Below are 57671 nucleotides of genomic sequence, written 5' to 3'. Positions count from 1 at the left end.
CACCTTCTAAGAAGCCAGTTACATGGGTGGTGCCTTCGGCAATAGCACCAAACATAATGGAGCGATGTGACACAGATTTGTCACCCGGTACGGTAAATTTACCTTTAAATGCCTTATTTCCCGGTAAGATACTGAATTGCTGTGTCACCTTATTTTTCTCCATTAAAGGTTTTTTGGCTAACATATGATTGAAATGTTGGCGTGCTGCCTGAGCATGGCCGAGTAAACCCATTAATGCATGAGAATCTTCGTTTTCAATCAATTTTCTAAGTACGGTAAGTTGCTTTTCGAAGCCATCTACAGCATTTAAGATAGCGGTTTTATTGGCAAAGAAAATGTCATGCCACATTTGAGGATCACTTGCTGCAATTCGTGAAAAGTCACGGAAACCACCAGCTGCATAACGGAAAATATCCAAGTTATCTTCACGGTTTGCAAGTTGCTCAACTAGATTAAATGCCATTAAATGTGGTAAATGACTTGTATGTGCCAAAACCTCATCATGCTTGGCAACATCCATACATATCACTTCAGCTTTAGCAGCTGACCAAAGTTGAATCAGTTTATCAACAGCCCATTCTGCACTTGTTGGTAACGGCGTTAAAATCACTTTATGATTTGCAAAGAGATCGACCTTACCTGCATGAACACCCGTGTGTTCACTACCTGCAATAGGATGCCCCGGTACAAAACCTGTTGGTAAATTTTCACCAAATACAGCTTTTGCTGCATCAACCACATTACCTTTTGTACTTCCCACATCGGTCACAATTGTGGTTTCTGACAAATAAGGCTTAATTTGCTCAAGCACTTTTTGTGTAGCACGTACAGGTAAGGCTAAAACAATTAAATCCGCCCCTCTCACGGCCTCTACAGGATCGGAAAATCCTTCTTGTATTAAACCAAGTGATTTTGCATCTTCTAAAGTTTTCTGTGAACGTGTAGATGCCACAATAGTTGTCGCCAACTTTTCGGCAACGATAACGCGAGCCAAACTCGACCCAATGAGTCCTAAACCAATAAATGCAACTTTTTTAAATAGGGGTTGTGACATAACTTCAACTTTGCTTTTGCTCAAAGTTATTTAAATCTTTGAGCAATTTGTTTTTTAAGCTTAATGACATATTCCTTTGGATATATGTCATTATTCCAACGTAAGTAATTAAAGAACAGCAGCAGGATAAGAACCTAAAATACGAAGCTCTTTTACCATTGGACGGATATCATTGATTGCAGCAGCAACGTTTTCTTGATCAATATGACCTTCTAAATCGATAAAGAATACATATGCCCATTTTTCAGGTAATGCTGGACGGGTCTCAATACTCGTTAAGCTAATATTATGTTTTGCAAATGGCGCTAAAATTTCTAATAAAGCACCTGCACGATCATGTGCTGAAATTAATAACGATGTTTTGTCATTGCCACTTTGTGGAATTTTTTCACGGCCAATCACTAAGAAACGAGTGGTATTTTCCGGATTATCTTCAATATTGCTATGCAAGATTTCAAGATTATACATACCTGCTGCAATATCAGATGCAATTGCTGCTGAGTGCCATTCGTTGCGAATACGGCGTGCAGCTTCTGCATTTGAGTTTAAGGCAACACGTTCAACACCTGGATAATGCGCATCTAACCACTGACGGCATTGCGCCAAAGTTTGCTGGTGCGCATAAATCTGTTTAATGCTGTCTTTACGCGTATTTTCAGAAACCAAGAATTGATGATGAATACGCAATTCAACTTCACCAATCACATTTAAATTCGAAGTTTTAAAACAATCTAAAGTATGGTTTACGATACCTTCAGATGAGTTTTCAACCGGAACTACACCGTAATGCGCACTACCCGCTTCTACTTCACGGAATACCTCATCAATAGTTGGTAGCGGACGAACAACCGCATCTTTACCAAAATGCTTAAGTACGGCAGATTGAGTAAAAGTACCTTCTGGTCCTAAAAATGCAATACTTTGCGGAGCTTCTAAAGCAAGGCAAGCAGACATAATTTCACGGAACAGACGCGCCATGGTTACGTCAGATAAAGGCCCTTGATTGCGCTCCATAACTTTACGTAAAACTTGTGCTTCACGTTCAGGACGATAAAACAAAGGATTCTCTTCGGAAGCAAATTTAGCTTTAGCAACAGCTTCAGCAAGGCTTGCGCGGCGATTTAATAACTCTTGAATCTGTTGATCTACGCTATCAATATCTTCGCGAATTTGTTCTAAACTAAGAGAAGTCGTTTTGTTTTGATCATCGTTGATCATTGGAATGCAGCCTCAGAAAAATCATCTTTTAAACGAGAGTATAACAATAGTCGGCTTTGATTTGTTAGGCAATATCGATGTACCGGCTTTTTTCGTTAATCACTCTCAAACCTGTCAATAAGATTACTTTATTTGATAATGATTTTCATTTATTATTTTACTTATAACATTTTCTTAACTTTATTATGCTTAAACCATTTTTCTTTTTATCTTGTAGTTTTCTCTTGGGAACTTTAATAAGTACGCCTGTTTTGGCTCAACCTTCAATAAAAGATCAATCAAAAATCGTTTTTCAAAATAATCAGGCACAATTCCAAATCAAATCTAAAAATACAGGTCATGAATATCTAATTCAAATTTATAAACCGCCTGTGGCCCCGCCCCAACATGGTTACCCTGTACTTTATATATTAGATGGAAATGCAACTTTCCCTAGTGCTGCCAATATTGCTCAGTCAATTGGAGCAGGTTCGACTAAATTAGGTTTAGATCCGCTCATGATTGTAGCTGTTGGTTATCCACATCAAAAAACCTTTGATGTGCAAAAGCGTGCTTATGATTACACACCAGAACCTTCTGCCCAATTTCAAGCACACGGTAAATATAAATATGGTGGTGCTGATCAGTTCATTGCCTTTTTAAATAACGAACTCAAACCTGAAATTGCAAAACAGTTTCCGGTTAACAGCCAGCAACAAAGCCTCTATGGGCACTCTTTTGGAGGCTTGTTTGTGCTTTATCATTTTTTTCAAAAGCCAAATGCATTTCAGCGTTACTTCGCTGCAAGTCCTTCTTTGTGGTTTGATCAAGGCATGTTATTTCAACAGTTAGAACATTTGCAAAGTCAAAAACTAAATCATTTCCCTTTACTCATGACCACAGTCGGTACACATGAACAAGGTGGCCCTCTTACTCAACTTAATAATACGCTTAATGAAGCAGAATTTTTTAAAGCTTTAGAAAATAAACGTTCAAACGAATTTAGTTATTGGCATTTTTATAACCCTGCCGAACAACACATTACAAATTTGTATGCGAGCTTACCTAAAGCACTTATGTTTGCTTCTTGTCAAAATTTAGAAAGCTGTAAATCTTTATTTGATGGACCATTAGATCAGCCAGCCAAGTAAAAACATAATTAAATTTAAAGCTGATTATTTCGTTGTTCTTAAAGATAGCCCTCTTAATGCATGGATTGGTTATACTGACCCAATATGTCATAACAACAGTAAAATAGAATGAATAAAATTATTGTTTTAAGCCTATTGGGTTTTACAACTTTTAGTTTAACGGCTTGCGGCGGTTGTCCAATAATTGCAGGTTGCAATGGTACTGATAATTCTCCGTACTATATGACGACTGTCAGTAATCAAATTCGTGGTATTCCAATCCCACCTCAAACCAAGCTGACCTATCAATCGCAAAATTTCAGACAGAAATTTGAGCAAACACATGCTTTAAAAGAAAAAAATTTATCAGGCATTGCATTACCAGAAAATACAGCAATCATTTGGGGCGGTATGCCAGTAGATATGTTTATACAATTTTCTAATCCCGAAATGAAAGGCTTCTCGGTCTATCCAGCACGAGGATTTAAAACAGAATTATCAAATGAGTTTTTACATTTATGGAAAAGCTGTGAAAGTGATTTAGACATTAACTTAAAGAATCCAAATGACTGGTCATTTAATCCTGAAAATATGGAAATAACGGGTTGTGGCATCAACCAAAAACGTAGCAAATATACCGAAGACTCTTTTCGTCAAGATGAAGCCGATGCATTTTTAATAAAGATCAATCAGGCCTTACACAAGTTACCCAAGCAACAAGACTATCCTGTCATTTATCGAACTAACAAATAGGTAATATAAAAAAGCCTACTCAAAGGTAGGCTTTTTTTAAAACTATTTAATTAGGCTTTACCAATTAAGCCACGCGCTACGATTTCTTTCATAATTTCATTTGTACCACCGTAAATACGCTGAATACGAGCATCTACAAAGAAGCGTGAAATTGGATATTCAGTCATATAGCCATAACCACCAAAAAGTTGCAGCAAGTTGTCAGCTACTTTCATTTGCATATCTGTACTAAAACTTTTCAGTGCTGCAGCTGTTTCCACATCTAGCTTACCTTCTTGATATAGAGCAACGTTTCTCTCATAAAAAGCAGCAGTAGCAAGCTCATCAATTTTTGCTTGAGCTAAAACAAAACGCGTATTTTGGAATTGAGAAATAGGCTGGCCAAATGCATGACGTTCTTTTACATAAGCCGTTGCTAAATCAATTGCACCACGAATAGCTCCAATTGCGGTAGATGCAATAGCGGTACGTTCACGTGGTAACTCTTGCATTAAATAAGCAAAACCTTGTCCAGCTTGACCGAGTAACTGGTTTTTAGGAACCTTAACATTGTCAAAAAATAGCTCAGAAGTATCTTGAGAATGTAAACCGATTTTGTCGAGGTTGGTACCTTTCTTAAAGCCATCCAAATGTGTATCTGCCAATAATAACGATACCCCTTTCGCACGCGCTTGAGGATCGGTTTTTACTGCAAGCACCACAAGGTCAGCATGTTGACCATTTGAAATAAATGTTTTTGATCCATTTAGTAAATAATGGTCATCTTGCAAAATGGCGCTCGTACGCATTGATTGTAAGTCTGAACCAGCACCTGGTTCAGTCATACCAATTGCCCCCACTACTTCACCAGTTACCATTTTCGGCAACCAATATTGTTTTTGCTCTTCTGTACCAATATGTAAAATATAAGGTGCAGCAATTTCAGAGTGACATGAAATAGCAGTTGATAATGCACAAAAACCAGCTCGAGCAGACTCTTCAACTAACATTAATGAATAGTAAGTTGGAACCCCATAACCGCCATATTCTTCCGGGACATCCACACATAAAAAGCCATTTTCGCCCAGTTGATTCCACACTGAACGCGGCATAATTCCTTCACGTTCCCATTGGTCGTAATGTGGAGCAATATGCTCATTTATAAAACGTTTAAAATTATCACGGAATAATTCTAAATCTGCATCATATGCCAACATAATATTTTCCTTCGGCTTTATTGTTTTATCGAATCTCATTGCTGTGCATGCTAATCATTTTTTTAGTTACTGTCATGGCATAGCTGCTCATTTAAACTGTACTTTTCAGTCAGCCAATAAAAAAGGAAGCTTAGCCTCCTTTTTTATTACGATAAATGATTAGTGAGATGCCTCAGCAATTACACTTTTTTGCTCAAGCATTTTTCTATCTACTTCATCGGGATTATTTAGTGCATCATTTAGTTTATCTTTATCTAATGCACCAACCCATTTCGCAACCACAATCGTTGCTAAAGAGTTACCAACAAGGTTCGTTAAAGCACGAGCTTCTGACATGAAACGGTCAATACCTAAAATCAATGCCAAACCTGCAACTGGTATATGACCAACAGCAGATAAAGTTGCAGCCATAACAATAAAGCCAGAACCCGTTACACCCGCCGCACCTTTAGATGAAATTAAAAGTACCAATAGCAAAGTAATTTGATGCTGGATATCAAGCTGTGTATTTGTTGCCTGAGCAATAAAGATTGCAGCCATCGTCAAATAAATTGAAGTACCATCGAGATTAAATGAATAACCTGTTGGGATGACTAAACCAACCACAGACTTTTCACAACCTGCGATTTCAAGCTTACGTAGCATACGTGGTAGAACTGACTCAGAAGAAGATGTACCAAGTACAATTAAAAGTTCTTCACGAATCAAACGCACCATTTTAAGAATGCTAAATCCACTCAAACGGCTGATGGTTCCTAATACTAAGAAAATAAATAATAAACAGGTAATGTAGAAACAGAGGATGAGCTGGCCCAACTGTACCAGTGAACCCACACCATATTTACCAATGGTAAACGCCATTGCCCCGAATGCACCTAATGGAGCAAGCTTCATGATCATATTTACAATGTTAAAGAACACATGAGCAATTTGATCAATTAACTTTAAAACTGGACGTCCTGCATCACCTAGCTTATGCAGTGCAAAGCCAAATAGAATGGCAAAAAGAAGGACCTGTAAGATTTCACCATTTGCAAATGCACCCACTACTGTATCTGGGATGATATGCATTAAGAAATCAACGGTAGATTGTGACTCACCAGAAGTGACGTATTTTTGGATACCTGAAGTGTCCAGAGTCGCAGGATCAATATTCATTCCTACGCCTGGCTTTGCGATGTTAATCACCACAAGGCCAATCAGAAGTGCGATTGTTGAAACGATCTCGAAGTATAACAACGCAACACCGCCAGTTTTACCCACTGACTTCATACTTTCCATACCAGCGATACCACTGACCACTGTACAGAAAATAACAGGTGCGATGATCATTTTAATCAAACGAATAAAAGCATCACCTAATGGCTTGAGTTGCTCACCTAAACCTGGAATATGGTGTTCAACACCATTCACTATTTGCGTTGTACTTGGTGAGAAATGCCCAACCAGAACACCCGCAATAATCGCAATAATCACTTGAAAATAAAGTGATTTATAAATCGGTTTTTTAGCCATAACTTTACTTCAATCTATATTTCCAAGTCCGTTGGAAATATCAAAATGAAACGTCTATTCTTTACGAATACACAGCCCTAACCTTTCACATAAACACCGCAAAAGGGAAACGGTTTTTTGGGAACAAAAAACCTTCCTACTACCTCAATGAAAACGAAATACAGTTTTCTAAAACAGGAGAATACCTGAAGTTTCCAACCACTTTGAGTAGCCAGAAATAACCTCTTACTTTTCCAATAAAAAGCTGAAGATATAGGAGAATCACATAAAATTATGATATGAGTGCTCAAAAAAGCACGTGAAAGTTTACTCGAATTAAATAGCAATTCGGTTAAAATTTTGGCTAATACGCACAAAAAACACTCATGCAGCCTTAAGACTTTAGTATGAGAAACACTTTTGATATTTTTTCAGCAGTTTTTTATGTCATATTGATAAGTCCTTGTAGACATTTCATTTTGAGCTGTCTCCCCCTTATTTTTACTGTTTTGAATTGCCATGAATACTAAACGTAATATCTATAAAGATGCTGAACATCCCTTTGCTCAATATGTCCGTATTTTAGGTAAGGGGAAAACCGGCTCTCGCTCACTAAGTTATGAAGAGGCCTATCAGGCTTTTACCATGATTTTAAAAGGTGAAGTTCTTGATGTTCAGTTGGGTGCTTTTTTAATGCTGCTACGTGTTAAAGAAGAGTCCATTGATGAGCTTGCAGGCTTTGTACAAGCCACCAAAGACCAACTTAATTTTCAACCTTTAGATGTGGATTTGGACTGGTCATCTTATGCAGGCAAGCGGAAACATTACCCTTGGTTTTTATTAGCGGCTCTTACCCTTGCTCACCACGGCTATAAAATCGTCATGCATGGCGCTTCTGGACATACGATTAACCGGGTCTATACCGAACAAGTTTTGCAATATTTAGATTATAAAATTTGCCATTCTGAACAGGAAGTCCGCACACAATTGGCCGAACAGAATTTTGCTTACTTACCATTAGATGTAATTTCACCTGTTTTAAGTGATTTAATTTCTTTACGAAATGTCATGGGTTTACGCTCACCTATTCATACGTTAGCCCGTCTCATTAATCCTTTTAACGCTAAGGCCACCTTGCAAGCCATATTCCATCCCGCGTATAGAACTTCCCATCAGCATAGCGCACTTCGCTTAGGCTATCAAAATAGTGCAGTCATTAAAGGTGAAGGCGGTGAATTTGAGCGAAACCCCGATGCTAAAACTCTCATTTGCGGAATTAAAAATGGTGAACTCTATGAGCATGAGTTGCCAAAGCTTACGCCTGAACGTAGTCCAATTGAAGAAGAGTTAGATTTAGCAACCTTTAAAGCTGTCTGGCTTGGTCAACAGCATCATGAATATGGGGAAATGGCCGTAACAGAAACCATGGGTATTGCGTTATATACCATGGGCGTGGTTTCTAATTTCGAGGAAGCGATGCACAAAGCAAAAGTATTATGGAAAACACGAAATTTAAGCAATCTTAATTCGTAGTTAACAAATGCTATCGTGAAGGTCGACATGGATGTCGACCGTATCACTGCGATACAGGGAAGTATCGTCAGTGATACAGAGGATTTTTGGTTACTTTTGATCCTTCAAAAGTAATAAAAGCCTATATGCTATAACTTATGAAAAACATGCTATATAAGGCTGTATGGAATAACCAAAAATAATTTTTCTGTCTTATTAAGTTTTAAACAAAACGAATCGGTTTAAATTCAGGCTCATGCTTGTGATGATCATCTTCACAAACCTCACCCTCTTCTTTTGTACCACGGTCAATATAACCGCTACGCTGTTCTTCTGGTAAGTTCTTTAACTCCCAAGCAATCACGGCTTGCATACATGTTTCGCGCTGCTCTTTCGTTAAAACAACACCATTTGGCCATTTACCAATTTCTACTGCTGTTTTTAAACGCTCTACAATTTCAGGGTTTAAAACAGATAGCATTTGTTCAATATTCATGATTCATCTCTTTGAAAAGATTCAAAATCTTGGTTCCAACCCAGTTTGGTACGACAAGCCATATAGAAATCATAACCTGGTGGGTGTAATAAACTTAATTTAAATGGGTGTTTGCGGATGTGCAAACTGTCACCAACATTGAGCGATACACTATGTTGCCCATCTGCACTCACCATCGGTAATACCCGATTTTCGCGAATGACGATTTTAATTTCACTTTGCCCACCAACTACGATCGGGCGTGAAGATAATGTATGGGGGTGCATAGGGACTAATGCAATAGCATCCATACTCGGATGTAAAATTGGACCACCACCTGACAATGCATAAGCAGTTGATCCTGTCGGGGTCGAAACAATTAAACCATCACTATGCTGACGGTAAACATATTGACCATCAATATTAAGTTCAAAGTCGATCATATGTACCGACTTACCTGAGTGTAGTACAACGTCATTTAAAGCAATTGCATCATAAATGACTTCACCATTGGTCCGTACTTCCATTTCAAGCAAGAAACGGCGATCAAGTTGGAAATGACCTTGTAATACCTGATCAAGTTTAAAAATAGCTTCCGCAGGCTTAATATCAGTTAAAAATCCTAAACGCCCACGGTTAATACCAATGACAGGTGTATTGTAGCGAACTAAAGCTCTAGCTGCATGAAGTAAAGAACCATCTCCACCTACTACAATCACCAGATCAGCAACTTCACCTAATAAGTGACGACTAACAACTTGTGCATGATCATAGGGCACTAATTCGGCAGTTTCCTGATCAAAAATGGGGTTTAGGCCTAAACTTAGCAAATGGTCATGAATTAAACATAGTGTTTCTACAACTGATGATTTATCCGGTCGACCAATTAACCCGACGTTTCTGAAGGACTTATGTGAAATTTGCACGAATGAGTAAGCTCCGCTGCGATTCTACGCTATCATAACATTAACCTGATTAATTTAAAAAAACATAACAACAAGATGCTGTAAAATTCAATCTAAGTTTTCCATTTATTCACAGTTTTATCATTGCAAATTGATGACAAGCTATCGCATCATTAACGTATTGTTTAGGGTTTTATCTCATTTATATGAAGTTTGAACGTGGTATCGGTTTCTTCGTGCTAATTTTTTCCATATTGGTGATTGGTGCTTTTATTGCTCTTAGTATCTATCTGATTCGTTTAGATAATATTATCCGTGAAAAATTTGAAGGACAGCGCTGGGACATTCCTGCCAAAGTGTTCGCTCGGCCTTTGGAAATTTATAATAATGCACCCATTACTCAAGCAAATTTTACCCAAGAATTAAAATTATTAGGTTACAAAACTTCAAGTAATTATGACAAGTCTGGAACCTTCGTTGCTCAAGGCAGCAACATGTATGTACATACACGCGGTTTTGACTATGGTGATAGCGTAGAACCAGAACAAGTTTTAGAACTTAGCTTTGCAAATGACCAAGTTGCAGAGGTACGCAGTACAAAACCTTCTTCAACAGGTGTGGCTCGTTTAGAACCTTTACTGATTGGGGGGATCTATCCTCAGCATAATGAAGACCGTGTTCTGATCAAACTCAATAATGTTCCTAAACCACTCATTGAAGCTTTAATTTCTACAGAAGACCGTAATTTCTACCATCACCACGGTATTTCAATTCGTGGTACAGCACGTGCTTTAGTAAGTAATGTCACTGGAGGACGTCGCCAAGGTGGTTCAACCCTGACACAACAGTTAGTCAAAAATTTCTATCTAACCCCTGAACGTACATTAAAGCGTAAAGTTAATGAAGCATTAATGGCTTTACTTATTGAGCTTCATTACAGCAAAGATGAAATTTTAGAAGCTTATTTAAATGAAGTAAATTTAGGCCAAAATGGTAACTATTCAATTAATGGTTATGGCTTGGCTTCGCAGTTTTATTTTGGTTTACCACTTCGTGAACTTAATGTCGCGCAACAAGCTTATTTAGTCGGTTTAGTTCAAGGGCCATCTTTATATAACCCTTGGAAAAACCCTGAAGGAGCAAAAAATCGTCGCGATACAGTATTGAATAACATGCGTGTAATGGGTTATTTAACTCAAGCCGAATATGAAACTGAAACTGCACGTCCTTTAGGTGTTCTCAGCAAGCCAAGCTTAGGTCCTGCAAAATTCCCTGATTTCCTAGATATTGTGCGCCGTCAGTTACGTACCGAATATCAAGAAAGTGATTTAACTAATCAAGGATTACGTATTTTTACGACCTTAGACCCTATTGCTCAAACTCAGGTTCAAGATGCGTTTAAAGCTTCTGTAGAACGTCTTACTCAAAGTAACCCTGCCCGCTTGAAAAACTTGCAAGGTGCGGTACTGATTGCACATCCTGAAAATGGTGAGTTGATTGCAGCCGTTGGCTCAACTCAAGATTTTACTGGCTTTAACCGTGCTTTAGATGCAAAACGTCAAGTCGGTTCTTTATTGAAGCCAGTGATTTATTTAAGTGCAATTGAGTCTGGACGTTATAACTGGGCAAGTAAGATCGAAGATGCTCCTATTAGCATTCCTGTAGATGGCGGTAAAAGCTGGACACCGAAAAACTATAGTGGCGGTGGTCATGGCGTTGTAAGTTTAAGTGAAGCCTTAGCAAACTCTTACAACCTATCTGCAGTTCGTCTAGGTCAAGAATTTGGGTTATCTACTTTTACCAACAACTTAAGAAAATTTGGTGTTGAATCACCAATTCCAGCCTACCCTTCTATTTTCCTTGGTGCAGTTAATATGTCACCAATGGAAGTACTCGGTATTTATGAAAACTTCGCTACAGGTGGTTTCAAATATCCAACTCGTGCGATTCGTTCTGTGGTAGATGCAAATGGCCGTTTACTTGATCGTTATGGTTTAAACGTACAACAAACCATTGACCCTTCGGTTGGCTATATCATGAACTATGGCCTACAACAGGTCATGTCATCAGGTACGGGCCGCGCAGCGTATAACAGCTTGCCTCCTACTTTAAAATTGGCTGGTAAATCAGGTACAACTAACGATACACGTGACTCATGGTTTGCCGGTTATTCGGGGAACCATGTCGCTGTAGTATGGTTAGGTCTAGATGACAACAAAGTAACTGGCTTAACAGGTTCATCTGGTGCATTACCAGTGTGGATTAATGTGATGAAACAATTACGTCAAACACCAGTAAATCTACGTCAGCCAGACACGGTACAGTGGCAATGGATTGACCATGCAACAGGTGATTTATCAGCACAAGCTTGTGCTGGCGCGATGTATATCCCTATGCTGACACATACGGTTCCGCATCGTGCTACGCCATGTGGAGCACCGTATTATCAAGTTGATCCAACATACGCACCACAAAGTGATAACACAGCACCAGCTTCTCAACCGGATAATAGCGATAGCTATATTCGTGAGAGTGAAAGCCAGATGGAACAAGATCTGTCGAATAACACACGAGTGATTTCTAGTGGTAGTTATAACAACTAAGCATTAACAGGAAACAGGATATGTTAAAGAAAGGTGTTTTTTATATTGGTGCTGTACTTATGGTCGGCTGTACAACTTTACCGGATCATTCAGCTCCAAAAGAGAAAACACCACCTGTTACTGAGAAAAAGAATGCTGAGACACCATCTGGTGTAAAAATTACACCCTATGATCATCCAGATATTCAACGTAAAAGTTTACAGGTGATTGTTCCTCAGCAGAAAAAGCCCCAACGCTTTAATGAGGATGGAAGCCAGTTACCAGCTTTTAAAACTTTAATGCAAAAAACTGAGCAAGCTTACAAAAACCAACAATGGTCAGATGCAGAGCGCTACGCCCTTCAAGCCCAGCGTTTAGCTCCACAGGCCGCCGAGACTTATTTATTTCTTGCACTGACTGCAAATCATAAACAGCAATATGCTAATGCTGAGTCTCTTGCAAGACGTGGTTTAAGCTTTGCTCAGAGCCAAGCGATGAAAAAACAGCTTTGGCTAACAATTTTAAAAGCGGGTCAACAACGTAATAACCCAAAAACTGTTCAGGAAGCTCAGCAAGCATTAAAAGCGCTCTAGCTTTTAATGCTTTTATGTCTTTTTAAAAATTACGAATACCTGCCAAGCCATACGCACCATATTGCTGTGCTGTGGCTAAATCATCAGGACTCATGCCCCCTAAAGCAAAGACGGGAATCTGGCATTTGTCAATTAAGTCAGCAAAACGATCCCACCCTAATGCGATAGCGTCAGGATGGGTCTCTGTTACTTTGACAGGGCTTACAAAAACAGCATCACAACCAATTTGCTGAGCATGCTGTAAAGAAACCGCATCGTGGCAAGCAGCAATAAAACGTACTCCCACTTCTAAGTCGCCTTTATGCAAACTCATTAATTGAGACTGTTTAAGATGTACTGTTCTTATACGGCTTTTTAAATCAGGTTTTAGTTTGTGCCAAGTATCGACATTCACGATTAATTTTGAAAGCTGATTTGTATCTAAAAGAGCTAATTTTTCTAGATCATCCTCACTAACATTATCTTTTTCACTGCGCCAATACACTAAAATTTCATCATTTTCGGGTAGTGTGAGCGTAGCGCTAATTTTAATAAAATGTGGCCAATACAATCTTTTAATAATATCTTTATTGGCTTTCGGGAAGTTTAAGTTAACTAGCTGATCACGCGTATACCATGTCCAAGGCTGATGAATAAGATTTAATAATTCATCAGGTACATAGCTATGGAACAAATGAAGGTTGACGATAATGTCATCATATTCATGGTGAATATAATCAAACTGATGCCAATCTTTTAAACCAATACCGACTTCTTCATAAATTTCACGGCGGCATGCTTCTTCAGGCGTTTCACCCTGCTCAAACTTTCCTCCTGGAAACTCATGCTTTCCACCTTGATGCTGCTGTTCACCACGCCATCCAACTAATATTTTTCCGCGATGAATTAAGATAGCTATTGCGACATCGACTATCGGTTTAGGCATTTTTCTACTCACTCAAATTTTTCCCAAGTGTAAGCAAATTTTATCAATTTATAAATTCTTTAAAATCTCATTGACAGATCTATTCGATAATGATTATCATTTAAATCGTTCAAGAATATACCACGGAGCACAACAAATGAACGCACCTTTTAGCTTATTTACTCGTAACACTGACTCAGCTCATGCCTTACCAATGCTGCATTCTAACAACCTATTTGCATTAGGTCGTGAAATTCGAATTATGCATGCTGGCGAGGAATACCGACTACGCCTTACTCGCAATAACCGTCTCATTTTAACTAAATAAGAACTACCCTCGCGTTTCAATAATATTCGTGGGAAAACAAAAAATGGATAGCATGGGCAACCATGCTATTTTTGTATTTCATGATTAAAAGGCAATGTCACCTCAACTTTTAAGCCACCTTGGTTTGCATGCATAAATTGCAGTTCCCCACCATGGAGTTGAATAATTTTTTTAGTAATTGATAGTCCTAATCCTGAGCCTTGTTGCTGCGTACCTAATACACGAAAAAAACGCTGTCCTAGACGTCTTAAAACTTCATCATCTACGCCATTTCCAGTGTCTTCTATAGAAATTTTTAATTGTTGCTGATCATGACTGAGCTCAACATGAATAAAACCCAACATAGGACTATAGCGAATAGCATTATCAAACAGATTTCTAAAAGCAATGAAAAGTAATTCTTCATTTGCAAATATTTTGGTTTCATTTGACAAAATATTTGTCTCAATCATCATTTGTTTGGCTTGTGCATCCATACTTACAGTTTCAATTACTCGAGCCAATAGATGGTTTAAATCAATCACACTCTTAAAAAGTTCTGGTTGTTCTATTTCATTAGGTTCCAAACGAGCAAGAAGCAGTAAATTTTCAAGAATTTTGGTACTTCTTGAAACGTCTTCCTGGATGCGTTCAAAGTCTTGATCAAGCTCTGGAATATGCTGATATTTACGTTGTAAAACTTGCAGACGCATTTGTATGGCAGATAAAGGTGAACGTAACTCATGTGATGCATCTGCGGTAAATCGCTGTTCAGCAACGAGTGCCCTTTGGAGCCTTGCAAGTAACTGGTTTAATGCATCTATGACAGGTTGAATTTCTGTAATGACATCTGGGTCTTGAATCGGTTCTAAATTTGATGCGGTTTTTTGAGCAATACGTTTAGAGAGTAGATTGAGAGCCGCCAATTGTTGTTCGGTACGCCAACTTACAATGACCCATTGTAGTAGCCAGAACAAAACCATAAGACCACTATATCCAGCGAGTGCTTTGAGTACCTCTTCAACACGAGTACTCATGGGTTGAAAAACCTCAACTTGCAGCTCTGAATCTTTTTGTTGTGCGGCCAGACTACGCCATAATTGACCATCAAACCAAAAATATGAAAAACCGTTTGATAAATTGCCTTGTTCAAAAAGTTCATGTTGGTAGGTATGAGAATGAGTAAGCAATTGACCAGAATTTAATAATTCATACTGAATATCAAACTCATCACTGAGCTCGTCAAATTGTCTCATAGAATGTTTAGAGAGATCAGAAACCAGTAAGGTATCTGAAATTTCATCCATGATTTCATCTTGCACTGACATGTTGTGATAAATCGAAAATATGGTAAGCAAACTTAAAGCGAGCAGTCCCACCACGATACTGCTCCACATAGTGGTTTTAACCAGTTGAGACTGCAAAGAGGAGCGATTCGTTTTCATTTTAAATCTCCCATACGGTAGCCTAGTCCCCGTATGGTTTTAATACTGCTACTGCCGATTTTTTTTCGAAGTTGATAGATAAAAACCTCTATTGCATTACTTTCAATCTCGTCCCCCCATGCATAGAGCGCTTCTTCTAATTGATCCCGAGTAATAATATGTTCAGGATGAACCATGAGCTTACGTAAAATTTGGAACTCTTTCGCTGTTAAATCAATGGAATTTCCGGCCAACGATACAACTTTTGCTTGAGTATCGAGATGTAAATCTCCCCATATTAGAATCGATTGCTGACTTAAAGTTTGATTACGTAATTGAGCACGGATTCGGGCAGATAACTCTTCTAGGCTAAAAGGTTTAATCAAGTAATCATTTGCGCCTAAATCTAGTCCCTCTACCCGGTCATGAATGCTGTCACGCGCTGTAATAAAAATGACAGGTACATTTTTTTGTTTATAACGGATTATTGTTAAGACTTTTTCACCTGCCAGTTGAGGTAAACCTCGATCAAGTAAAATACAATCATAGTCATGCTGCTCAATCGCAGTAAGGGCATAATCACCTCTTTCGACCCAATCGACTTGATAGCCATCTAACTCTAACCAAGATTGAATACTTTCCGCTTGAGAGCGATCATCTTCTGCAAGCAAAATTCTCATCTATTTTTCCTGTTATATTCTGTCTTGATCTTGCCAAGCCTTTATTAAAAAAGCAAAGCCGCATCATCAGTGCGGCTATAAATATTATAAGTAAAGTCCAGTGCTTAAAACTGGATTTGTTCTACATCAATTTCTACATGTTTTGAGGGTTTAAAGTCTATATCTACTTCACCAACTAAACCAATATTAGTTGTTGGGGAAATAGGATGACCTTGCCAAAGCTCATCATCTACATTAATAGTGATAGTACCTGTTTTATCTCGGAACTGATATTTCTCATCTCCAATAGATTTCACGACTTGTCCATGTAGTTTTACAGGCGTATCGTCTTTTGCCGTTAATGCTTGCTTAACAGTAGTGACCGTTGCAGATATAGCCGCTGCTTGACTCATAGATATAGGAGCTAGCGCTATACCAGTAAGCGCTGTCATCAAGATCACTTTAAATGCTTTCATAAAATCACCTATTTGATTATATCTTGGAATGACATCAGTAAAACAAGCATAAATGAGGTGAATCTTAAGAAAATTTTAGTTTAATGGAACAACTCTTAATACCTCTTCTAAAGTGGTAAGCCCTTCAATGACTTTATGTGCTCCCGCAATTCTCAAAGGCTCTACACTTTCTTTTTTGGTTTGGCTTCGTAGTTCATTTAATGTCGCATGGCTGCTAATAAGATGCTTAAGCTCAAGACTAACTGGCATAAACTCATAAATACCAACTCGACCTTTATAGCCCGTATGTCGGCATTGTTCACACCCTACTGCTTGATAAACTTTTTCAGGCATTTCCATAATATAGTCAAATGTTAGGTGCTGCCATTCTTCCTCATTTATATGAGTTTCTTGTTTACAGTGTGGGCAAAGTCGTCGCACTAAACGCTGAGCCAATACCCCTAAAATAGTCGCTGCTGTTAAAAATGGTTGTACGCCTAAATCGTGTAAACGGGTCAAACTAGACGGCGCATCATTGGTATGTAAAGTTGATAAAACCAAATGACCTGTGAGTGCTGCCTGAATGGCCATATTTGCAGTATCTTGGTCACGAATTTCCCCAATCATAATAATGTCTGGGTCTTGACGCATCAGGGCACGCACACCATCAGCAAAGCCCAGCTCAATTGCATTATTGACCTGCATTTGGTTAAAACTAGGCTCTAGCATTTCTATCGGGTCTTCAATGGTACAGACATTGACCTGCTCGGTTGCAAGCTGCTTTAAAGAAGAATATAGCGTTGTGGTTTTACCAGAACCTGTTGGACCAGTAACCAAAATAATGCCGTGACTATTTTGTGTTATGCGTTGCCATTGTTGCAGCAATGACTGGTCAAAACCCAATTGCTGAAAGGAACGTACCAGTACATCTGGATCAAAAATACGCATAACCAGTTTTTCACCAAACGCTGTTGGTAAGGTAGATAAACGGAGCTCGGTTTCTTGCCCTTTCGGTGTGCGTGTTTTTAACCGACCATCTTGCGGTTTACGTTTTTCCGCTACATTTAATCGCCCTAAAATTTTAATTCGGGAAATCACGGCAGTCAGTGTATTTGAGGGCATGTTATAAATGGTATGTAAAACACCATCAATACGGAACCGAACTTTGCCATTGTCTTTACGCGGTTCCATATGAATGTCACTGGCACTTTGTTCAAATGCAAACTGTAAAATCCAGTCAACCAATTTCACAATATGCTGATCATTGGCATCAGGATTCTGTGTATCGCCAAGCTGTAAAAGTGCTTCTACCCCTTTGTTATCACGGTCATGAGCAGCATCTTTCTGAGCTGAATTTACCGCACGGCTAACCTGATAATATTCTCGCAAATAACGTTGCAACTGTTCTGGATTAAGCAGTACCCGTTCAATTTTCTTCGGTGCCAGGCTTCTTTCCAAATTGTTTAACCAATCTGTTTTAAAAGGCTGGTCTGTACCAATCACAATTCGGTCCGCATGGACTTCTACAGCTAAAATATGGTTTCGAATTGCAAACTCTTGTGACATGACTTGAGTTAAAGCGCTTACATCTGCTTTTAAAGGATCAATCACAAATAAAGGTAATTGCGCTCGATCGGCAAACCATTGGCACAGACGGTTTAGACTTAAATGTGCTTGTACGTGCTGTTGGTCTTTTAAATTAAAATGTGCAATCCACTGTAATGGATGCCATTTCAATTGATCTTTTTGTCTATTTGTCGTTTGTACCAGTAATTTGTCCCGTTCAGTAATGCGGCCTTCTTGTAATAGTTGTTCCAGACACCAATGTGCGTCTATTTCTACATGTGCATTCATGTGTTATCCCCAATATATTTTTATAATATAGCAGAGATGTTTTAGATTTAGCTGGTCTAGAAATCTTCAAATTTAGCTTTTAAATATCTTTTAACTTCAATTAATTAAACCAATTCTCAACTTAGATTTTTTTTGTGTCATAGATCATATTTATAAAGATATTTATTATGATAGTTTGATTAAAAAAGAGACTAGGCTCAATACAATTAAAAGCATAAACTGGACATGAATATATGATTTAAAAATGACTGACATCTACATATAACAATAAACCCAAGAGGAAGTATTATGAATCTTCCAATGACAATGTCATTACAAACTGCATCATTTGAAGAATTTATCACTATCATTGCTGCTGCATTGGGCTGCGGGTTATTAATTGGTCTGGAGCGCGAAAGAAGTAAGTTAAAACACGAATATAAAACTTTCGCGGGTTTTCGATCTTTTGCAATTAGCTCCCTACTCGGAGCAATATGCTTTTTATTCGGTACTGAAATTGGAATTGTAGGTGCTCTACTTATAGGCGCGATCAGTATTGTCTCTCTTAAAAATCAGCCTAATGATCCTGGTGTCACCACAGAACTTGCCTTTATTATAACTTACTTCATCGGGGCGCTTTGTATTTGGAATATTTCGCTGGCTGCAGGACTTGCCGTCATCATAACGATTATCTTATTGGCAAAACAATCGATGCATGGCATAGCCAGTCAATGGATTACCGAATCAGAATTGCGCGACGGGATTTTTTTACTGGCATTACTTTTAATTACCTTACCCTTAGTTCCCAATAAACCATTTTGGGGGCCTGTTCTAAACCCTCATGTGATTTTAAAGTTACTGACGTTGATTTTATTTGTGCAAGCCCTCGCACATATTGCAAAGCGGCTTTTATCTTCTAAAAATGCTTTATTACTCTCTTCTTTAGCATCAGGTTTTGTTTCAAGTACCGCCACCATCGCAAGTCTGGGCTTAGAAGTACGCTCTGGTCGTGCAAATGCCAAGACAAATGCAGGTGCAGCATTAATGTCATGTGTTTCCACATTGGTACAAACCTTAATTATTGTCGTCGGTATAAGTTTGGCATGGTTCAAATTTATTATATTTCCAACACTCATTGCATTGGCTTTTTTAGCAGTATGGGCCTTCATTTTATTACGCAAGGCAGAGCCAAGTACGACTTCACCCGAGCTAGATTCCAGAATGTTTAGCTTAAAAGAAGCAATTATTATTGCAGGGACACTTACACTCATTCAGGCAGGCGTTTATGGTCTAAGTCTATATTTGGGAGATGCGGGCTTAATCGCAGGGACCTTACTCGCATCTTTGTTTGAAATACATGCAGCGATTGCAGCAGTAATTGTACAAGGAGAACCGAATAACGCTCATACCTCACTACTCATTGCTTTCATGAGCGGCTTCGCTGTCCATGCGATTGCTAAAAGCATTAACTCGGCTATTTCCGGTGGAATGCGTTATGCCCTTGCTTTTATTCCTGCCCAAATTTTGCATATGACAATATTTATTAGCTTGCTATGGATGAACATACATTGGTTCTAAAATAGCTTTATTAGATAAGCGATTCATCTTTCACCATATCAACAACTGTAATGACATTGCCATTCACTTTAAAATGAATATCAAAATTCGAAAATTTCATTTTATAGACTCGTTCAGGGTCTTCTTGATAGGCAGGTCTAGGGTCTAACGTCAATACTTGTTCTAATTCATCAAGATATTGCGTATTAATTTTTTTATTCTTTAAAAGATATTGCTGGGTAGTGAGTGCAGTTTCCGACCATATGACCGACTTTCGTTCGGGTTCAGCCTGCGCATAACCACTTTGAGCATCAACAATGGCATCTGAATATTGAATATAAGGTTTAATATCTAAAATTGGTGTGCCATTTAATAAATCACTGCCTGTAACGTACACTCTTAATGACTTACCGACTTTTTCAATCTTTTTTAAACGTACTACAGATAAACCCACAGGCGCTGGACGATACATACTGCGTGTTGCAAACACACCAATTTTTTCATTGCCCCCTAAACGTGGCGGACGAACCTGAGGCCGAAACTTAGTTGCAGTCTCCTGATTTTTATTGTCATGAAACTGCCAAATGAGCCAAAGATGACTAAATTGTTCGATTCCCTCAAAAGCCAACAAGTCGTTATAAGGTTCTACCATCTCGATATAAGATTCGATATTAACCAAATTAGGCTGACGTGGAATACCAAATTTTTCTCGAAAAGGTGAGCACATGTGCCCGACTATTGGGAGGGTGACAGAATTCATCATCACTTTTTCTTATAAACACAATTAAATATATTCAGTTTATCGGGAATGAAATTAGATTAGAATAGCAATCTGTTTTCTTTTAATCGTGATCGAGACCTTTAATGGCTGCTTTTAACGTTGAACGCATTACTCATGTGCACCACTGGAATGACACCCTTTTCAGTTTTAAAACTACACGCGACACTAGCTTACGTTTTAAAAATGGTCAGTTCGTGATGATCGGACTTGAAGTGAATGGCAAACCGTTAATGCGTGCATATTCGATTGCAAGTGCAAACTACGAAGAAGAGTTAGAGTTCTTCTCGATTAAAGTACCAGATGGTCCTTTAACTTCAATTTTGCAAAAAGTACAAGTTGGTGACGAAATTTTAGTTTCTAAAAAACCAACAGGTACTTTAGTTCATGATGATCTTTTACCCGGTAAAAACTTGTACCTTTTATCTTCTGGTACTGGTCTTGCTCCATTCTTATCAATTATTCGTGACCCAGAAACTTACGAACGCTTTGAAAAAGTAATTGTTGTTCATGGTACACGCTATATTTCTGAATTAGCTTATCAAGACTTAATCTTGAACGAATTACCAAACCATGAATTCTTTGAAGAGTTAGGTATTAAAGACAAACTTGTTTATTACCCTACTGTTACTCGCGAACCTTTCCACACACAGGGCCGTGTAACAACTGCAATTGAAACTGGCGCTTTATTTGAAAAAATCGGTTTACCACGTTTCAACCGTGAAACTGACCGTGCAATGCTTTGCGGTAGCCCTGCATTCTTAAAAGACGTTGCCGCATTACTTGACCAACATGGTTTAGTTGAATCACCTCGCATGGGTGAAATGGGCGACTATGTGATCGAACGTGCGTTCGTAGAAAAATAAGATTTTTCTAAATAAAAAACCGAGGTAAAGTCCTCGGTTTTTTTATAGCTCTTTTTATAAGGTGATGCTGCCATCAATACAGGTAACAGCTGTTCCACCCACTAAAATTTTATCTTGATTCAATTCAAGCTTAAGTTGTCCATTGCGCCCTAAAGCGCGACCTTGTGAAGAAAGCACAAGGTCATTTTGTGCTGGCAAAATACCATAGTAACGAATAAAAGACGCTACACTCCCATTACCACTACCACAAACTGGATCTTCGTTTACACCACATGAAGGCGCAAATGAACGGACCTCTATATGCTTTTCTACATCATCATTTTCATAAAAACCGAAAACTGTCGCACCCGTAACTTTCATTTCTAAATCATGTTCTTTTAGAGCAGCAAAGTCGGGTTGGCTATCTAAAACAGCCTTAGCATTTACAGCTTGTAATACAACCCAACGCGCACCTACATCTATCAATGCTGCATTCCATTGTGTATTAATTTTACATTTTAAAATTTCTGCCAATTTTTCAGTATGCATTGCATCGAGTGGAGTAATTTTAGGCTTAGGGAGTTCAAATGAAATATGCTTTGAATCACTTACAGTCAAAGTCACCAAACCTGCACCGCATTGCTGTACTAGCTTACCTTCTTTAGCAGTCACTATACCCGCTTCAAGCAAAGCATAGGCGGTACCAATTGTGGGATGTCCTGCAAATGGCAACTCACTTTGTGGAGTAAAAATTCGAACCTGATAGTCAGCTTGTGAATCGGTCGCAGGAAGTACAAATGTGGTTTCAGAAAGATTGGTCCAGTTCGCAATGGCTTGCATCTGCTCAGATGTTAAAGTACTGGCATCCATAATGACCGCAACAGGGTTTCCTTTAAATGCTTGTGAAGTAAAAACATCAACTTGTTTAAATGCAACAACAGACATAGACCACTCCTACTGATTTTATAATTAAAAAAATATGGCTTTAAATGCTCACCATTTTTTGATCTTACTAATTTATTTTTGATGGTCACAGTATCAGTTAATATTAAAAATAATAGACACAGTTCTTAAAAATAAATCCTGCTTAAAAGGATTAATCTAAGCGAATAACAATATTTGAGATAAATACCAAATCACTATAAAGTGTATCCATTGCTTTTACTTTTTAATAAATTGACATGTACAAATATAAAAAAGTGAGTGATGACCTCACCCTTCAAATCCAGAATGGTAGGCAGCCTGTAGGTTCTAGGCTGCCTTCAATTCGTGACTGTGCGCAACATTATCAGGTCAGTATTAACACCGTAAAAGAAGCTTATCGTCAGCTTGAAGACCAAGGTTTAATTTCAGTTCGCCCACAGTCTGGCTACTATGTTTGTCATGCGCCTTCAAACTTACTAGAACTCGAAGAGCGTTATGTCAGTGAAGAAAAAGTATCTCTTTCAGGAATTAGCTGTTTTCTCGCACAAATTGTTAAAAAACAGATGGAGCCTGACTATGCCAATTTAGCTCTAGCTTGCCCTACTGGAGAAAACTTCTATCCAATAGAAAGATTAAAACGTTTAACTGCTCAAGTTTTACGGACACAAGCAGACATTTTTAAAAACTATACTTTGCCGCCTGGTTCGTTACGATTACGTACTCAAATTGCTAGGCGAAGCTTACAGCTTGGCATGTTTCTGTCCGCAGATGACATTGTGCTGACTCATGGCACTATGGAGGCTTTAAGTCTCGCAATTATGGCAACCACCCAAGCAGGTGACAGCATAGCGCTTGAGATTCCTACTTTTCATAACCTGTACCCGCTTCTTCATAATTTAGGGCGAAAAATCGTAGAAGTGCCGACTTCGCCGCATACAGGGATGTGTCTAGATGCACTTGAAGAACTCTTAAAATCTAAAAGTGTACAAGCCATATTAACTATTCCAACAGGACATAATCCTCTTGGTTTTAGCATGCCTGAAAGCAACCGCCGGCGTTTAGCAGAGCTTGCCAATCACTTCCAAATTCCGGTTATTGAAGATGCAATGTATGCTGAACTACAACTCACTGAGCCTCTCCTACCCAACATTAAGGCATTTGACCAAAATGGATGGGTCTTGGTCTGTGGTAGCTATACCAAAACTGTGGCACCTGACTATCGAATTGGTTGGCTAGAAGCTGGACGCTTTCGTAATATTGTGCAGCAAATTAAATTAACAACAACCGTTGCCGAACCAACTTTACTCACCGAAACTTTAGGACTTTTTTTAGAAAATGGTGGTTACGATCTGCATTTACGTCAGCTCAAAAAGCGCTATCAACAACAAATCGATACCATCAACTCTTATATTTGTCGCTATTTTCCACTCGGTACTCGAGTTAGTCGTCCACAAGCTGGATTTATTTTATGGTTAGAGCTACCCGAATCTATTGATACATTAGAACTGTTTCATCAAGCAATGGATGAAAAGATCTTATGTATGCCAGGAATTTTATGTTCGGCTGATAAACGTTTTAGTCATTGTTTACGTATAGCAGCCTGTTTCGAATTAAATCCGAAAATGTTAAATGCTTTGATGCGCTTAGGAGAGTTAGCAAAAAATATGCTACCCGCGCAAAATGATATAACTCAAATTCCTACTAATTCAGTAGGTTGAATCAAAAATGCGGAGTTAATAAAATAAAACCATATATTTTTTATGCCTTTTATTTTATGAAAACCGAACTTCTCTCTCCCGCAGGTTCTCTTAAAAACATGCGCTATGCATTTGCTTATGGTGCAGATGCAGTATACGCAGGCCAACCTCGTTACAGCTTACGTGTACGTAATAATACTTTTGATCATGACAACTTAAAAATCGGAATTGATGAAGCCCACGCTTTGGGTAAGAAGTTTTATGTTGTGGTAAATATTCAGCCACATAACAGCAAATTAAAAAACTTTATACGCGATCTTGAGCCAATTGTGGCTATGCAGCCAGATGCTTTGATTATGTCTGATCCCGGCTTAATTATGATGGTACGTGAGCATTTTCCAGAAATGCAAATTCATCTATCGGTTCAAGCCAACGCTATTAACTGGGCCACTGTTAAATTTTGGAAAGACTACGGCCTAAGTCGTGTGATTTTATCGCGTGAATTATCTTTAGAAGAAATAGAAGAAATCCAGCAACATGTGCCAGATATTGAACTCGAGGTTTTTGTACATGGCGCTCTATGCATGGCCTACTCAGGCCGCTGTTTACTTTCTGGATATATGAACAAGCGTGATGCCAACCAAGGTGCTTGTACCAATGCTTGCCGTTGGGACTATAAACTGCATGAAGCCCAAGAAGATGCAAACGGCGATATAATTCCAGTTACTCAGCTCAATGAGTCAGAAAAGTCTTGCTGCTCATTAGCACAATCAGAAACAACCTCTGTCCAAACTTTACTCGTACAACGTAATAATGAAGAAATGTTTGCTGCCGAAGAAGATGAACACGGCACCTATTTTATGAACTCTAAAGATTTACGTGCGGTACAACATGTAGATCGTTTAACAAAAATGGGCATTGCCTCACTGAAAATTGAAGGCCGTACTAAATCCTATTTTTATTGTGCTCGCACTGCTCAAATTTATCGAAAAGCCATTGATGATGCATTAGCAGGTAAACCTTTTGACCCAAGTTTAATGACCCAACTCGAAGGTTTGGCAAACCGCGGTTACACTGAAGGCTTTTTAAGACGGCATGTACATAGCGAATATCAAAACTATACTGACGGATCATCACACTTTGACTATCAACAATTTTGTGGTGAAGTTTTAGAACGTCACGGCGATTATATTCGCATTGAGGTGAAAAACCGTTTTGTGATTGGCGACTCACTTGAACTCATGACGCCTCAAGGCAATATCAGCTTTACCTTAACCGAAATGCGCGATTTAAAGGGCAATCCAATTACAGATGCTAAAGGTTCGGGACATTTTGTTGAGATTCCACTTTCACAAGATGTTGATGTTAGTTATGCCCTACTCATACGCAATTTGCCGCATGCGAAAGAAAGTATTACTGCCTCTACATTGGCTTATTCAGTGAGTTAAACATGGCCCTTTTGATTACCAATGACTGCATCAATTGTGATATGTGTTTACCCGAATGCCCCAATACAGCTATTTTTGAAGGAAGCAAAGTTTATGAAATTGATTCATCTCGTTGTACCGAGTGTGTAGGCTTTTATGAAGCACCAACTTGTAAAGCGGTTTGCCCAATCGATTGTATAGAACCAGACCCTACACATATTGAAAATAGAGAGCAATTATTAGAGAAATTTAAAGGCCTAAATTTAATCGGCTCATTCTCTTCTTAAAACCATTTAGAGGATCAAGTTAAAATCACTAATCCTCTTAAATGACCATGCAGATCAATGATTGAATAAACGAATAAATAGCTGAGACCACTTTGCTAGTGATAAAATCAATTTATCAGTTCAGTTTGGTTTACTGGTACTTTTGTACCAAAAAATTGAACAATCGTTAAAACTGGTCAAACTATATCAACATTTCATATAGATTGATTAAAACCCTTTCTGGCGCAGCTCCCCATGTCTTATCTTTATTTAGCAATTGCGATTGCTTGTGAAGTTATTGCAACTTCAGCATTAAAAGCATCTCAAGGTTTTACTGTTCCAATTCCGTCTATTATTACGGTTGTGGGTTATGCAATTGCTTTTTATTTACTGTCTCTGACATTAAAAACAATTCCAATCGGAATCGCATATGCCATTTGGTCGGGTGCAGGTATTATTTTAATTTCCGCAATTGGCTGGATATTTTACAAACAACATTTAGACTTGGCTGCCTGCATTGGTTTAGCTTTAATGATCGCGGGTATTGTGATTATTAATGTATTTTCTAAAAATACTCATCTATAAAATATAATTAAAAAGCAACCGAGTATGATGAGAATGTTAAAAAAGTTTCACCATACTCGGTATCAACAGCTTATTTTAAACTACCCGTCAAAAATTGCTTTAAACGTTCACTTTTCGGGTTGTTAAGTACTTCATCAGGATGTCCCTGTTCCTCAATTTTCCCTTGATGTAAGAAAATCACCTGATTAGACACATGACGTGCAAAGCCCATTTCATGTGTGACCACAATCATGGTACGACCTTCTTCAGCCAAGCCTTGCATTACTTTTAGTACTTCACCTACCAACTCTGGATCAAGTGCGCTGGTTGGTTCATCAAATAACATCACTTCCGGTTCCATAGCCAAAGCACGAGCAATTGCTACACGTTGCTGCTGACCACCAGATAAAAATGCCGGATATTTACTCTCAACACTTTCAGGCAATCCAACTTTACGTAGATACTTGCGTGCACACTCTTCTGCTTCAGCACGTTTTACTCCAAGTACATGGATTGGCCCTTCAATGACATTTTCTAGCACTGTCATGTGAGACCATAAATTAAAGTGTTGAAACACCATCATGAGCTGGGTACGCATTTTTTGTAGCTGCTTTGGGTCAACTACTTTTAAATTGCCTTTTTTATCAAAGACTGTGCGTAGTTTTTCACCATTGAGCTTAATCGTGCCATTGCTCGGTTGTTCTAAAAAGTTGATACAACGCAGCAAGGTACTTTTACCTGAACCAGATGAACCAATAATACTAATTACATCACCGGCATTTGCATCAAGTGATATTCCTTTAAGTACTTCATGATCGCCAAATGTTTTGTGTAAATCACGAATCACTAGTTTTGCAACCTGTTCCATTTATGTCTCCTAATGATTCGATGGCTTTAAAAATGCCAACCAACGTTTTTCCAACTTACGAAATATCCAAATCAAAATAAAAGCCAGCACTGCATATAACACCGCAGCAATGCCAAAAGCACTGAAAGTGTCATAGGTTGCTGCATTCACATCACGCGCAATTTTTAAAATGTCGGGAACTGTTGCTGTAAATGCAATGGTTGTGGCATGCAACATTAAAATGACTTCATTGCCGTAAAAAGGCAAAGCACGGCGTAACATCGACGGAATGATAATACGTGTGTAGAGTTTCCATTTTGACATACCAAAAGCTTGAGCAGCTTCAATCTCACCATGTGGAATAGAACGAATCGCTCCAGCGAAGATTTCAGTGGTATATGCACCAGTATTGAGCGCGAATGCCAAAATGGTGCAATTTATGCCCTCTCGAAAGAATGCATCGAGAGTTTGATGTTCATGGACATAATCAAAGCTATAAATACCCGAGTAAATAATTAACAGTTGGATGTACAGTGGTGTGCCACGGAAAACATAGGTAAACAACCAAACTGGACCACGTAACCAGTTATTTTCTGATACTCGTGCAAGTGACAAAGGCACAGCAAGCACAAACCCAATACCAATAGAAAGCACCAATAACCAAGCAGTCATCGCGACACCAGTCATTTGTAGGCCATCAGTCCAAAGGTATGCTTTCCAATATTGTTGAAGGATTTCAATCATAATTGCCCCTTCCTCACACCAGCAGAATAATGACGTTCAAGCCACATTAAGATCAGGTTCGATACGGTAGTAATTAGCAAATAAATAGCGGCAGCCACGATGCTGAAAAAGAACAGTTGCATGGTACTTCTACCTGCATCTTGCGTAATTTTTACAATGTCAGTCAGGCCAATAATGGAAACCAGCGCGGTCGCCTTAATCAAAACTTGCCAGTTGTTACCAATGCCGGGCAATGCAAAACGCATCATTTGAGGGAATAATACACGGTGAAAAACCTGCCACGGCGTCATCCCATAGGCCATTGCTGCTTCAATTTGTCCCCTCGGAACCGATTGAAATGCACCACGAAAGGTCTCGGTAAAATATGCACCATAAATGAACGCTAATGTAATCACCCCAGCCACAAATGGGTTGATATCAATCTGGTCCATTTGCAGTGCTTCAGTAATTTGGTTTAAACCCAACTGCAAGCTATAAAATAACAGCAGCATAATCACTAAGTCAGGCACACTACGGATGAGTGTGGTATAGGCGGTCGCAATATAACGTAAAGCTTTAATATTAGAGAGTTTTGAACTCGCACCAATTAAGCCAATAATGACAGAAAGCAAGAGTGATAACAGCGCAAGCTGTATGGTCATCCATGTTCCGCTGAGAAGGAGTGGCCCGTAGCCAGAAAAAGACATGACTCATCTTCTCCTTAAAAACAATATCTAATATTGATGAGATGAGAATAGATTTAAAAATGTCGGCACTTAGCCGACATTTTTCACATCATTAGTAAATGCTAAAAGAGAAGTATTTTTTCTCGAGTTTCTTGTATGTGCCATCCGCAATGATTGCAGCGAGTGCCTTGTCAATATTCGCTTTCAAGTCTGCATCTTCTTTACGTAAGCCGATAGCCGCACCTACCCCCAATGTTTTGACATCAACCACATTGCCGCCAGCAAAAGAGAAGTTTTTACCTTTCGGTTGTTTTAAGAAAGCGCCATCAACCATGATTGCATCTTGTAAAGTTGCATCCAAACGACCAGACATCATGTCTTGGTAAATCAAATCTTGAGTTGGATAAGGAACAACACTCACACCTTTTGGAGCCCAATAGGTTTTAGCATATGTTTCTTGAATAGTGCCCTGCTGTACACCGACACGCTTACCTTTTAATGAAGTAGGTGTTGGTAACAACGGCGAACCTTTTTTTGCAACCATACGGGTTGGCGTGTTGTAGATTTTGCTGCTAAATAAAATTTGTTTCGCGCGTTCATCAGTAACGGTCATTGATGAAAGAATACCATCAAATTTTTTCGCTTTAAGCGCGGGAATCATCCCGTCAAAAGAGTTTTCCACCCAAACACATTTGGCTTTGAGTTTTGCACAAATTGCATTACCCAAATCAACATCAAAACCAGTTAACTTGCCATCTGGTGTTTTATATTCAAACGGCGCATAAGACGACTCAGTACCAAAACGAATCACCTTCCAATCCTTTGCTTGAACATTCGTTGCAACAGCAGCCAAAACTAAGGTTGTTGAAACGAACATTTTTTTCATAAAGCTTGCCATCTTGAAGCTTCTCCTTAAAATCCTAATAAGGTGATAAAAACTTGAGCAATTTCTAAATTACTCTTCTGCCGAAATAATTGCAATTTCTATACCAGTAAATTAAGGATTTATGAAGATGTCTAAGCAATGAACTGTATTGACGGTTTAAATGTTGAAAAATCAATCAAATTTTAAGATTAAGTTTTGAGTGTATAAGCTTCAGCAATATTGTGCTGCTCGACCAAAGTACGAATTGTATATTCATGACCAGTTTCTTTATCACAGGCAAATTCACATTTCTGGTCGAAAGGTAAAGCCGTACCGCCAAGTAATGGACAGCCTGCAAAAAGTTCAGCGACCCAATCTACAAACACTTTTACTTTGAGCGATAAATGACGATTTTGAAGATAAACTGCTGAAATTGGCATCGGCGCTGGCGTCCACTGAGGCAATACTTCTTTTAACAAACCCGATTCTAGATGGTTAGTAAGCATATAACGTGGGCCTTGAATTATACCAAAACCTTGCAAAGCCAAGTCGATATAAGCATCACCGTCATTTACCGAAACACGTCCACGTACTGATACACTTTTAATTAAGTCATCAACGACAAAATCCCAATCGAAGTTGCGTCCGGTACGGCTTGAAAAGAAGTGAATCGCTTTATGGTTTTTTTGCAAATCTTCAATTGAGGTAGGTTCGCCATATTTTTCTAAATAAATCGGTGAAGCAGCGGTTGCACACTGGAAAGTTCCGATACGACGCGCAATTAAGCTTGAATCTTTTAATTCACCCACCCGAATTGCACAATCAACTGCTTCTCCAACCAAGTCTACAGGTCGGTCATTTAGACCAATCACTAAATCAATATCAGGATAGCGTGCATGAAAATCGCGAAGCCTTGGAATTAAAATTAAACGGCCAATGGATACAGGCACATCAATACGAAGCTGACCTCTTGGCCCCCGCTCTGCATCATGAAAAGAAGATTCAATATCGGAAACATCCGCTAAAATACGGGCTGTCCGATCATAATATACGGCGCCATCCGGTGTGAGACTAATTTTTCGTGTTGTCCGATTCAGCAAACGAACTTGTAAATGCTTCTCTAAAGCCTGAATAGTTGTGGTCACAGAAGCACGCGGTAAACCCAAACTATCAGCTGCTAAACTGAAACTATTTGTTTCAACCACTTTGTTGAACACTCTCATGGCATGAAATAGATCCACACGCACACTCCTATTAATGCATTTCTTTATTCAAATACATCAATTGTTATAAAAATACGAATAGTGTTATCGAATTTAATATATTTATTCGTGATTGACAAACTTTTATGCTCCGTCCATTCCATAAACCCTGTTTCTCCCATACGGACCATAACTAAAAGTCTGAAAACAGGTATCCAAATAACTAGGAGCACCTCATGTCATTTTCCCGCAAACAGTTTGCACTGTCTGCCATCTTTGTCGCCATTTTGGCTACAGGGGGCAGTTTTATGTTTTTACATGAAAATGCCGATGCAAAAGCTGCACCGACCAATGCCCAACAAGCTGCTACTGTTGATGTAGCCCCTGTAGTAAGCAAAACCATTACTGATTGGCAAGAATATTCCGGTCGTTTAGAAGCAATTGATCAAGTTGATATTCGGCCTCAAGTTTCAGGAAAACTTATTGCCGTACATTTCAAAGATGGCAGTCTTGTTAGAAAAGGCGATTTACTATTTACCATTGACCCGCGTCCTTTTGAAGCAGAACTGAATCGTGCAAAAGCCCAGCTTGCTTCAGCTGAAGCACAGGTAACATATACCGCCAGCAATCTTTCGCGTATTCAACGTCTCATTCAGAGTAATGCTGTTTCTCGCCAAGAACTGGATTTAGCCGAAAATGATGCACGTTCAGCGAATGCTAACCTACAAGCCGCTAGAGCTGCTGTCCAATCTGCACGTTTAAATCTGGAATATACCCGTATTACTGCACCAGTCAGCGGCCGGATTTCACGAGCTGAAGTCACCGTGGGCAATGTCGTCTCTGCAGGTAACGGTGCACAGGTCTTAACAAGTTTAGTTTCTGTGTCACGCCTATATGCATCTTTCGATGTTGATGAACAAACTTACCTGAAATATATCAGTAATCAGCGCAATTCTTCGCAAGTACCTGTCTATATGGGACTTGCCAATGAAACAGGCTTTACTCGTGAAGGTACGATCAACTCAATCGACAATAACCTGAATACAACCTCAGGTACGATTCGTGTTCGCGCAACTTTTGACAATCCAAATGGTGTTTTATTACCGGGCCTATATGCACGAATCCGTTTAGGTGGAGGCCAACCTCGCCCAGCGATTCTGATTAGTCCAACCGCGGTTGGTGTCGACCAAGATAAACGCTTTGTTGTAGTCGTTGATGCGAAAAATCAAACTGCTTACCGCGAAGTAAAACTCGGCACACAACAAGATGGCTTGCAAATCGTAAATAGCGGATTACAAGCGGGTGACCGTATTGTAGTGAATGGTTTACAGCGAATTCGTCCGGGTGACCCTGTTACACCGCATCTCGTGCCTATGCCAAATTCACAAATCACTGCTAACGCTACTCCTCCTCAACCTCAGCCAACAGATAAAACATCAACTCCGGCAAAAGGTTAATCACATATGAATATTTCTAAATTTTTTATTGATCGGCCGATCTTTGCTGGTGTGCTATCAGTCTTGATTTTACTCGCCGGTCTCCTTTCGGTATTTCAGTTACCGATTTCTGAATATCCCGAGGTTGTTCCGCCATCTGTGGTGGTACGTGCTCAATATCCGGGTGCAAACCCAAAAGTGATCGCTGAAACAGTTGCTTCTCCGCTCGAAGAATCAATCAACGGTGTCGAAGACATGCTGTATATGCAATCTCAAGCAAACAGCGACGGCAATTTAACCATTACGGTGAACTTTAAGCTCGGTATCGATCCAGACAAAGCACAACAACTGGTTCAAAACCGTGTGTCTCAGGCCATGCCCCGTTTACCTGAAGATGTACAGCGCTTAGGTGTCACGACTTTAAAAAGCTCACCTACTTTAACCATGGTAGTGCATCTGACCTCCCCAGATAATCGCTATGACATGACCTACTTACGTAACTATGCGGTACTCAACGTGAAAGACCGTTTAGCGCGTTTACAAGGGGTTGGTGAAGTCGGATTATTTGGTTCTGGTGACTACGCGATGCGCGTGTGGCTCGACCCACAAAAAGTAGCACAGCGAAATCTCACAGCCACTGAAATTGTGAATGCCATTCGTGAACAAAACATTCAGGTTGCAGCAGGTACAATTGGTGCTTCGCCAAGTAATTCACCTTTACAACTTTCAGTCAATGCTCAAGGTCGTTTAACCACTGAGCAAGAATTTGCAGATATTATTTTAAAAACTGCACCAGATGGCGCAGTTACCCGATTGGGTGATGTTGCTCGTGTTGAACTTGCAGCTTCACAATACGGCCTACGTTCATTACTTGATAATAAACAAGCAGTCGCGATTCCAATTTTCCAAGCTCCGGGTGCGAATGCTTTACAAGTTTCGGATCAAGTACGTAGCACGATGAAGGAACTTTCAAAAGATTTCCCATCTTCAATTAAATACGACATTGTTTATGACCCGACTCAATTCGTACGGGCCAGTATTAAAGCGGTCGTTCATACCTTGCTTGAAGCAATTGCACTGGTTGTTGTTGTCGTTATTTTATTCTTACAAACATGGCGTGCCTCAATTATTCCATTGCTTGCTGTACCGGTTTCAATTATTGGTACATTTGCCCTTATGCTCGCTTTTGGTTACTCCATCAATGCGCTTTCACTGTTCGGGATGGTACTTGCTATCGGTATTGTGGTCGATGACGCGATTGTGGTCGTCGAAAACGTCGAGAGGAATATTGAAGCTGGCTTAAATCCAAGGGAAGCGACTTACCGTGCCATGCGAGAAGTGAGCGGACCGATTATTGCGATTGCATTAACACTTGTAGCCGTGTTCGTTCCACTTGCCTTTATGACAGGCTTAACTGGACAATTCTATAAACAATTTGCCATGACCATTGCCATTTCAACAGTCATTTCGGCATTTAACTCACTTACCCTCTCTCCAGCTCTGGCAGCAATGTTACTTAAAGGACATGATGCTAAACCTGATGCCTTAACACGTATTATGAATCGTGTATTTGGACGTTTCTTTGCACTGTTTAACCGTGTGTTTTCACGTGCTTCAGACCGTTATAGTCAAGGTGTCAGCCGTGTTATTTCCCATAAAGCTTCGGCAATGGGTGTCTATGCAGCACTTCTAGGTTTAACCGTTGGTATTTCCTATATTGTTCCAGGTGGTTTCGTTCCTGCGCAGGACAAACAATATTTAATTAGCTTTGCGCAGCTACCAAACGGCGCATCATTAGATCGTACCGAAGCAGTCATTCGTAAAATGAGTGATACTGCACTTAAACAACCTGGCGTGGAAAGTGCGGTTGCCTTTCCCGGCCTATCAATTAACGGTTTCACTAATAGCTCGAGTGCCGGTATTGTCTTTGTGACCTTAAAACCATTTGATGAACGTAAGGCTAAAGACTTATCTGCAAATGCTATTGCAGGTGCACTCAACCAGAAATATTCAGCTATTCAAGATGCCTATATCGCGGTTTTCCCACCACCACCAGTGATGGGCTTAGGTACTATGGGTGGCTTTAAACTGCAACTTGAAGACCGAGGTGCCTTAGGCTATTCAGCCTTGAATGATGCTGCACAAAACTTTATGAAAGCAGCACAATCAGCCCCTGAGCTTGGTCCAATGTTCTCAAGTTATCAAATTAACGTACCTCAACTCAACGTAGATCTGGACCGTGTAAAAGCTAAACAGCAAGGCGTTGCTGTGACGGATGTTTTCAACACTATGCAGATTTATTTAGGTTCTCAGTACGTTAACGACTTTAACCGCTTTGGACGTGTTTATCAGGTTCGTGCACAAGCCGATGCGCCTTTCCGTGCTAACCCTGAAGATATTTTGCAGCTTAAAACCCGTAATAGTGCCGGCCAAATGGTGCCATTATCTTCATTGGTTAATGTAACTCAAACCTATGGTCCTGAAATGGTCGTTCGTTATAACGGTTACACATCAGCAGATATTAACGGCGGCCCTGCCCCAGGTTATTCATCTAGCCAAGCAGAAGCTGCGGTTGAACGTATTGCTGCACAAACTCTGCCACGTGGTATCAAGTTTGAATGGACAGATTTAACTTACCAAAAAATCTTGGCCGGTAATGCAGGACTTTGGGTATTCCCAATTAGCGTATTACTGGTGTTTTTGGTTTTAGCTGCTCAGTATGAAAGCTTAACCCTACCATTAGCAGTTATCTTAATTGTACCGATGGGAATCTTAGCGGCTCTGACAGGTGTCTGGCTGACGGCTGGAGATAACAATATCTTTACCCAAATTGGTCTAATGGTACTGGTCGGGCTAGCCTGTAAAAATGCCATTTTGATTGTCGAATTTGCGCGGGAACTTGAAATGCAAGGTGCGACTGCCTTTAAAGCAGCCGTTGAAGCAAGTCGTCTACGTTTACGCCCAATTTTAATGACCTCTATTGCATTTATTATGGGTGTCGTACCACTGGTGACTTCAACTGGCGCAGGTTCTGAAATGCGACATGCGATGGGTGTTGCCGTATTCTTCGGCATGATCGGTGTAACATTCTTTGGTTTATTCCTCACCCCGGCCTTTTACGTTCTGATTCGTACCCTCAACAGCAAACATAAACTACATTCTGCGGCAGTTCATGAAGCGCCGTTAGCTAACCCACACGATCATTAAGGAGGGCATTTGGTGATTACATCAAAACAAAACTGGTTGTTGTCCTCACTCATGGGAAGCCTGCTCCTTGCAGGCTGCTCATTAGCCCCAGAATATCAACCTGCAAAAGTTATAGTGCCAGTCAAATTCAAAGAATCTGATCCAAAAATTGAAGATAATAACTGGAAGATTGCCCAACCTGCCGATCAACAAACTCGTGGTGAATGGTGGCGCATTTACAATGATGCTCAACTGAATGAACTTGAACAGCAAGCTATCGCAGGCAATCAGAACCTTAAAGCGGTGGCAGCCAATATTCAGGCTTCACGTGCACTACGTTCGGCAGCTCAAGCTGAGCGCTTACCAAGTATTGATGCCGGATTTGGGCCAACCCGCCAAAAGCCGTCTCCGGCTTCACTCGGTTTAGATGACAATGCACATACTTCGGCTCACACCTTATGGCGCGCTCAAGCCAATGTTTCATATGAGCTCGATTTATTTGGTCGTGTAGCAAGTAGTGTCAATGCAGCAACAGCAGATCTACAGCAACAAGAGGCTTTATATCAGTCGGCACTTTTAGCTCTACAAGCAGATGTTGCTCAAGGCTATTTTCTGATACGTCAAATTGATACCGAGCAAGCAATTTATAACCGAACAATCAAATTACTAGGTGAAACACGAGATTTAATGCAGCTTCGTTTTAAAAACGGACTGGTCAGTGAATTAGATGTTTCTCGTGCACAAACCGAACTTGCTACCGCACAAACCACTGCCCTAAATATTGCTCGTAACAGAGCCAGTGCAGAACATGCGCTTGCAGTCTTATTAGGAAAACCACCAGCGGACTTTAACTTGCCAGTTCAACCTTTAACTGCAAATAGTATCCGTCTCCCTACTGGTTTGCCATCAACTTTACTTGAAAGAAGACCCGACATTGCGGCTGCAGAGCGTGCAATGGCAGCAGATAATGCACGTATTGGAATTGCTCGTGCAGCATTTTTCCCAAAACTCAGTCTTACAGGAGCTTTAGGTTATGAATCTTCAAGTTTAAGCGAGTTGGGTAAATGGTCGAGTCGGACTTTTTTACTAGGACCTGTCGCCGGTACTATTTTGTCGTTACCTTTATTTGATGGTGGACAACGTAAAGCAGGCGTTGCTCAAGCACGAGCAGCTTATGAAGAAAGCGTTGCGAATTATCGGCAAACTGTACTAAACGCATTTCGCGAAGTTGAAAATGGTTTATCTGATCAAAGAATTCTCGATCAGCAAATTCAAGCTCAAAACCAAGCACTCTCCTCTTCTCGTCATGCCAATCAACTTTCTCATTTACGTTATCGAGAAGGTGCGATTAGCTATCTTGATGTCATTGATTCTGACCGTACTATTTTGCAACAAGAACAATTAGCAGCTCAGCTGAAAGGTAGCCAAATCATTGCAAGCATCAATTTAATCCGTGCTTTAGGGGGCGGTTGGAGTAGTTAATAAAAAAAGCGCCTTACGGCGCTTTTTTTATATACACAAATTATTTTGCATATACAGGGAATTTTGCACAAACAGCTTCAACTTTTGCTTTTACATCAGCAATAACTTTTTCGTCACCTTTGCTGTCAATCACATCAGCGATCCAACCAGCAAGTTCACGAACTTCAGCTTCACCAAAACCACGAGTTGTTACTGCCGGAGTACCGATACGGATACCAGAAGTCACAAATGGAGAACGTGGGTCATTTGGTACTGAGTTTTTGTTCACAGTAATGTGAGCAGCACCTAACCAAGCATCTGCATCTTTACCAGTTACGTCTTGTTTGATTAAAGATAACAAGAATAAGTGGTTGTCTGTACCACCAGAAACAACATCATAACCACGTGCGATGAATACTTCAGCCATCGCTTGAGCATTTTTCACAACTTGTTGTTGGTAAGTTTTAAAGTCATCAGACATTGCTTCTTTGAAGCAGATTGCTTTAGCAGCAATCGCATGCATTAATGGACCACCTTGGTTACCAGGGAATACAGCTGATTGAAGTTTTTTCTCGATTTCTTCATTCGCTTTCGCAAGGATTAAACCAGAACGTGGACCACGAAGTGTTTTGTGAGTTGTCGTTGTCGTTACGTCAGCAATTTGAACTGGGTTTGGATATACACCAGCAGCAACAAGACCAGCAACGTGAGCCATATCAACAAAAAGGTAAGCGCCAACTTTGTCCGCGATGTCACGGAAACGTTGCCAATCTACAACACGGCTATAAGCAGAGAAACCAGCAACGATCATACGTGGCTTGTGTTCTAACGCTAAACGTTCAACTTCTTCGTAATCGATCTCGCCAGTTTCAGCATTTAGTCCATACTGAACAGCGTTATACGTTTTACCAGAGAAGCTAACTTTTGCACCGTGAGTCAAGTGACCACCGTGAGCCAAGCTCATACCCAAAACTGTGTCGCCTGGGTTAAGAAGTGCTAAATACACAGCAGAGTTAGCTTGTGAACCAGCATGTGGTTGAACGTTTGCGTAATCAGCACCAAAAAGTTCTTTAGCACGGTCAATCGCCATTTGTTCAATAACATCTACATATTCGCAACCGCCATAATAGCGTTTGCCAGGATAACCTTCTGCGTATTTGTTCGTAAGTTTTGATCCTTGCGCTTCCATCACAGCAGGAGAGCAATAGTTTTCAGATGCAATTAACTCGATATGTGCTTCTTGACGCTCACCTTCAGAAGCAATTGCTTGAGCTAATTCTGGATCAAATTCAGAAATGGAAATATTGGCAAACATTAGCGGGGGTCCTATAAATTAGGGCTTTTAAGCCGTGCTAAGATTGCGGCATATTGTAGCATGAACTTTATAATTAAACAGAATCAAGTTAGCTCAGTTTTAAATAAAAATGGCTCAATTTTTATAAAAAATGAGCCATCAAATCTAAAATAATTTATAAACACTTAAAAAGCTTTTAATTAATAATTTTCCAAAGTTAAATTTAGCTTTTCATAGCAATAAAAAAACCTTAAATATCAAATACTCTTATTGAGCTGCCAGCAAGTTTTGTACATTTCCAACAATGTTATCTACATTACTGCTCATTGCCGCCTCATGGTCCCAATTACCCGTTACATAGCTATTAATCTTTGTACCGACGACAGTGGCATTAGATATCAAAATATCAGTAGCTACTTTCGGAACTGTTGTATCTGCTAGCCCCTGATAAATAATAATCGGTGTAGTGACTTTTGCCTGTAAAGGTTGAGAATCTTTATCTAAGAATGTTTTAACTAAAGGTACTGCCATAAAATTAGGTTGTGTACGCGTATATCCATCCAGTGTTCCATTATGCTCTGTAGCATACTTAGTCATACCTGCACCAAAGGCTTGCCCCAATGGCCCTGCACAAACTGTTTCCGCCTGCTGTGCAGTACTTGCTGTTTGTGAAGTAAATACTTGGGAATAATCAAAGCTTGGCTGTGTATTTCGAATGCCGGCTGTCACTAAAGCAGTATATGTATCAAGCTGCGCATACATTGGAATCTTTTTATCCACAGTTGCATTAGCAACAGCCTGTTCACCTGCAATTAAAATAAATCCTAGATTTGAAGCTGGTGCTACCGCTACTGTACCTTTATAGTCTAGCTGCGCACGGCTCGCATATTGTGCAGCGCCCAATGCAGCATGCCCACCTTGCGAATGTCCTACAGTAACCCACTTTTTCGAAGTTAATAAATTCCGTTGTAATAAATAATTGCGTGTTGCTACTACTGCATCGGTAATTGAATAAGCTTCACTTTTAATATTTAAAAATGGATGTATACCTGGTGTACCTAATCCCTCATAATCTGGTGCAACCACCACATAACCCGCTGCAAGAAGTTTACTAATTAAATCTTTAGTACTGTCTGTTAATGCCGATTTACTCGGTGCACATGCATCTGCAACCCCTGTCGTACCATGTGCCCAAACCACAATTGGCCAACCGCCTGCTGGTGGTGGAGTAGTTGGTGTAAATACTAGACTTGTTGCCTGCACCTCTTGTCCACTTTGACCTAACATTTTATAAGTTAAAATACTACTTTCAGCAGCAACCGCTCCTAAGTTAGTACTTGTATAAGCATCGACCTTAACCACTGGATTTTGAATATTATTGGCTGGAGTACCTGATGGATCAGTAGTTGCTGGACTGTCATCGCTACTTCCATCTCCACATCCCGTCAATAGTAAACTTGTGCTAAGAACACTGGTCATGAACAATTTCATTTTCATTCGTATATCTTCCTTAAATTCAATTTTTGTTGTGCTTTAGTTTTTAATGAACATTTTAAATGTCTTACAAACAATTACGCCTAATCTTCATTTTTCGCAAGTGATATTTAATCAAAATGAACAGCGAGATTTTCTACTTTTCAACATAAATTGCATTTGATAGCTCATCTAGCCTTACTCTATGTTTTAAAGTAGATAGCCAACTGTTAAGATTGATGGTTACTTGTAATTGTTTAAAGGTTCAAAAGATGCAAGCCATTATTTTAGATACAGAAACTCATACACTAAATGGTTTGCCTATTGAAATTGCATACGCCCCTATTGAACTTAATGCAGGTAAACTCACTTTAGATAAAAGCAAATTGTTTGATCAGCTTTATCAGGTGGGAGCTCCGATCTCTTATGCTGCAATGGCTGTTCACCATATCTTAGAGTCCGACCTAGAAAATCAGCCTCACTATAAAACCTTTAAATTACCTGATAGCACAACTTATATTATTGGCCATAATATTGATTATGATATTGCCGCAATTGCTCGCTGTGGCGTCGATGTATCTCATATTAAACCGATTTGTACTTTAGCTTTAGCACGTAAAGCTTGGCCAGATGCCGAAGCTCATAATATTTCTGCACTCATTTATATGATTTCCCAAGGCAGCGGTAAAGCTCGAGAAATGCTTAAAGGTGCGCACCGCGCCGACGCTGACATTATTTTAACTGCCAATATTTTGATGCATATTATCTATCATTTAAATATTCAAGATATTGAAGAGCTTTACCAAGTTTCTGAAGAAGCCCGTATTCCGCATACGATTAATTTTGGTAAGCATAAAGGTACGGCAATTGCTGAACTGCCTAAAGATTATATTCAATGGCTTCTACGTCAAGACGAGCTCGATGTCTATTTACGCAAGGCATTAGAAAGCGCATTTTAATTTCCTTAAATAGATGATATTCATAAATTCTTCATCAAATTGTCATTTTTGAGTTTTATCTTTAACCCCATTTATATTTTATTAAGAACAGTACTGTTTGATTGAGAAAAATCAAACAGACTGCTTCATTTTTATATTGGGGAAATACAATGTCTGGTTTTTATCGAACCAATTTGGGAAGAGTTGCGCTTCAACAACGTAATATTACGTTAAATGCAAAACAAAGACGTTTACTTCTATTAATAGACCATGAAGATTTTCAAAGTCTCGATACCGAGTTTAAAAAGCGGATCGCCCCACCAGAACTGATACAACAGCTCATTGACTTAAAACTAATTGCACCTTCTAGTGAAAATTATTCAGAGTTACCTGAACAAATATCTCCCCAAGAGTCATCTATAACAACTAAAGAAATACATCAAAAAAATGTTGATGAGAATAAAAGTAATGATTTAGTTGGAGAAATTCAGGTTCCTCAATCAACGTCTGCGCCTTCAAATATTGAAAATAACCAACCAAGCATTCCAGTTCAACAGCTCTCTTTTGAAGAAATACAACAGTTGATGAAGCAAAGCTTAAGCCAATACTGTGGCCTTATGGCAAAGCCACTTATTCAAAAAATAGAGCAAATAAAAACACTTCAAGAACTTAAAATGTGCCAAATGCAATGGATTACCAGTTTGCAGGAATCACGTATTCCTCCTCATGAGCTAGCACATACGCTCCATTCTATTAATTATTCAATTCAGCTTATTCAGCAACGCATCTAAAATAGAACAAGCTGCTGTTTAATTAAGCATTAAACTCACTTGGTACGTATTTCGTGCTTTACCTACCGGTGTTTTTTTCCTATGATGTGCCCCACACATGTGCGCTCGTAGCTCAGTTGGATAGAGTACAGGTTTCCGAAGCCTGGGGTCGTGGGTTCGATCCCCGCCGGGCGCACCAATCTATTTTATAAAATCAATAACTTATATATATTTTGGCGTATATTTGGCGTAATGCGCTATTTATCCACAGGTTTAGAGGTAATTTTGCTTCTTATCAAAGGTCCATCTTTTACCGTTGTAAGTCACGGTGCCGTCCAAATTAATCGGCAACTCTTTTAATGAATAGTCGTAGATTTTAACAACATTCCCATTCTTATCTAAGTCAGCGGGTAGATTGCAAGTATTCTCCATCCTGCCCGCTTCCGAAACCATGATCATTAATTGCTGCATGATAAAACCTCGAGAGAATATGAAATGAGAAAAACTTTGCTCAAAATGTGCAATTATCCAGATTATTGAGCAAATAATTGCACACTAAAAAGTCATTACTCAAGAGCCTTCACAAGCGCACCGTGTCTTGCTTTGCAGTCATTATATTTTGCAACTGTATCAACTGACCAGATCATTAAATCTTTGCCCGTTGTTCCTGCCAATTCATTTAGATTTGGGCATGGTTGAATAAGATTAGCTGGTATTACCGGCTTTGATAAGATCGTTGATTTGGTACACCCCATCATCATCAATACAGCTAGACTTATAAACAGGACGCTCCACCATCTTTTGCACTTCACGCTCAATATATTCGACTTTAGTGTTTTGCTCTGCTTTGACTTGCTCATAGTCTGCGCTCACTTTATTGATCTGATTTTGCTTTTCTGCAAGAGCTTTCAAATTCTTGCGCTCAATCTCTTGGATCTGAGATTGACACTTTTGTTCAGCTTCTTTTAGCTGACCAGTTTTGTAATTGAGTACGGCCAAAGATATGGCCAATAAAAAAGCGAGAAACACAATAATGATTTCTCGCCAATATTTAGCAGCAAATACAATCCACATCACTGCGCTCCTATACATTTTGCGTGTCGTTCTACTTGTCTGGTCCAAACCCCGTAGCAACCATTTTTGCGAATAGAACAATCACGCTTTGCAACATACTTATATTTAAGTAATGAGTCGCAAGCTGCCTTATACTTCCCTACCTTTAGATTTTTCAGCATTGATGAGCTAGACCATGCACCAATCCCGTATTGATACGTGAAATCGAGGTATAGGTCATATTCAGTTTGTGATAATTTCACGCCCTTCAATGAATCTTTAAACGCGACTTCACGCTTAGCCACATCATTTCGCAACCACTTATCTGCGGTCGCACGTGTAATTGGTGGATCTGTCATTTTTACGGGTGAGCCATCTGGTTTGAATGTTGAACCATGGCCCTGTGTTGGACGATCCCCTTTAACGGGTATTACTGGCTTTGATGTAAACCCTTCATCGTTTTTTACGCCCACAAAAAAAGCAGCCGAAGCTGCTAAGACTGCTGCAATATATTTAGTCTTGTTTGACATTACAGTCACCTTTCTTTTCTAAGCTTTCTAAATAAGCTTTCAGTGCAATTTCATCGCGCTTATTTTTCTTTTTGGCGTAATACCAGTTCATTAAAAAACCAGCTAAACCAATGATGATACTGACCCAAAATGCTAAATCGATTGACCCGATCCACGCCGAAACTGCTCCTGCCACACTTCCCCCGTATGTTGCACCCTTACTGGCCGCCAAAGCGGTCGATGTATCTATAATTTGCTGATTGTCTGCCATGCAGCCCCCTAATTTCGGCAATAAAAAAGCACCCAGTTGGGTGCTATCTAAGAAATTTCTAAATTAAAAATTTACTGCTTCAATTTCTTCATATGTCAAAGCAGTTTCAATTTTCTGTCGTGCAATACGCCCTCTTTCGTGAACGCCTGCAATATGTGCCTGCAAAGCAGCGTAAAGCTCTTTAAGCTGCTGCGCTGTCAATTCAACTGTTGAGTTATCTGCAAGTGTCCATGTTTGATCTACCTCCGCAGCAGCCGCACCCATGATACGACCTTGTGACACTTGATCTGAGTCATAAATATTGCCCTCAAACTCAAAACCACCAAACTCAAGTTGATCTCGCATGACTTTAATCTCGGCCCACTTCTGGGCTTTGATTTCATCCAGGGTGCGAGGGTCAATCCATTGCTTTATGTCATAGTTAAATATGTGGTACGGGGATGGCTGAGCAGGCATCTCTACCCACCCACCCTGATAAAACATATTTGAGCTTGGCGGGTCATCAACCGCAACTCCATCTTTCGGGGTGTTTAAAACAACTGTTTCTTCATTTGCATAAATCATCTGAAGAATTTCGCCATTTTTTGAAATAATTGCTGTCATTTTTTCAGCTCCAGCGCAACAAAACGAATGTTATTCACACCGAATACACCTGATGGGTGATTCAATACAACTCTTATTGCTCTACTCCCTCTATTTGCAAATCCAAGCTTAAGAGTGTAAGTCGTAGTACCAATTGTGTTATCAGTGTCTATTATCGCAAGAGCGTTTATAGCTCCTTCAAAATAGAATCCAGATTGACCAAGCACTTGTGTCGGCGGCACTTCCGCTCGCCCCACCAGAACAGACCCTTTGTATACAGAAAGCACTAATCTGAGCATCAATCTGTCATTTTCACTAAGATTGCCGTTGTCTTGAGCATAAGCAGTCAAATATGCAGATGCTGCTACATTACAAGAAGCATCAAATCTGCATTGCCCTCCTTGTCTATTTAGCGTTATCGTCGCAAGCGGGCTAAACTTTGCTTCCCACTCGGTCAATTGAGCAGTGAAATCAAAGTATTGCGGGAAAAATTCCCCAGTGGTCCGTACAATATTTGGGTTTGAGACTCCAATTGGCACTGTAACTGCTTCATTTTGAATTTTTAGCGTAGTCACCGCCAAATCATCAATCTTCCCACTAGTCACCGCCAAATTATCAATCTGCGCAGATTTCACAGCCAAGTCTTTAATATGGGACGTATCAATAGATGCATAATCCATAAATGCGGTTTTGAGATAAGCCCCTACCGGAAATACCGTGCCTGTGTTTGGGTCGGTGTAAGGCGTATTGCGGAAAATGAATGGGTAATAACCAGTGCTATCACCTGAACCAATCGCAAATGAATCAAAGTTCAGAATAAAATCAGATTCTTTGCCATCGTTAGCACCGCCCCATCCTGCAACTTTGCCGTTTACGTCAAGCTTGATGTACTTTTGCGCATACAAGCCGTTTACTGATTCGCTCACCTCCTGAATTGATGCGGTGTTTTGACCTACGGTTGTTTGCAAGGTTGTTGTTGCTTGCACGTTTGCAGAAACAGCATCAGCATTCGCTTTGATTTGTTGCTTGTATAAAGCATCGTTTTCTTTAATCGTTGCAACAACTTGATCTGTACGTTTAGATTGAGCCAAATCGCCTTCAATACGTGCAGATTGCTCCGACCATACGCCTGCATAACCTCCCTCATTACCAATTAACTCGGATTCCGAGCCGATTAAAGGCGGGTTAAGCTGTGCATATACGCCGTCAATTCTCGTAGTCTGAGCAATAATCTTATTATCAACATCTTTGATATCTGATTTAACTTGATCAAGTGCACCAGTTGATGCTTTATCATCAAGCTCAAGATTAATGGAATCAATCGCTTCGGCATTTGCCGATGATTGCTCAACTGCTACCTGTGCAGATTGGCGTACAGTTGCAAGAGCACTATCATTACTTGCGATATACGTATCAATCTTTTGAACTGTTACTTTATCGCCTTCAATTCGCGCTTCAACTTCTTGCCGTGCGTAAGCACGTAAATCATTAACTTCAACAACTGTCGTATCAATACGCTTACTAAGTGCTAAATCCCCTTCGATCATTGCCGATTGAACAGACCATGTGCCAGCGAAGCCCTGATCATTACCGATCAAATCAGACTCAGATCCAATCAAAGGTGGATTTAACTGTGCATATACACCGTCCGTTTTTTCTGCTACAAGTGAAAGATCATTCGCAACAACTTGAATGTCTTGCTGAACTGCTGCAATACCATCTTCACTTGACTGTTTAACAGTATTTACAACTTCAAGAACACCTTCATCACCATCAATAATTTGCTGTGATAAACCATCTTTGGCTTGCTGAATAGCGTTTTGTCGATCAATGACTTCTTGTGCAATCCGATCTTTCGTATTTTGAATATCTTGCTTAATTGGTCCAATTTCAGCATCAATAGTCTCAATATGATCAATCTTGGTTTTAAGATCCTGACTAAGTTGTGTTTCACTTATTTGATTGTTCAAGAGCTCAAGAACATCTGTTGCATCGGCAGAAGTTGTCGCATGAGTCCAGTCCGACCATGATCCAATGTTTCCAATCCTATCGATCAAGCGGCCACGATAAAATTGAGTCAGATTTGGCTGCAAGCCTTGAATCGTATGTGTGGTAGTTGGATAAGCGAATAAGCCCAATTGAGTAATGTTGCTGGTACCATCCGGTGAAACCTGAATCTCGGTATAAGCTGTATCTAGAGCACCAGTTGCAGGGAAACCCCAATTCAGTTGAATGCCAAATAAGATTCCTGTCGCTTGGATAAATGCCAATTTTGGAGGTAAACCCTGCTTACCAGAGAGTTCAGTCAAAGTTGAATAAACTGGTAAAGAAGCGATCTCAAATGCAGAAATCGCTGTTACACGTGCTTGATACTGCCCTGCATAAATGCCTGGTACTTCGACTGAGTTGTTGCCAGTAATTGGCAGCTTAATCCAACTACCATCATCTTTACGCCACTCAACCTGATACTTAACTGCACCTTTTGCTTGCGCCCAGGACACAATCATTGTTGCTACGTTAATTCCCTGGTCTACTCTGCTTTCACTTGTAATCGTTAAATCAGAAACAGGGTCTTGTAGTGACGGGTTCACAATCGAAATCGGAACCTCATCAAAATAAGCACCTTTATCGATCGCATCAAATTTGGCTGGGTTATATTGAAGTGCAGTCACTGAAAATTGATGACTTTCGTCTTGAGTAATCGAGATCACTCGAAACTTCATTGTTGCTAAATCTTGGGCATCCATTACCCACACATTTTGAGTAGCAATAGCGTCAAACTCATGAGTAACAGTAACAACTCGACCAGAGATAGATTGAACAATACGCGCTTGAGCCTTTCCATCCTCGCCATTAATAATCAGCCTGTCACCGGCAACTGCGACCACATCATCACGGTCAAGCGTAATGCTTTTACGATCTGCTGAAATAGCTGATACACGACCACCATTTGCACGACCTGCAAATAAAGGATCAGCAACTTCAATCACTTTCCCCGGCAATGGTATATAACCGTCCAGACCAACCTTGAAGGACACAGTACGTGTTTCAAGTTGCTCAGACTCTAATGCCCACCAGCCTGCTCTCTGCGCTTGTCCACGCGAAGTGCATCCCCAAGCATCAATTTCCAAAATACGAACTTGGCCGGCCTCAGCAATCGCCTTTTCATCGCGAACAAACTCATATTCGGTTTTGTAGTGATTAGCTGGGTTATCCCATGCAATTTTTACAACATTATGTCTATCTCGAGCACGGGTTCCCGCGTACTCAAAATTGCCATCAATAACATTAGCCCGGGTATACGTGAAGTAAGTATCTTGGGGAATATCCGCATCACAAATAATGCTATTACCATCCCAAAATGTGATAGCACGGAATACACCAGCTAACTTAGTTAAAATCTCAAATGCACCTTCGGCACTCTGAAGATAAACGTTACAAGTAAAGCGTGGTTCTTGACCGCCCAACCCATCCGGCACCATTTGGTCACAGTATTGTGCTAAACGATATAAAGACCACTTATCAACCATTAGCGGGGTTAATCGGTCACCCAAAGCATAACGGTCTACGGTGCATATATCGTAATAGATCCAAGCTGGATTATTGGAATATGCCTCTTTGAAAGTACCGTCCCACATTCCAATATACTGACGTGTAACCGGATTATAATTTGTAGGGACTTTTAGGATTCTCCCCTTCGCATCCACAGCAACTTTAGCAACGTTTCCAAAGGTCTCGGCATCGTATTGAAGGCCCAATAATGCTGTGTTTGGGTAACGTAATTTCGCATCGATCACTTCTGTAACAGCTGCAATATACATCTTGTCGCTGATATATTCAGAAGATGAGTTCGGCGTCAGACGGCGTACACGTACAAGCCAACCAGAATCAGCTCGAGGCAAATCAATGCGGTGTGCTCGCTCGTAATTTGCAGAAGTCTTATCTGAAATCTTGGTTTTTAGTACTTCAGTCCAGACACCTCCATCAGTCTGTAAATCGATTGCGTATTCGATCGTTACGCCTGATACATCACCATTTGTAGCATTCTGAGTACGCAAAGGACCCCACTTTAAGCGCAAACGAACAGCATCAAGATCAAGATTACTAAAAGCTCGAACCCATGGCGTTTCAGACTTTAACTCCACATCGATGGCGGTTTCACTTTCGACTGCTGGAAAACCCTCAATGTATTCCTGATCATTAGTACCATTTCTAAAATCAACTTTTACATTTTCAAAGTTAAGGCTTCCATCTGCATTCTGAAGTGGAGTTTCTTCTAAATAAATTGACTGAAGCCCATTAGCTAAACCTTCAATCTCGCCTTCAGCTAAACCATATAGAACCTTGATAAAAGTTTTCGATTGTGCAGAATCTGGTGAAATGACAGGTTGCCGTTGTTTTTTACTGCCTTTTTTTGCGCCTACTACTGCATTCATAAGAAATCTCACGCAATAAAAAAGGCGCTAGAAAGCGCCTGTTAATTAAAATTTACATCTGATCTTCTGGATATTGACCAGCACTGATAATGAAGCCGCCGATTTCCCGTTGACCATAAAGAATTGGAACAGGATTACCTTGTGCAACTGTAGTTACTGCACCGCCAAAGCCTTTGTTGGCACGGTTGCCGTCTTGGTTTTGGTCTTGAGTATTATCAATTTTTGGCATGAGCATTGATGCAACCCCTCCCATAGCCATGCCAGCACCTGCACCTATCAATGCAACCTGAGCAGCCTGACCAATACCTGGTATAAATGAAGCAGCTATCAGAATCGCACCAAGTACAAGTTGCAAAATCCCATTATTGCCACCAGCCCCCATTACACGCGGGACGATATGAATAGTGTCTGCTTCAGTATTCATGTCTAGCTGCTCTTCACCGATGTTATCGCCGGTAATGAGCCGCTTAGTTTCGTGGTCATAAATCGCTGGGCGTTTCTTGCCTCGCTTATTACTTGAGTTCTTTGATTTTAAAAATACGGCAAAGCGTAGGCCTTGCTCATGAGCATGCAACATAAAGTGTTCAAAGCCAGCGATCTGAACAGATAATGCACGCATGGCTTCACGTGTATTTGCGACATCGAGCTTAAATTCACGACCGAATTTTTGCCCCAAGATGCCGTACAACTTAATTGTTTTTAACATCTCTATGCCTCAAGATTTTTACCGTTCTGGTTGACCATTGCGGTCCATAGATTTCACGTATAGATTTACGGCCGTGAAGCTGATGCAAAATTAATGTATTGCCAATACAAGGTTCGGTATCTTCGGACTTCAGCATTGCATTATCACCAAGCCAAATAATGCAATGATTTGGGTGTTCTGTTCGTGGTACTCGGCAAATCAACATATCTCCATATTGCGGAGTGTCCACTTCATAGAAACCGGCTTTCGGAAAGTTATCAATCAATATTGACGGATGATCTTTGTCCTCCCACCAGCCATCTTTTCTTTCAAAGTCTGGCAACTTAATACCTAGCTCACGATCATAAAAGTCACGGACTAGTGCATAACAGTCCTGATAATGATGAATATAATTACGCCCCACTAAGGGGGCGCGATAACCACAAGGTTCATAAACTTGAAAATCAAGATCCGGATATGAACAAATTACCCACGGCTTTTGATGTAACTCAATCTGAATTAAGTCTAGTTCTGAGGCTCGTGTAGTTCCGTCAGGGTGTGAATGCACATACGCTAATATCTCGCCCTGGTCTTCTGCTATAGCTAAATCTTCTGGATGGATTTCGAATTGATCAGAGTTTTTAGAAATATTGCGACAAGGAATATATTGCTTATCAATAATCACCCCACAGCACTCGTGTGGATAGCATTCATCAGCATGTGCCATGATTGCTTTTTTATGTTTTGCCGTCAGTTTCATAAAACCTCACAATAAGCTTGAAGCCGGGAAACCACCAAATGGCAGCGGTTTATTTTCACCAAATCGCAATCGGCAAGAACGTAAACGTCCTCCGCATCGATCAAGTGCCGGATTATCAGTTGGCTCATCTTTATCAGTGAACATTGCTACACCTGTGTAACCGCATTCCTCACCCCGGTACTTCCCGACCATGCACCAATGACAAAGTGAAGTTATTTGGCGAACTGGGATTTTTAAACCCTCAAAATCGATTGGATTGGACAGCTCGAAAGTCACTTGTTGTGCATTTTCAGATGTCTTTTGCTCGATGTACCAGATTTGCTCTTTTGATTCATTCGATGCAGTTGGGTTACCCACTGTAAAGTTTTCGGCATCAAGATATTTAGCAAGAGTGGTAATGACTTTAAGCTTTGCACCAGCAAAGTCTTTAAACTGCAAACAGTAAGCAGATACAGCATTTTGAATGCCGTTGATATTGTTGGCCATGCTTAAAGTTGGCGCTGAAGCTTTACCATCTGAACGCATTTCAAGCCCAGATACTTCCAAGGCCATTGGCTCAAAAACTTGACCTTGCCAGATAATATTTCGGTTCCATACTTTCTGATCACCAGTGTCAAAAATCTTTCCAATGCTTCCTGAATCTGCACCGATCAATCCTTCAGATCCGATGGATGAGTAAATTTTTTCCCAATCTTGAAAAGCTATATGCCCGTGGAAACGTAAAATGCCAGCTCCAAGTGAGCTGGCATCTAGTTCATACAAATGGATTAATCCATCTACATATAGTTTCTGGAAATCACTATTCAGGGTCATAAGTCACCTCGTCATACATTGGATTTCCATCTTTGTCTAAGACTGGCACATCATCAAAAACAGGATTTCCTTCACTATCAACTGCTTGAACCCATTCAAAAACTGGCTCACCATTTTCATTAATGACTGGTTGATTTGATAGGATGGGTGTGCCGTTTTGATCAGTCTGAATGTGGGTTACTGGCTTTTTATAGTTCTTGCCATCCACAATTACAGCTTTTCCTTCATCATCAAATAAATCTTCGTATTTAGTGATATAAGTCAGCTGCGGAGCATATTTTACTTGCTGGACCATACGCGGTTGTTTTTCAGTACGTGGAATTTTTCTGACGATTGTCTTCTTGATACTGTTTAAACGAATATCAATCCAGCGCGGCTCACCATTTGCATTGTTCGGAATATCGATTGGTGCATCAAGATTCGCAACAATATCGCCTTCATCATTTAGCTTTTTCTTGAAGGTCTTAATTTCAAGATCACCGTTTTCTAAAGTTTGATATTCAACTGCACAAATTTTATTGCCGTGAGTGTCGGTCGGAATTTCAATCCACCAACCTTCTTTAGCAAAACCGGATGATCCTTTAACAAGGTAATGACCAATGCCTAATTTCTCAAAAGAGAGGGGTTGTTCAGCAGCTTCATCGTTAGGTTCAATTTTATCTGCAAACAATTTAACAACCGGTGATGCTGACTTAATGAAGCCATTACTGTCAGTAATAGTATTTTGAGTTGTATGAAAAATATATTTATAAGCTTGTTGTGATTGAAGGGTTTTACCATTCTCTAAATTAATTTTGTAATAAAATGGAGCGGACGTATTAGGATCAGATGGAAAACCTAATATCCCTAACAAGTTTTTACCCGCAGAAGCTGACTGTCTTATCAAAATTCCTGAATGTCCACCATTTTCAATGCAATACATTCCATTTGGCAAATTTGATATATCTTCACTTGGTGGAACATATCTTGTATTTTGAGTTAAACCTAAACCAAAAGCACCGACTTCCATCACATTCCCAGCAGCAGTACCTACATAACGACTAGCTGCATGGGTATTATTTGTGAAGTTTTCATTTACTTTTGCGCCAGTTGAACGGAAAGTATCACCGCCTGCGCCAGTCGGAGCTGAACCAAGATTAACAGTTTGAATCGTCATTTTCTTACTCGCATAAAAAAAGCCCCTAAAAAGGGGCATCAAAGGGGTTTAAATTAAGGGTAAAAAACTTGGGTGAAAGTCGTTGAGATTTGCCAAACATCACCACCCAAACAGCGGGGTTGATATTCACCTGTTTTAACTCGAACCTCACCATCTAAAGGCGAATCCCAAAGAAACGAGTCAGCTCCTTTGTGATCATCAAAGAATGCTTTGATTTGCATAATTTCGGCTTTTTTTGCTGTCCGTGAATATTGCCAAGTACCTGTTCGGTTATTGATTCCTATTGAGACATTTTGCTCATATCCATCACCAAACTTAGATGACAAAGTATTAAAGCTCTGTGAACCTGAATTACCCTCTAAATCTTGGCACCAAGTGAATTTACGATTACTCATCTTTTTTTGACCACTCAACTTTCATACTAACCGGACTATCTTTAAAACGTTTTTTGCAACTTTCTAGATCCTTCGTATCTTGATCTGGAGCGAATAAACCTGCCCGCCTACTTTCACGAACTCCCCATTCTTTTAATTGCTTGTCCATTAAGTCAGCAATTTTAGTACTCTTAGATTGTTTTTTAAAAATGAGGGTGAATGACAATCCAAAGACGAAACCCGTTGCATATTCAATTAGATTAAAATCAATTAAATTTGCACTTATGTAGAAAACTACAGCAATCAATAAAGCAAGCAGAAAAGTCATAATGTACTTTTTCACTTTTGTACTCCCATTAAAAAACCCACTCATTCGAGTGGGTTTATTTGGTTTTAAGTGGTTAAACTTGGGTAATTAACGTCTTACAAGATTAAATAAGACACCGCCTTGACGACTTTCACGTCTAGCCCAATCGTTCATTGCATTATTCAGAGATTCAGCAATTTGCTTTTGCCCTTGTGTATTGACGCTTGCGGATCCATCAGCAAACGTAATTTGCTGACTAATTTGCACATTGCCCTCATTAGACCCGTTTTGACGATTATTTAAATAATTCGTCAAATCTTTGTTCTGTTGAGGGTTTAATACACGTTCACCACCATCTAAAAGCCATGTACCTTCACGCGGGATATTATCTATACCGTTGTGGGCCATACCTTGGATTGTTTGAGCTGCAATTAAACCAACATTGGCATAACCCAAACCTAAGATCATTTCAGAGTATGCAGTTTTTTGCGCAAGGGTTAGCGCACTCGGATCTGCTAACACCTGTGCGGCTGCCAAATGAGTTGATACTAATGCTGAAGCAGCAGCGAACATTTGCTGCATTAAGAACATTGCTTTGTATGTTGCAGACTGCTCACCAGCTCTTTCTTTAATCATCTGGGTCATATCCCCCCAGACAGAAGAACTTTGTGAAAGCAATGCTCCATACATACTTAAAGTTGCATTATGCTGATCGTCAATGAGTTTGCGAGCATTGTCATGATAATCAACATCGAGGGCCTTCATTTTCGCTATATGAGTAGCTTTGGCCTGTTCTAATAATTCATAACGCTTTTGAGCATCAGCTGGATTATCATAATCGCGGTTAATTTGGTTTACATTATTTGTGTACGCGTCAAGTTCAGCGTCTTTTGCCTTACGTGATGCTACATTCATGCTAGCAATGTTATATTCGTGACCTTGCCCAAATCGGCGCGATATCGATGAAAGCGCAATAGCATCCTCAGCATCAGCCATCTGTGCTAAAAGATCATTTTTGTATGAATCGTATTTTTCACGTTGTGCTTGCTTGAATGCAGCAACATCACGCTTGTATGTCTCCTCTGCCTTAGCTAGATACAAGTCACGTTTAACTGGATCTTTAGCAAAAGCCTCAGCAATCTTTTTCTTGTCTTCTTCATACTTCAACTTAATTTGAAGCTCTTTATCTGCATATTGCATGACAATTGATTGTTGGGCTTTCTCTAATTGTTCCTGTTCGCGTCTAGCTTTATCAAGCTCTCCCTTATTACTCTTAGGCTTCTTGATTTTTTCCTTCTTTTCTTTAGGATTTAAAGCCTTGTTCTGTCCAATACCAGAAGTCACGCCACCCTTAAGATTCTTAGTCCAATCTAGTTGAGCTTTGCGGTTATTAATGATTGCCTGAGTTAAATTGTCATAACTGCCAGCTTGATTGTTTACAATTCCTGAAATTGATGTGTATGCATTTTTTACAGTACCAGCAACATTTTTTGCAGACTGCTCTAGTAGAAGCCCATTATTATTAAATCCGTTTACTAGCGCCTTACCCTTGTCTAAGAAAGTTGGTGCATTCCAGAAATTAACAGCGGTTTTACCGATATTGCCCATTACATCCATAGCACCAGCAATAATCTGGACAATCGCTTTAATACCAGCTGATAATCCAATTAGAAGTGATGCAGTAGTTTTTGCAGCAATTCCGACAGCTTCAATAATTCCTGAAAATTGCCCTCCCTTTCCAGATCCTTCTAGGAAGTATGCAATTAGTGAACTTAAAGCAGGCATAACAGCTTGAGCAAGATTATTCTTTAAAGCTGAGAATTGCATATGCAAGGATTCAGTCTGAGATGCTAAAGCAATCGACTTTTCTATAGCCTCTTGACCTGTAATGATCCCAGCATCTTCCATGGCTTTTTGGTAGTCCTTCCACAGAGCACCGCCATTTATAAGCAAAGGCACCAATTTTGTGAAATCATTACCCATGTTTTCTAGGTAAAATGACATTTGCTGTTGGTTTAATCCAGCTTCTTGCAATTTGTCTACATAGAGCTGAAGAGCTGAAACCCCATCCATCTTAGACATTTGTTCAGCAAGTTTTTTAGCCCCTTCTGCACCTTTCTCAGTTTTAACTGCGATCTGCTCGAAAAAGTCCTTACTTTCACCACCTCCAACCGAAGCAAACTCACCAATTTTTTCATTAAAATCTTTGAGCATATCAGAGAGTTGTTCTTGCGTTACCCCATAAGTTGCTGCTGCCCCAGCTAACCCCTGAAAGGACTGTATAGAGGTATTTGCTAATGCAGCAAAGCGAGCTAACTCAACATTATTCTTTGCAACTTCAACAGATAAAATCGCCAATCCACCAGCCGCAACTGCTGCACCACCAATAGCCATGCCAGACAAAGCTGCTGTAGCCATAACGATTCCACCACGCATTGCACCAAGCTTGGTGGAGAAGTTCTCAATGAACGACCCAAGTTGTGTGCCACCTATGCTTTGATTTAATTGATCGCTAAATCCCTTAAATGCATTCGACATGTTTTTAGCAGTATCTTTAGCTTTCCTCTCTGCTTGACTCATGCCGCTTTCGAACGACCCCAATTTCACTAAGAGGTCTAGGGTTAATCTTCCAAGTGAACTTGATGCCATTACTTTTCTCCGGACAATAAAAAACCCGACACAAAGTCGGGCTCTGATATTTGTAAACTTATAGTTCTTTAGCGCATTTCGAAGAAGCAGCTTTTAAATCACTATCTTTCTTATATGCCATAGTGATATTAAATGCAGTGACGGTAGTTTTAGCCTCCAACACGTCTTCAGATAATTTTAAAACTTTTAGGATCATCCCATTTTGTGCAAATAACTTTCCATCGGAATATTTAACTTTATTTAAAGTCACATTACCGCTTGTGTCCTCGCAAAGTAAACCATTGCCATCATCATTTAATTTAATTGTTGAAAGGCTTGGCCCTACCGAAGTAGTCCAAATTCCCGTAACCTGTGGTTTTGTTGGCACAACATCACTAAATTTATTATTTAACATCTGGTCAACAGGTGTTACACAACCACCCAAAACCAGCATTGGCACAAGAACAAGTAATTTCTTCATGATTTAACCATTTGTTATAAAGTTTATGTAATTTAACAAGTGGTTAATAATGGCGCAATAAAAAACCGCTATCTCTAGCGGTTCTTTGTGATCCACATAAGCGGATTCTATTTTGTTCTGAATTTTGTACTATCTGAAACAACTGAAAGACGATTTCTAGCTTCCTTCATGGCTGCTTTGAAATCCTGCCTCAATGAGACGACTTCGGATGACGTCAATTGATTCTGGCTTTTTAAAGTGACCCAATTCCCCTTGGGTGAGGTATTCAAGCGGGAATCCGAACTCATATTGCCACCACTCAGCTAATGTTGGATGTTTTGTCTTTACAGTATTAATCATACTTTCTTTTGGGACTAAGTCAATTGATGGCACGTGAAATCCAGTAATTGCAATTGCCATAACAACCTTCCCACCCCGTGATTCTATAAAACCTTTTAGCGCTGCAAGCGTCCCACCCATTGCTACAGTATCATCTAGAATTACGTAGTTCCGCCCTTCAATAACAGCACCATCAAATCGAGGCTGCCTTACAATTCGCTCATAAGATCCTGCATTTGTGTGGTTTGCTCTAACTGTTTGAACAATATCATCGCAGACTTCATACCCGAAATAAGCTCCTAGCATTTCTGCCAAAACTGCTGGAATTCGGTTTTTCCCTAAGCTCTCTTGAGCAAGAACTGGAACAATTATTGGATGATAAACACCAATCTTTGAATGAATATTTAGAAAGTCTTCTAACTCAAGAACTGCTTGTATTAAACGAATTGCAGCATTAACGTCCCCTCCTTTAGCCAATAAATAGTCCTCAGGAGAGCCATTTTTTAAGGAATTAAGTGGTTTCAACACACAAACAGGAGGAAAATCTCCCCATGGAGTTCTTATATAGTTATGGGACATAAAACTAGGTTTGATAAGGTTTTCTGAATCTTATCAAACCATGCAAATGATTCAACTACTGCGTAGTGTTGGCTCTTAAAAAGCTCTCCAAATCCTGCGGCTCAGGTTTGCTTTCATGAGGCATAAAATCTCTAGGATCTGCTGCTTTGCTGCCTTTGCCTCTGTTCATATTCCTATAAAGGGCCATAAATGAGCCTATAACCTGCTCTACCCTGCGCCCAGTATTTAAACTTCCACGCATCCTAACATATTCACCCCAAAGACGTATTTCAGAAAGAGTAAGGTTCATTTTTACAGATTCGATTGAGTTCCCCCCAATTCCATTCATTGCCAATTCCATCAACAATTCTAGATCGGGGGTTATTTCTACTTTCCCTCGCTATTTTTCTTAATCTCATCAAGACCAATAATCACTGGGAACAAAGCATTTGCTAGAGGCTGAGTAAAGTTCTCTTCAACCTGCTTTTTAGTCAAGTAAGTATCGCCATTTTCGTCAACAAGACATAATGAAACCCATTCAGCAAATACGTTTTCACCTTTTTGCAGGCGTGTATACAGTGGCTCAGTCACTGCAAATGGTAGCTGTTTAAGTCGGACATCCACTGTTTCTGTTTTGCCATTGTGCAGAAACTCTACTACTGCTTCACGGATTTCACCGATCAATGCACCTTGTGCAATATCTTTTAAACTTAATGCTGTAGTTTTCTTAGCCATTTTTCTTTTCACCATAAAATAAGCCCCTTTCGGGGCGCTTGATTAAGCTTTAGGAATAATTTGAACGCCAGTGCTACGCTGCATAGTGACTTGGTAGCTTACGAGTGAGTCAGCTTCAAATGTTGGGGTTGAAGGAGCAAGTGTTGCTTGGAATGACCAGAAGGTACGAGTAGTTGGCAAAGTTACAGTGCCAGTTGTGAGCGTTGGTTCTGCTGTGCCATCGCTACCACCAATGTAAATTGTTAAAGGGGTACGAGCAGTTGCCAATTCCAAAATTTTTAAATGACTTTCTTTTTCTGGATCTAGGTTAAAAGTAATAGAACGGGACTGTTCTAAATTTTGTGTAAGTACTTAATTTTCATTTATCCTTCAGAGGATAATTACAAAAGGTACTTCACATGGATGAAGCAACAATCAAAAGTATGGCTGCCGAATTGGCTAAAGGTCTAAAAACACCAGAAGACTTAAACCAAATGACAGCAGTCTTTAAAAAATTCATGATTGAAACTGCACTCAATACTGAACTTTCAGACCATCTCGGTTATGAAAAGCATCAGCCCAAGAAAGGCTCAAATAGCCGTAATGGGTTTAGT

At 39.8% G+C, this 57671-nt stretch carries 55 protein-coding genes, 1 tRNA gene and 2 pseudogenes (1 of these 58 running past the window's edge); 20 read left to right on the top strand and 38 right to left on the bottom strand.

Annotation, left to right across the window (positions count from 1 at the left end):
* Together J678_RS05055 and pheA are read right to left on the bottom strand one after the other, a co-directional pair.
* Positions 1 to 1054, bottom strand: the 5' portion of a protein-coding gene (locus J678_RS05055) for a bifunctional prephenate dehydrogenase/3-phosphoshikimate 1-carboxyvinyltransferase (protein ID WP_017393807.1). It extends 1193 nt beyond the left edge of the window; only the first 1054 of its 2247 coding nucleotides appear in the window; its start codon is at positions 1052 to 1054; its stop codon lies off the left edge, out of view.
* Positions 1055 to 1162: 108 nt separating this feature from the next.
* Positions 1163 to 2272: a prephenate dehydratase gene (gene pheA, locus J678_RS05050; RefSeq protein WP_002049199.1), complete on the bottom strand. Its 1110-nt coding sequence runs from the start codon at positions 2270 to 2272 to the stop codon at positions 1163 to 1165.
* 185 nt (positions 2273 to 2457) lie between these two features.
* Between pheA and J678_RS05045 the strand changes: the two genes are divergently transcribed.
* Entirely contained in the window at positions 2458 to 3402 is a 945-nt protein-coding gene (locus J678_RS05045; RefSeq protein WP_068791285.1) for an alpha/beta hydrolase, read from the top strand.
* Positions 3403 to 3510: 108 nt separating this feature from the next.
* A complete protein-coding gene (locus J678_RS05040) occupies positions 3511 to 4134 on the top strand; it encodes a hypothetical protein (protein ID WP_017393809.1) in 624 nt (207 codons plus the stop codon).
* Between the two features lie 50 nt (positions 4135 to 4184).
* Here the strand turns inward: J678_RS05040 and J678_RS05035 are convergent, their stop codons facing one another.
* Complete coding sequence (locus tag J678_RS05035; protein WP_017393810.1) at positions 4185 to 5330, bottom strand: acyl-CoA dehydrogenase family protein; 1146 nt, start codon at positions 5328 to 5330, stop codon at positions 4185 to 4187.
* Positions 5331 to 5489: 159 nt separating this feature from the next.
* On the bottom strand, positions 5490 to 6845 hold the full coding sequence (locus J678_RS05030) for a dicarboxylate/amino acid:cation symporter (protein ID WP_002049312.1): 1356 nt from the start codon (positions 6843 to 6845) through the stop codon (positions 5490 to 5492).
* A gap of 498 nt (positions 6846 to 7343) precedes the next feature.
* On the opposite strand from J678_RS05030, the gene J678_RS05025 reads away from it, so the two are divergent.
* On the top strand, positions 7344 to 8357 hold the full coding sequence (locus tag J678_RS05025) for a glycosyl transferase family protein (RefSeq protein WP_017393811.1): 1014 nt from the start codon (positions 7344 to 7346) through the stop codon (positions 8355 to 8357).
* 202 nt (positions 8358 to 8559) lie between these two features.
* On the opposite strand, the gene J678_RS05020 is transcribed toward J678_RS05025, so the two are convergent.
* On the bottom strand, positions 8560 to 8832 hold the full coding sequence (locus tag J678_RS05020) for a YeaC family protein (RefSeq protein ID WP_003650690.1): 273 nt from the start codon (positions 8830 to 8832) through the stop codon (positions 8560 to 8562).
* Positions 8829 to 9737 (bottom strand): NAD(+) kinase, encoded by a 909-nt coding sequence (locus tag J678_RS05015; protein ID WP_002049094.1) that lies wholly within the window; start codon positions 9735 to 9737, stop codon positions 8829 to 8831. The genes J678_RS05020 and J678_RS05015 overlap by 4 nt, the downstream gene beginning before the upstream one ends.
* A 185-nt stretch (positions 9738 to 9922) precedes the next feature.
* Between J678_RS05015 and mrcB the strand changes: the two genes are divergently transcribed.
* Positions 9923 to 12319 carry a penicillin-binding protein 1B gene (gene mrcB / locus J678_RS05010; protein WP_017393812.1) on the top strand — a complete coding sequence of 799 codons (2397 nt, stop codon included), beginning with the start codon at positions 9923 to 9925 and terminating at the stop codon, positions 12317 to 12319.
* 20 nt (positions 12320 to 12339) lie between these two features.
* The gene (locus tag J678_RS05005; protein WP_016804624.1) at positions 12340 to 12891 is read left to right on the top strand and encodes a tetratricopeptide repeat protein; all 552 of its coding nucleotides are present in this window, start codon (positions 12340 to 12342) and stop codon (positions 12889 to 12891) included.
* Between the two features lie 22 nt (positions 12892 to 12913).
* Here J678_RS05005 and J678_RS05000 read toward each other — a convergent pair whose 3' ends face one another.
* Positions 12914 to 13816 (bottom strand): NUDIX domain-containing protein, encoded by a 903-nt coding sequence (locus tag J678_RS05000; protein WP_017393813.1) that lies wholly within the window; start codon positions 13814 to 13816, stop codon positions 12914 to 12916.
* A gap of 136 nt (positions 13817 to 13952) precedes the next feature.
* Between J678_RS05000 and hemP the strand changes: the two genes are divergently transcribed.
* The gene (hemP, locus tag J678_RS04995) at positions 13953 to 14123 is read left to right on the top strand and encodes a hemin uptake protein HemP (RefSeq protein ID WP_000993415.1); all 171 of its coding nucleotides are present in this window, start codon (positions 13953 to 13955) and stop codon (positions 14121 to 14123) included.
* A gap of 65 nt (positions 14124 to 14188) precedes the next feature.
* Here the strand turns inward: hemP and J678_RS04990 are convergent, their stop codons facing one another.
* The 4 genes from J678_RS04990 to J678_RS04975 form a co-directional block, all read right to left on the bottom strand.
* On the bottom strand, positions 14189 to 15547 hold the full coding sequence (locus tag J678_RS04990; RefSeq protein WP_004886224.1) for a sensor histidine kinase: 1359 nt from the start codon (positions 15545 to 15547) through the stop codon (positions 14189 to 14191).
* Entirely contained in the window at positions 15544 to 16206 is a 663-nt protein-coding gene (locus J678_RS04985; protein ID WP_017393814.1) for a response regulator transcription factor, read from the bottom strand. Before J678_RS04985 ends, J678_RS04990 begins: the two co-directional genes overlap by 4 nt.
* Before the next feature lie 104 nt (positions 16207 to 16310).
* Positions 16311 to 16661: a NirD/YgiW/YdeI family stress tolerance protein gene (locus J678_RS04980; protein ID WP_002049212.1), complete on the bottom strand. Its 351-nt coding sequence runs from the start codon at positions 16659 to 16661 to the stop codon at positions 16311 to 16313.
* Positions 16662 to 16736: 75 nt separating this feature from the next.
* The gene (locus J678_RS04975; RefSeq protein ID WP_004886218.1) at positions 16737 to 18494 is read right to left on the bottom strand and encodes a GspE/PulE family protein; all 1758 of its coding nucleotides are present in this window, start codon (positions 18492 to 18494) and stop codon (positions 16737 to 16739) included.
* A gap of 288 nt (positions 18495 to 18782) precedes the next feature.
* Between J678_RS04975 and J678_RS04970 the strand changes: the two genes are divergently transcribed.
* A complete protein-coding gene (locus tag J678_RS04970) occupies positions 18783 to 20051 on the top strand; it encodes an MgtC/SapB family protein (protein WP_017393815.1) in 1269 nt (422 codons plus the stop codon).
* Between the two features lie 10 nt (positions 20052 to 20061).
* Here the strand turns inward: J678_RS04970 and tsaA are convergent, their stop codons facing one another.
* On the bottom strand, positions 20062 to 20790 hold the full coding sequence (gene tsaA / locus J678_RS04965; protein WP_079377489.1) for a tRNA (N6-threonylcarbamoyladenosine(37)-N6)-methyltransferase TrmO: 729 nt from the start codon (positions 20788 to 20790) through the stop codon (positions 20062 to 20064).
* Positions 20791 to 20894: 104 nt separating this feature from the next.
* Here tsaA and J678_RS04960 point away from each other — a divergent pair, with 104 nt between their 5' ends.
* A complete protein-coding gene (locus J678_RS04960) occupies positions 20895 to 21674 on the top strand; it encodes a ferredoxin--NADP reductase (protein ID WP_002049093.1) in 780 nt (259 codons plus the stop codon).
* A 54-nt stretch (positions 21675 to 21728) separates the two neighbouring features.
* On the opposite strand, the gene J678_RS04955 is transcribed toward J678_RS04960, so the two are convergent.
* The gene (locus J678_RS04955; RefSeq protein WP_017393817.1) at positions 21729 to 22598 is read right to left on the bottom strand and encodes a PhzF family phenazine biosynthesis protein; all 870 of its coding nucleotides are present in this window, start codon (positions 22596 to 22598) and stop codon (positions 21729 to 21731) included.
* Between the two features lie 230 nt (positions 22599 to 22828).
* Between J678_RS04955 and J678_RS04950 the strand changes: the two genes are divergently transcribed.
* The 4 genes from J678_RS04950 to abeS all read left to right on the top strand — a co-directional run bounded on the left by J678_RS04950 (position 22829) and on the right by abeS (position 26552).
* A complete protein-coding gene (locus J678_RS04950) occupies positions 22829 to 24295 on the top strand; it encodes a PLP-dependent aminotransferase family protein (RefSeq protein ID WP_079377486.1) in 1467 nt (488 codons plus the stop codon).
* A gap of 56 nt (positions 24296 to 24351) precedes the next feature.
* Positions 24352 to 25722 carry a tRNA 5-hydroxyuridine modification protein YegQ gene (gene yegQ / locus J678_RS04945; RefSeq protein WP_017393819.1) on the top strand — a complete coding sequence of 457 codons (1371 nt, stop codon included), beginning with the start codon at positions 24352 to 24354 and terminating at the stop codon, positions 25720 to 25722.
* 2 nt (positions 25723 to 25724) lie between these two features.
* Positions 25725 to 25988 carry a YfhL family 4Fe-4S dicluster ferredoxin gene (locus tag J678_RS04940; RefSeq protein WP_017393820.1) on the top strand — a complete coding sequence of 88 codons (264 nt, stop codon included), beginning with the start codon at positions 25725 to 25727 and terminating at the stop codon, positions 25986 to 25988.
* Positions 25989 to 26222: 234 nt separating this feature from the next.
* Positions 26223 to 26552, top strand: coding sequence for a multidrug efflux SMR transporter AbeS (gene abeS, locus J678_RS04935; protein ID WP_004886197.1), 330 nt, complete (start codon positions 26223 to 26225; stop codon positions 26550 to 26552).
* 70 nt (positions 26553 to 26622) lie between these two features.
* On the opposite strand, the gene J678_RS04930 is transcribed toward abeS, so the two are convergent.
* The 5 genes from J678_RS04930 to adeL all read right to left on the bottom strand — a co-directional run bounded on the left by J678_RS04930 (position 26623) and on the right by adeL (position 30893).
* On the bottom strand, positions 26623 to 27399 hold the full coding sequence (locus J678_RS04930) for an ABC transporter ATP-binding protein (protein WP_000438610.1): 777 nt from the start codon (positions 27397 to 27399) through the stop codon (positions 26623 to 26625).
* Positions 27400 to 27408: 9 nt separating this feature from the next.
* The gene (locus tag J678_RS04925) at positions 27409 to 28122 is read right to left on the bottom strand and encodes an ABC transporter permease (RefSeq protein ID WP_002049239.1); all 714 of its coding nucleotides are present in this window, start codon (positions 28120 to 28122) and stop codon (positions 27409 to 27411) included.
* Positions 28119 to 28808 (bottom strand): ABC transporter permease, encoded by a 690-nt coding sequence (locus J678_RS04920; protein ID WP_017393821.1) that lies wholly within the window; start codon positions 28806 to 28808, stop codon positions 28119 to 28121. The genes J678_RS04925 and J678_RS04920 overlap by 4 nt, the downstream gene beginning before the upstream one ends.
* 91 nt (positions 28809 to 28899) lie before the next feature.
* Positions 28900 to 29685, bottom strand: a complete 786-nt coding sequence (locus J678_RS04915) for an ABC transporter substrate-binding protein (protein ID WP_002049251.1) — start codon at positions 29683 to 29685, stop codon at positions 28900 to 28902.
* Positions 29686 to 29861: 176 nt separating this feature from the next.
* Positions 29862 to 30893, bottom strand: a complete 1032-nt coding sequence (gene adeL, locus J678_RS04910; protein ID WP_002049092.1) for a multidrug efflux transcriptional repressor AdeL — start codon at positions 30891 to 30893, stop codon at positions 29862 to 29864.
* 197 nt (positions 30894 to 31090) lie between these two features.
* Between adeL and adeF the strand changes: the two genes are divergently transcribed.
* The 3 genes from adeF to adeH are packed head-to-tail and all read left to right on the top strand — an operon-like array spanning position 31091 to position 36958.
* The gene (gene adeF / locus J678_RS04905; RefSeq protein WP_017393822.1) at positions 31091 to 32311 is read left to right on the top strand and encodes a multidrug efflux RND transporter periplasmic adaptor subunit AdeF; all 1221 of its coding nucleotides are present in this window, start codon (positions 31091 to 31093) and stop codon (positions 32309 to 32311) included.
* Between the two features lie 6 nt (positions 32312 to 32317).
* Complete coding sequence (gene adeG / locus J678_RS04900; RefSeq protein WP_017393823.1) at positions 32318 to 35497, top strand: multidrug efflux RND transporter permease subunit AdeG; 3180 nt, start codon at positions 32318 to 32320, stop codon at positions 35495 to 35497.
* A gap of 12 nt (positions 35498 to 35509) precedes the next feature.
* Complete coding sequence (gene adeH / locus J678_RS04895) at positions 35510 to 36958, top strand: multidrug efflux RND transporter outer membrane subunit AdeH (RefSeq protein WP_017393824.1); 1449 nt, start codon at positions 35510 to 35512, stop codon at positions 36956 to 36958.
* Positions 36959 to 36998: 40 nt separating this feature from the next.
* Here the strand turns inward: adeH and glyA are convergent, their stop codons facing one another.
* Positions 36999 to 38252 carry a serine hydroxymethyltransferase gene (glyA, locus tag J678_RS04890; protein ID WP_002049224.1) on the bottom strand — a complete coding sequence of 418 codons (1254 nt, stop codon included), beginning with the start codon at positions 38250 to 38252 and terminating at the stop codon, positions 36999 to 37001.
* Positions 38253 to 38312: 60 nt separating this feature from the next.
* On the opposite strand from glyA, the pseudogene J678_RS23795 reads away from it, so the two are divergent.
* Positions 38313 to 38390, top strand: a pseudogene (locus J678_RS23795) (hypothetical protein); the annotation flags it as partial.
* A gap of 108 nt (positions 38391 to 38498) precedes the next feature.
* Here the strand turns inward: J678_RS23795 and J678_RS04885 are convergent.
* On the bottom strand, positions 38499 to 39728 hold the full coding sequence (locus J678_RS04885; protein WP_004707800.1) for an alpha/beta hydrolase: 1230 nt from the start codon (positions 39726 to 39728) through the stop codon (positions 38499 to 38501).
* 248 nt (positions 39729 to 39976) lie between these two features.
* Between J678_RS04885 and J678_RS04880 the strand changes: the two genes are divergently transcribed.
* From J678_RS04880 to J678_RS04870, 3 genes are all read left to right on the top strand, one after another.
* Entirely contained in the window at positions 39977 to 40663 is a 687-nt protein-coding gene (locus J678_RS04880; protein ID WP_004707798.1) for a 3'-5' exonuclease, read from the top strand.
* A gap of 149 nt (positions 40664 to 40812) precedes the next feature.
* Positions 40813 to 41433 carry a hypothetical protein gene (locus J678_RS04875; RefSeq protein ID WP_004707796.1) on the top strand — a complete coding sequence of 207 codons (621 nt, stop codon included), beginning with the start codon at positions 40813 to 40815 and terminating at the stop codon, positions 41431 to 41433.
* A 101-nt stretch (positions 41434 to 41534) separates the two neighbouring features.
* A tRNA-Arg gene (locus J678_RS04870) sits at positions 41535 to 41611 on the top strand.
* 74 nt (positions 41612 to 41685) lie between these two features.
* Here the strand turns inward: J678_RS04870 and J678_RS0103830 are convergent.
* The 18 genes from J678_RS0103830 to J678_RS04790 all read right to left on the bottom strand — a co-directional run bounded on the left by J678_RS0103830 (position 41686) and on the right by J678_RS04790 (position 57396).
* A complete protein-coding gene (locus tag J678_RS0103830; RefSeq protein WP_031955728.1) occupies positions 41686 to 41883 on the bottom strand; it encodes a hypothetical protein in 198 nt (65 codons plus the stop codon).
* A gap of 234 nt (positions 41884 to 42117) precedes the next feature.
* Positions 42118 to 42486, bottom strand: coding sequence for a hypothetical protein (locus J678_RS04865; RefSeq protein WP_017393826.1), 369 nt, complete (start codon positions 42484 to 42486; stop codon positions 42118 to 42120).
* Positions 42486 to 42995 carry a lysozyme gene (locus tag J678_RS04860; protein ID WP_031955727.1) on the bottom strand — a complete coding sequence of 170 codons (510 nt, stop codon included), beginning with the start codon at positions 42993 to 42995 and terminating at the stop codon, positions 42486 to 42488. The genes J678_RS04865 and J678_RS04860 overlap by 1 nt, the downstream gene beginning before the upstream one ends.
* Positions 42979 to 43245, bottom strand: a complete 267-nt coding sequence (locus tag J678_RS04855; protein ID WP_017394007.1) for a holin — start codon at positions 43243 to 43245, stop codon at positions 42979 to 42981. The genes J678_RS04860 and J678_RS04855 overlap by 17 nt, the downstream gene beginning before the upstream one ends.
* 63 nt (positions 43246 to 43308) lie before the next feature.
* Positions 43309 to 43848 carry a DUF4376 domain-containing protein gene (locus J678_RS04850; protein ID WP_017394008.1) on the bottom strand — a complete coding sequence of 180 codons (540 nt, stop codon included), beginning with the start codon at positions 43846 to 43848 and terminating at the stop codon, positions 43309 to 43311.
* The gene (locus tag J678_RS04845) at positions 43845 to 48263 is read right to left on the bottom strand and encodes a phage tail protein (RefSeq protein WP_031955725.1); all 4419 of its coding nucleotides are present in this window, start codon (positions 48261 to 48263) and stop codon (positions 43845 to 43847) included. Before J678_RS04845 ends, J678_RS04850 begins: the two co-directional genes overlap by 4 nt.
* A gap of 52 nt (positions 48264 to 48315) precedes the next feature.
* Positions 48316 to 48969 (bottom strand): tail assembly protein, encoded by a 654-nt coding sequence (locus J678_RS04840; RefSeq protein WP_017394010.1) that lies wholly within the window; start codon positions 48967 to 48969, stop codon positions 48316 to 48318.
* Positions 48953 to 49708 carry a C40 family peptidase gene (locus tag J678_RS04835; protein ID WP_032027178.1) on the bottom strand — a complete coding sequence of 252 codons (756 nt, stop codon included), beginning with the start codon at positions 49706 to 49708 and terminating at the stop codon, positions 48953 to 48955. The genes J678_RS04840 and J678_RS04835 overlap by 17 nt, the downstream gene beginning before the upstream one ends.
* A 6-nt stretch (positions 49709 to 49714) precedes the next feature.
* On the bottom strand, positions 49715 to 50521 hold the full coding sequence (locus tag J678_RS04830) for a phage minor tail protein L (RefSeq protein ID WP_031955723.1): 807 nt from the start codon (positions 50519 to 50521) through the stop codon (positions 49715 to 49717).
* On the bottom strand, positions 50508 to 51677 hold the full coding sequence (locus J678_RS04825) for a hypothetical protein (RefSeq protein WP_031955721.1): 1170 nt from the start codon (positions 51675 to 51677) through the stop codon (positions 50508 to 50510). The genes J678_RS04830 and J678_RS04825 overlap by 14 nt, the downstream gene beginning before the upstream one ends.
* Positions 51678 to 51730: 53 nt before the next feature.
* Positions 51731 to 52072, bottom strand: coding sequence for a phage tail protein (locus J678_RS04820; protein ID WP_000071085.1), 342 nt, complete (start codon positions 52070 to 52072; stop codon positions 51731 to 51733).
* Positions 52065 to 52424 carry a hypothetical protein gene (locus J678_RS04815; RefSeq protein ID WP_000012520.1) on the bottom strand — a complete coding sequence of 120 codons (360 nt, stop codon included), beginning with the start codon at positions 52422 to 52424 and terminating at the stop codon, positions 52065 to 52067. The genes J678_RS04820 and J678_RS04815 overlap by 8 nt, the downstream gene beginning before the upstream one ends.
* A gap of 42 nt (positions 52425 to 52466) precedes the next feature.
* Positions 52467 to 55007 (bottom strand): hypothetical protein, encoded by a 2541-nt coding sequence (locus J678_RS04810; protein WP_017393123.1) that lies wholly within the window; start codon positions 55005 to 55007, stop codon positions 52467 to 52469.
* Positions 55008 to 55065: 58 nt separating this feature from the next.
* Positions 55066 to 55467 carry a J517_1871 family lipoprotein gene (locus tag J678_RS04805; RefSeq protein ID WP_017393124.1) on the bottom strand — a complete coding sequence of 134 codons (402 nt, stop codon included), beginning with the start codon at positions 55465 to 55467 and terminating at the stop codon, positions 55066 to 55068.
* 156 nt (positions 55468 to 55623) lie between these two features.
* Positions 55624 to 56262, bottom strand: a complete 639-nt coding sequence (locus J678_RS04800; RefSeq protein WP_171057471.1) for a phosphoribosyltransferase — start codon at positions 56260 to 56262, stop codon at positions 55624 to 55626.
* A gap of 157 nt (positions 56263 to 56419) precedes the next feature.
* Complete coding sequence (locus J678_RS0103825) at positions 56420 to 56692, bottom strand: hypothetical protein (protein ID WP_017393126.1); 273 nt, start codon at positions 56690 to 56692, stop codon at positions 56420 to 56422.
* Between the two features lie 38 nt (positions 56693 to 56730).
* A complete protein-coding gene (locus tag J678_RS04795) occupies positions 56731 to 57078 on the bottom strand; it encodes a phage tail assembly chaperone family protein, TAC (protein WP_031944630.1) in 348 nt (115 codons plus the stop codon).
* Between the two features lie 42 nt (positions 57079 to 57120).
* A complete protein-coding gene (locus J678_RS04790) occupies positions 57121 to 57396 on the bottom strand; it encodes a phage tail tube protein (protein WP_228130765.1) in 276 nt (91 codons plus the stop codon).
* A gap of 80 nt (positions 57397 to 57476) precedes the next feature.
* On the opposite strand from J678_RS04790, the pseudogene J678_RS04785 reads away from it, so the two are divergent.
* Positions 57477 to 57671, top strand: a pseudogene (locus tag J678_RS04785) (IS256 family transposase); the annotation flags it as partial.

It is taken from the genome of Acinetobacter sp. 1424608 (assembly GCF_000588255.1).
In the GTDB taxonomy this organism is placed as follows: Bacteria; Pseudomonadota; Gammaproteobacteria; order Pseudomonadales; family Moraxellaceae; genus Acinetobacter; species Acinetobacter nosocomialis.
This window is presented reverse-complemented; position numbering and strand designations above follow the sequence as displayed.

Excerpts from the sequence above, each read along its gene's own strand:
- pheA (WP_002049199.1), bottom strand. The coding sequence starts at position 2,272 with ATGATCAACGATGATCAAAACAAAACGACTTCTCTTAGTTTAGAACAA.
- J678_RS05045 (WP_068791285.1), top strand. The coding sequence starts at position 2,458 with ATGCTTAAACCATTTTTCTTTTTATCTTGTAGTTTTCTCTTGGGAACT.
- J678_RS05040 (WP_017393809.1), top strand. The coding sequence starts at position 3,511 with ATGAATAAAATTATTGTTTTAAGCCTATTGGGTTTTACAACTTTTAGT.
- J678_RS05035 (WP_017393810.1), bottom strand. The coding sequence starts at position 5,330 with ATGTTGGCATATGATGCAGATTTAGAATTATTCCGTGATAATTTTAAA.
- J678_RS05030 (WP_002049312.1), bottom strand. The coding sequence starts at position 6,845 with ATGGCTAAAAAACCGATTTATAAATCACTTTATTTTCAAGTGATTATT.
- J678_RS05025 (WP_017393811.1), top strand. The coding sequence starts at position 7,344 with ATGAATACTAAACGTAATATCTATAAAGATGCTGAACATCCCTTTGCT.
- J678_RS05020 (WP_003650690.1), bottom strand. The coding sequence starts at position 8,832 with ATGAATATTGAACAAATGCTATCTGTTTTAAACCCTGAAATTGTAGAG.
- mrcB (WP_017393812.1), top strand. The coding sequence starts at position 9,923 with ATGAAGTTTGAACGTGGTATCGGTTTCTTCGTGCTAATTTTTTCCATA.
- J678_RS05005 (WP_016804624.1), top strand. The coding sequence starts at position 12,340 with ATGTTAAAGAAAGGTGTTTTTTATATTGGTGCTGTACTTATGGTCGGC.
- J678_RS05000 (WP_017393813.1), bottom strand. The coding sequence starts at position 13,816 with ATGCCTAAACCGATAGTCGATGTCGCAATAGCTATCTTAATTCATCGC.
- hemP (WP_000993415.1), top strand. The coding sequence starts at position 13,953 with ATGAACGCACCTTTTAGCTTATTTACTCGTAACACTGACTCAGCTCAT.
- J678_RS04990 (WP_004886224.1), bottom strand. The coding sequence starts at position 15,547 with ATGAAAACGAATCGCTCCTCTTTGCAGTCTCAACTGGTTAAAACCACT.
- J678_RS04985 (WP_017393814.1), bottom strand. The coding sequence starts at position 16,206 with ATGAGAATTTTGCTTGCAGAAGATGATCGCTCTCAAGCGGAAAGTATT.
- J678_RS04980 (WP_002049212.1), bottom strand. The coding sequence starts at position 16,661 with ATGAAAGCATTTAAAGTGATCTTGATGACAGCGCTTACTGGTATAGCG.
- J678_RS04975 (WP_004886218.1), bottom strand. The coding sequence starts at position 18,494 with ATGAATGCACATGTAGAAATAGACGCACATTGGTGTCTGGAACAACTA.
- J678_RS04970 (WP_017393815.1), top strand. The coding sequence starts at position 18,783 with ATGAATCTTCCAATGACAATGTCATTACAAACTGCATCATTTGAAGAA.
- tsaA (WP_079377489.1), bottom strand. The coding sequence starts at position 20,790 with ATGAATTCTGTCACCCTCCCAATAGTCGGGCACATGTGCTCACCTTTT.
- J678_RS04960 (WP_002049093.1), top strand. The coding sequence starts at position 20,895 with ATGGCTGCTTTTAACGTTGAACGCATTACTCATGTGCACCACTGGAAT.
- J678_RS04955 (WP_017393817.1), bottom strand. The coding sequence starts at position 22,598 with ATGTCTGTTGTTGCATTTAAACAAGTTGATGTTTTTACTTCACAAGCA.
- yegQ (WP_017393819.1), top strand. The coding sequence starts at position 24,352 with ATGAAAACCGAACTTCTCTCTCCCGCAGGTTCTCTTAAAAACATGCGC.
- J678_RS04940 (WP_017393820.1), top strand. The coding sequence starts at position 25,725 with ATGGCCCTTTTGATTACCAATGACTGCATCAATTGTGATATGTGTTTA.
- abeS (WP_004886197.1), top strand. The coding sequence starts at position 26,223 with ATGTCTTATCTTTATTTAGCAATTGCGATTGCTTGTGAAGTTATTGCA.
- J678_RS04930 (WP_000438610.1), bottom strand. The coding sequence starts at position 27,399 with ATGGAACAGGTTGCAAAACTAGTGATTCGTGATTTACACAAAACATTT.
- J678_RS04925 (WP_002049239.1), bottom strand. The coding sequence starts at position 28,122 with ATGATTGAAATCCTTCAACAATATTGGAAAGCATACCTTTGGACTGAT.
- J678_RS04920 (WP_017393821.1), bottom strand. The coding sequence starts at position 28,808 with ATGTCTTTTTCTGGCTACGGGCCACTCCTTCTCAGCGGAACATGGATG.
- J678_RS04915 (WP_002049251.1), bottom strand. The coding sequence starts at position 29,685 with ATGGCAAGCTTTATGAAAAAAATGTTCGTTTCAACAACCTTAGTTTTG.
- adeF (WP_017393822.1), top strand. The coding sequence starts at position 31,091 with ATGTCATTTTCCCGCAAACAGTTTGCACTGTCTGCCATCTTTGTCGCC.
- adeG (WP_017393823.1), top strand. The coding sequence starts at position 32,318 with ATGAATATTTCTAAATTTTTTATTGATCGGCCGATCTTTGCTGGTGTG.
- glyA (WP_002049224.1), bottom strand. The coding sequence starts at position 38,252 with ATGTTTGCCAATATTTCCATTTCTGAATTTGATCCAGAATTAGCTCAA.
- J678_RS04885 (WP_004707800.1), bottom strand. The coding sequence starts at position 39,728 with ATGAAAATGAAATTGTTCATGACCAGTGTTCTTAGCACAAGTTTACTA.
- J678_RS04880 (WP_004707798.1), top strand. The coding sequence starts at position 39,977 with ATGCAAGCCATTATTTTAGATACAGAAACTCATACACTAAATGGTTTG.
- J678_RS04875 (WP_004707796.1), top strand. The coding sequence starts at position 40,813 with ATGTCTGGTTTTTATCGAACCAATTTGGGAAGAGTTGCGCTTCAACAA.
- J678_RS0103830 (WP_031955728.1), bottom strand. The coding sequence starts at position 41,883 with ATGCAGCAATTAATGATCATGGTTTCGGAAGCGGGCAGGATGGAGAAT.
- J678_RS04865 (WP_017393826.1), bottom strand. The coding sequence starts at position 42,486 with ATGTGGATTGTATTTGCTGCTAAATATTGGCGAGAAATCATTATTGTG.
- J678_RS04860 (WP_031955727.1), bottom strand. The coding sequence starts at position 42,995 with ATGTCAAACAAGACTAAATATATTGCAGCAGTCTTAGCAGCTTCGGCT.
- J678_RS04855 (WP_017394007.1), bottom strand. The coding sequence starts at position 43,245 with ATGGCAGACAATCAGCAAATTATAGATACATCGACCGCTTTGGCGGCC.
- J678_RS04850 (WP_017394008.1), bottom strand. The coding sequence starts at position 43,848 with ATGACAGCAATTATTTCAAAAAATGGCGAAATTCTTCAGATGATTTAT.
- J678_RS04845 (WP_031955725.1), bottom strand. The coding sequence starts at position 48,263 with ATGAATGCAGTAGTAGGCGCAAAAAAAGGCAGTAAAAAACAACGGCAA.
- J678_RS04840 (WP_017394010.1), bottom strand. The coding sequence starts at position 48,969 with ATGTTAAAAACAATTAAGTTGTACGGCATCTTGGGGCAAAAATTCGGT.
- J678_RS04835 (WP_032027178.1), bottom strand. The coding sequence starts at position 49,708 with ATGAAACTGACGGCAAAACATAAAAAAGCAATCATGGCACATGCTGAT.
- J678_RS04830 (WP_031955723.1), bottom strand. The coding sequence starts at position 50,521 with ATGACCCTGAATAGTGATTTCCAGAAACTATATGTAGATGGATTAATC.
- J678_RS04825 (WP_031955721.1), bottom strand. The coding sequence starts at position 51,677 with ATGACGATTCAAACTGTTAATCTTGGTTCAGCTCCGACTGGCGCAGGC.
- J678_RS04820 (WP_000071085.1), bottom strand. The coding sequence starts at position 52,072 with ATGAGTAATCGTAAATTCACTTGGTGCCAAGATTTAGAGGGTAATTCA.
- J678_RS04815 (WP_000012520.1), bottom strand. The coding sequence starts at position 52,424 with ATGAGTGGGTTTTTTAATGGGAGTACAAAAGTGAAAAAGTACATTATG.
- J678_RS04810 (WP_017393123.1), bottom strand. The coding sequence starts at position 55,007 with ATGGCATCAAGTTCACTTGGAAGATTAACCCTAGACCTCTTAGTGAAA.
- J678_RS04805 (WP_017393124.1), bottom strand. The coding sequence starts at position 55,467 with ATGAAGAAATTACTTGTTCTTGTGCCAATGCTGGTTTTGGGTGGTTGT.
- J678_RS0103825 (WP_017393126.1), bottom strand. The coding sequence starts at position 56,692 with ATGAATGGAATTGGGGGGAACTCAATCGAATCTGTAAAAATGAACCTT.
- J678_RS04795 (WP_031944630.1), bottom strand. The coding sequence starts at position 57,078 with ATGGCTAAGAAAACTACAGCATTAAGTTTAAAAGATATTGCACAAGGT.